This window comes from Synechococcus sp. PCC 7335 (genome assembly GCF_000155595.1).
Lineage (GTDB): Bacteria > Cyanobacteriota > Cyanobacteriia > Phormidesmidales > Phormidesmidaceae > Phormidesmis.
Window position 1 is genome coordinate 1 of the sequence record NZ_DS989907.1, and the last position, 57,671, is coordinate 57,671.

Consider the following 57,671-nt stretch of genomic DNA (forward strand, 5'->3'; position numbering starts at 1 on the left):
GATGACAGCACTCGAAGGCGAGTCTATCGTTTGCTTTGCTCTCGTCATCCCTCGCAGTCACGGTCAGGATCTAAGCCAATGCCATCAGGAAGACGGGTTTCGCATAGAGCGTTTACCCTGAGACAGGGCAGGTAGAAAGTAGAGAAAACCATACGGGAATACCTTCAGGAAAAGCGTTTTGCTTGCAAAGCGCGGTCACGCACTGCCTATCTATCCATCGTTCTCTGGTGCGTCACTGTTTTAGTTACTTATGCAGAAAACTGAGTTAGAAGGCTGATAGATAAGATGTGGCAGTTCAGAACACATAGTGTTTTGGTGGGACTTGAGCCTTACCTCCCATATTCGTAACCACTATTTATGTAACAACGCCGCAATTAGATACACAAAATGGCCATATGCATACACTCAATCTTGAGAACAAGTCGAGCGAGAATCAGTTTGAAGGCTATAACGAGCCCATAACGGCAGTCAATTTTCGCACTGAAGGTATTGAAAGAGAAGGACAAGACAACGCAAAATCCCTTGAATGGGATCTAGAATTTAGACCGGAAACAATACCACCACCAGTCATTCAGCAACTCCTATTTGCTTGTGCCGAAGTCGTTATCCTAACAGGGCTCATAACTGGTGCAAACGTCATTCTGGAAATTGATGGAGATAAGATAGAGACCAAAGCACTTGATGGTATTCTCGCTATCGAGGTTTCTGCATTGGATGAAGGCGCTCAGGTACGGGCTAGACAGGAGTTCGATGGGGATAAAAGCAATTGGAGCAAGACTGCTATAGTGGTGCCCCACCCTCGCAGCTTACCAGCACCTCGCATCGTTGATTATCCCTATGAATGCGCTAGATTCGTCGTTGCAGAGAACCTGTTCGTCGGCGCTAGGGTACGATGCGAGGTGAATGGTTCCCCTGGCCGTGTACAAAGGGTTAAAGACAAACGGCAGGCCATTAGAACATCCCAAGCCTTATCGCAGGGCGATCTAGTCCGAATAATTGTCACTCTTTGTGAGGAAACCAGCACTGGAACACTCGAAGCTATTTCAAAAACTCAAGCTGTTCAGCTCGCGCCTAACCCTCTTCCAGTCGCCACGATACCAAAGAGTTCCATCGTCATCGACAACGACCGAATTAAAGTTGAGCAGGTTCTCGTAGGTACGGGTGGTAAACTCTCCAACCTCAATACAGGGAATGAGGAGTTCTATTCAAATATATGGGAGTCTTCCTGGTACTTGCTCAATAAGCCCATCAGAACTAAAGACCAGTTTACTTTTGAGCATCGCCTTTGCCAATCTGGTAGCCCATCGGCCCCGGTTGTTGTCAAGGAAGGTGATCCCGATCTAGGCCAATTGACCAAGCCAGTAATTGCCCGTCCGTTCTGCCCAGGCAATACAATTTTCACACTCTACAATTGCCTGCCTGGAGCTCGCGTTGGCCTTCTTCTTGATGGTAGGCCCGTTGCGTTGGCTGTCGCCTATGCTCCCACTGTTACACTTGCCATCGATCCTACAGTGCTTGTCCGATCTGGTCAGAAGCTTAAAGCCTTCACTTATTTAGTACCAGGCAAAGTTGAACTGTCGAATGAAGTTGAAGTCATAGCTGATAGCAACGTATCGATCACTGTGGATAGCGCGATTAGTTATGTTAACCCCGATGGTGACCGACGCTACGGCATTGATTTCGCAACTAGCTCACACCTGTTCGTCAAAGTGAAGTCCTGCTGCGATGAAGCAGGTCAAATCGTTCCCGCCGCCACTGTGTTAGTGAATGAAACGCCGGTCACATCTAGGGTAAAACTCTATCCTGCTGGAGAGAGTTGCTTCGCTGGCTATGTCCTCATTGAGGAAGAGCTACCACTTGGACGCTATGAGGTGCGTATCGAAGGGATCTGCGGCAACCGGACAGAAAGCAAGGAGCTGTGGCTTCATAGACTAGCACCTGGCGAGCGGGACCAACAAAGTCCGCAGCTATCACTTACCGTGACCACTAGTGATGGCGCAAGAGCCACCATCACTGACAAAGATCGTCAGCCGATTCAGATGAATGCCTGGTTTAACGAGCAATTCGATGCTGTACTAAAAGCTGAGGATCAATCAGGACTGAGGGCAGTAGTGGTCTCTTGGAATGGTCTGGTGCGAGTTCTAAGCAATAGCCTCGTAACGTACAACTATCAGAAACAGTCTCCAGTCCCAACAGATTTGCTAATGAGATCCAACTGGATACCTATCGGACTCGGCAGCCTGTATTTAGATGCCGCTGCTATCGATCTTACATCCTTTCGCCAGATGTCTCAGACGGCGCAAATTGAACTTGAGATAAAGCAGCGTACGCCAATTCTGCGGGAAGTTAAACCAACCAGTACTTTTGGCGGTAGCACAATCACCTTACTCGGCGACTTCTTCAATACACCTCCACAAACAACGCTGTTGTTTTATGAAATGGGGGTTGAAAAGGCTCGCATCGATGTAACGGCCAGCGTGAAAAAGACAGAGATAGCATCGGTCACAGTACCACAGCTTTCTCCAGGACAGTATGAGATCAGTATAGAGACAGGTCCTAAGCCGGAGCGTAGCTTATTCCTGCCCTTTCAGATCAAGCGTCAGCCAGACCCATCACCACCACAGCCACTAAGCAAAACCGTTGCTCTCAACTTTTCTAGAAGAACTCAGTTTAATGGATTTAATAACAGCGGCCAGGTTTTCTTCGTACTTGACGACAGTTCTAACAATGTGATGAATACCACTGGATTTCCCTTTGTTGGAAAGGTTACAAATAACAGTCAAAACTATGGATACACCCTCTCTTATCTAGAGGTTAAAAATTCTGCTTGGGATCTTAAGAAACAAGAGTCGCTTCCAGAAGCGAGCCTAGTCGTATTACCTAGTACCACAACTTTCAGCGGACTGAATATACTAAATCCAAATGCACTTTGGGCACTCGTCCCATTCCCGCCCGGTGGTTTATACAAAGATAGTCATACTTTGACTTTTGAGCTATTTGATCGCACTCCATAATCTGAGACGAGCGATTTGAGGTAAATAGAGCTATAACCCTCATATCTATTCATGCAACACTATGAACTAGGGGCAATGGACCTGTCAGACTTTACGAAGCTAAAGTGACCGGAGACCACAGTCAACGGATTGCCCCTGTTCACAGCTTCGCTACTTTAGGGCCTGCCTATCTAGAGGCTGAGGCGATCGCCCAGCAGAATCGTCTAGCCTTCTGGTCTAATCCCAATCCCATCATGCCTTGGGACTTTAGAAAACAGCGACGGTAAGCAGTTAGAGAAGGTGGCGATCGCGCTGCTTCTCTATCATCCACTATCTATATCTATACTCAATGTATACTCATAATTCTATGACTGTTTTATACTCGTAATAGGTATGTTAAGGTACTTACACCTAAACTGAATGACGCACTCCCACGCCTCGACGAATTCATTCGTGTCGCTTTTTATTAAAGTAATTTGAGTAACACGAATGAACTCTCCACTACGCCAAAGCCAGCATCTCAGCGATCCAGAAAGAAGGATCGGATAGGGCGATCGCGCTCTCGAGAACCTACTCATCAGCAGGCAAGAACCGCTCTAAAATAATTGACATTGAATGGTGACAATACTGAGTAACCGCCCAATTGGGCATTCTTTAATCATACGACACAAGCTAGTGCGAGAATGGCTGATACCCCCCGACAGAATTCCTTCTTCAATCGTGAGATTGTCCCAGCGCCCATCACTCGACATCTTCTAGAGCAAACGCTAGCTATTCAAGACTGGCACCCCGCCTTTACAGGTCGGTGTCCTACCTGCAAAAGACTCATGCAGCAAACCAGTCCACCAAGAGTGCATTGGGATTGCCGATGCGGATGGCTAGATGACGCTATATAGGCTCGTGCGATCACCCACTAAGCTTATAAATACCAACTGTAAAGGACAAGAGATTCGGGCTTGTGTATTTTCACATCTAATCGATATCCAGTACAATTAAGATAGCTAAGTACAGTTGTACTATTATTGTGGGGCAGAGGTAGATCATCCTAATGTTTGCAGAATATCAATCATCTTGGCCAAACCTCATCAGTCCTGTGCTAGAGATTGCTGCCTATGAATACCTTTGGACTCAGTACCCTAGTGTGCCTAAGCTAGCCAAGCTCTTTGCTTCGTTTAACCATGAGTTGCCCTCTGTCATAGCACGAGAGCAAAATGCATCGCCTGGAATAATCAAGGCGGTTAAGTGCAAAATAGCTGACCTTCTTCCTTTCAGAAGCTTTTCTGCTCTATTTTATGGAGACTTCGAGTATCCAACAACGCTTAGGGATGCGAAAAATCCAATAGAAGTTCTCTACTATCAGGGCAATTTAGATCTGCTTTCCTCTAAAGCTGTTTCCGTTGTTGGTAGCAGGAAGCCTACAGACGAGGGCCGCAGGCGTGCAAGGAAGATTGCTCGTTTGCTAGTAGCAAGCGACTTTACTGTGATGTCGGGGTTAGCGACTGGCATTGACACTGAAGCGCATCGAGCAGCCATTGAGGCAGGCGGCAGAACTATCTCTGTTATCGGCACAGCGCTGAATGAGGTTTACCCAAAAGAAAATGCTGAGCTTCAGAGAAAAATTTCAAAAGAGTTTCTACTGGTTACTCAGGTGCCCTTCTACCAGTATTCAATGCAAGATTATCGCCGTAATCGAGGCTTTTTCCCAGAGCGCAATAAGACCATGTCGGCACTGAGTCAGGCCACTATCATCGTTGAAGCTTCCGAGACGAGCGGCACTCTAATTCAGGCTAGAGCAGCACTACAGCAAGGCAGAAAGCTCTTCATATTAAAGTCCTGTTTTGATAGAGGGTTGGAGTGGCCAGAAAGATTTCTCAAGCGAGGGGCTATCAAGATTGAGGACGGCTCTGAAGTACTAGAGCAGCTTCGATAGATATGACCGGTGATGCAAGATGGCGACGGACTGATGATTCTGTTTGGCTCGCCAGTTGCCCTGAACACAAAGACCTAAATCTTATATACGGACGCATTTACACAGTCGGGCAAGGATACCAATTCTCTGATACCAACCAACAAATCAGCAATCTCAAGATTAAGCCTAGCGAGACTCAAAGATTGCATTGGAAGCGAGTAGCTATCCAAAAGTTTGCGGATGAGCTAACGGCTCTGTTGAAGGCCAATATTCCCAAAGACCGCTCTATAGCACTCATTCCAATGCCGCCTTCTAAAACATCTAGTCATCCTGACTACGACGACAGAGTATTACAAGTGGCAATGGCGGTAGCAACCAATCTATCGACTGTCAGATGCTGGCCTGTACTGGAATGCGTCGTAAATAGAGAAAGCTTGCACTCTGGTAGCGCACCGAGGACAGTGCGAGAGGTCTACAGTAGTATCGGCATTAATAAAGCGATCTTCTCTAGCTGCAACGAAGACGAGATCTTTTGCCTGCTCGATGATGTACTCACGAGCGGTGCTACCTTCTCGGCTGCACGCAACAAGCTGCTAGAACAATTTCCTGGGAAGAAAGTGTCAGGCATTTTCTGGGCTAAGGCCGAACAAACGGAAACAGATGATTGGTAGCAAAAGCGATCACACGGGGAGAAAAGTGACTGCGTTGGAAAGCGATCACTTTGAAAGTAGAGATCGCTCTGCTGCTTCACTGTCATTAACTATCTATATCTACACTCATCATTCTGTAACTGTTCTATACTCAAAATGGATATAGTAGCGTTGGGGATTAGGAGCTAATCATGTGATCGCTCTGGAAGATAAATGTCTAGCGATCGCTCTATGGGAAAGCAGCTACCGATAGCTGACTGTTTATAGAGAAGACACTCACTAGCATCATCCTCGCAAGCAGCACGACCAATCTCAGCGCCATAGAATCGGAACCGGGGCGCTCATGCCTGCTGTTCGCAAGCAGCTAGATGCTGGGGTTGCCTCATCCTATCGCTCACGGCAGTCGCTGGTAGAGAAAATTGCTTTGAATCGGGGCAATCGCTTTGGAAGATGGAGGGGTAGTGATCGCACTATGGGATAGCGCCCGCAAGGGAGCACTTGCACCGACCAACAATACCGCTTCAGAATAGCGGCACTCCCTCAATACAGAAAACTATCTACACTCACTGCTATCGAATAGAGAGAGATTTAGTCAACTGTTGGGCGCACCTTTGAACCTCTCTCATTAACTAACCACTCACGCGGCTACAGGTGCTTTGAGGTGATGGCATATACAATTGCTCCTATACAATGCCAAATAATTTGGCACAAGCAGAATGTCGAGTGCCGTGCCAAATTATTGGGCAGCTTACTGCTCAGTCAGCGTTGTCGCTTGGCATAGCGCCCTAGCTAATCATTTCTTCCTTGCTAGGGCTTTAGGGTGCGTTGAGTGACTTGAGGCTACGTTGTAACGGGCAGCAGTAGTAGAAGCGATCGCGCTGATAGAAAAGCACAGGCAGCAGGCAACACCCTAGACTTCAGGCTCAGTCCTAGTCTTACTGCTTTCATGCTGCCAGCGGCGATCACGCTCGGGTGAACTACAGGTGAGGGGGCGATCGCTCCATTGACTCCATCGGCAGCCGCCTTCTCTCCTGTTCCCCAGCATTAAGGTAAGTCCAAGCGATGATAGGCGTTAATGATGTCGCAGATCGCACGCTACGGCGGTTCCTTCGGGAACTCTATACACGGGCCTATCTGTACGAATTTCTGCAAGATTACTAAAGGAATACGTCAATTTTGTTCAAAAAAACCACACTATTGAAAATGAAAAACTTAAAACTAATTGCCCTTGGTTTAACACTTTTCGCCAGCACTGCGCTCTTAGGTTGCGATCAATCTACCGCTTTGAAGAGCGCCGAAGAGATGCGTCAGGAGTTTAGTACCCGAGATGAAGTCGTCGTCCGTGCAGTACAGGATATATCGGACGTATTTGAAAGAAACAGCCCAGTTGATCAGATGGGAGACTACGAGTTCTTTCTTCTTTACGAAGCTCAGACTGCTTATAATACGGACAATCCAGACTTCAGCTGCGACTTCGGACGCTGTGGCGCAGTGATGTACACAGACAATTTCTGGCGAGTTGCAAGAGAGTTCTCGAAAAAAGAAGCTGAAGTGTTGGGTTTTGAGGGTCTAACAAAGGAGATAGCCAACCGGTTTTTGGAGATTCAGGACGATTCTTTCTTGGCGCTGAGTCGTGAAGCCGCAGAAACAGAAGCTACCTTTATCGCGGGCATCATCTTAGACAGCTATGGATTGGACAGCTAGGCAATCTCCTAAAGTCTTTGCAATTCTAACCTTCAAGGCAGATAAATCAGCAGGCTTTGTCGAATAGCGCAGCGCTTGCGGTCTCGGGGAGGGAAGGAGAAGACTCAGACGCTATGCTGAGGCCCCTGACAGTTTTACACCGCTCACAGTAATGGACTGGGAGCAGATGTTTGCTATCACAGCTACTTTGAGGCGTATGGCCAAGAACCTACCTTCGATGAAAGTTGGATTGCTGAACTGACTGGCGATAAAGATACCTTCTACTTCTCTACTCAGACGTTGGTTAATCAGCCAATACCCCTGCCGAGACAACAGAGGCCAAGGCAGAAGCAACAACCCCTCGATGAAGCGGGCTTAGACTCTGATATCTTTGACTTTGACCAGACCAGCAATTCAGCTCTCACTATACCGGCACCTAACCTGAATTATGAACCCTTCCCACGCCTCGATGAATTTATTCGTGTCGTTTTTTATTATGACAATTTAAGTGACACGAATGACTACTGGAAGATAAGAGGCCGTGATGGGGCAATAGCGATCGCAATGCTAGAAAAACAGTCAACAGACGATGACAGCACTCCATAGCGGGACTATCAGTCATACTCTTACAATCTCTCGCAATCGCGGTTAGGGTCTAGGCTAATGCCGTCAGGAAGAACGGTGTTGCAGAGGATGGCCTTGGTTAGATCCTCCTCGGTAGCGTTCTCAACTTATAGTATTCGAGCAACGCCTGCTCAACCACGGCTGATCGATTTTCCTCTTTCTGCAGTTGCTCTAATAGGTCAGCGTCAATCCGTATCGTGATTTTTGCCTTGGGAGAATCGCCATGAGGCTTTGGGCCTGGCCGAACAGAAGGGCAACATCCGCGCTCCTTGGCAGCGAGGCTCTGCAGACATTTTCGGCAAGTGACGCGCTCGATCTCCATTGTGCTGTCCGAACCAATCGGATTACCTAGACCGCAGGCACTGAACCCTGCGACCGTCTTCAGATGAGTTGTGATTTTCACGCCTCCACCTCGTAGGGATTGGGCAGAGTATCAACAAATATTGGCTGAATCTTCTCGATCCGAGCTTCTAGCCAGTCGGCCATCTCAGACTGGTGTTCTTCACACCAGTCGATAACCTCTAAATCCTCGTCGTCTTCTTCAGCATCTTCAATAGCCTCTAGCGCTAGAGGCTTCCACTCATCTAGCAATTCATGGACTCGGACCACCCGCACTGACGCGACATCTCTCGGATGCACGGCGAACCAGACACCGCCGCCATCTTCAATATCAGAAGCCTCAATCACATGCAACCACTCGTAGCCAGAGTCAATCGTGTAGTCTCCGTCCACGTCAGTCAATCCTAAGATCGCCTCAACTACTTCAGGTAGTGAGCCCCAAACCTGGAAACCCTCAGTCCGATTATCGATAACACCGACTCTCCCGTCGGCAATCCATGCGTCGTTGTAGGCCCAGTGAGTGGGTAGCTCGTTGCGGGTTTTTTCTAGGCGATAAACAAACACTTGAATCACCTCAATATCTACACTCATATAATACGTCAGACGTAATACAGAAGCATCCGCATTTATGATTATCTACTTTAATTTGAGACAGGCGCACGCGATCACCTTCTCGTATAGCGATTGAGCTGGCGATCGCTGCTTGAATTCTTTCCTATACTCGATTGTCCTGAAACATCATCGACACCAGTGACACCATTGACACCAGTGGAGTAGTCAAGGCTCGGGCGATCGCGCTGGTAGATAAAGGGGTAGCGATCGCTCTGGGGGAAAGCAGTATTGGCATCTACTGCCTGGGGATTTCAGCATCTAGCTCTGCAAGTGCCGCCTCAAACTCTACCTGCTCTTGAAGTTTCTCCGCCTGCATTTCAGCATGGTACTCACACAGCCACTTCTCAACTTGATCCAACTCATAATCTACAAGTGGAGTTGGTATATAACTTACTAGGTTAATGCTTCGCTTTGCTAACAGGCGCTTACGTTGCATTATTTTCTTGCGGTATTCGTGCTCTTTCGTTGATAGTTTTCTGAAGGGGAAAGGGAATCGCATGACTTTAATCAATCAGAAAAATCAGTTTCTAAACTTGGGGCTTTTCTTTCTCCCCATTCGACTAGGATAGCCCCACACCATTGTCGTAAACACTAGGTTGTTCTGGGTGCGTCATCTCGTAGACCTTCAGCGCTAATTCTTGGCTATTGCGATAGGGCTTCCAGTTCGGATTATTCAGCCGAGACTTACCAGGCTGTCCTGTGCGGCTAAGAGTTTGCTGTGAGTTGGACGCCTGATTAGCTGACAAAACATATGTTCAGATGCTGTCAGACGGACAACCGCCACGAGTGAAGGGGGGCGATCGCTGTTTGTATTCATTCCTATACTCGATTGTCTATACTTGTTTCTCTAAGCCTGACATCACACTCGACATAGACTGCAGATAAGGCGAGCACTCTGTCCAGAAAATTGATGTCACTAATATAAGCGATACCGCAAATAGACAGTGGTGAACGCTGCAATGGACGACTAGGAGGCTGTTGAGTTCCCAGTTGTTATGATTACCGTCAACGTGGTGCAGGTGAACCTTCTCATCACTGAGTAGTTTTGGTTTGCACAGTCCACACGTATGGCTTTGCTTGAAGATTGTCTTATTATCATACGATATAGTTATTTTTCTTTCGAGCCGAAAGAATATGATTGTCCTATTCTCAAAATCAGCCATTGTTGTCGCAGAACACCTTCACCAAAGCTTTGTTAGAGGTTCGTTTTTGTTCTATAGCTCTGATGATTTTCGGGCGGCGCGACAAGCGATAAGACTGTCTGGGCGACAAGCAATCATCCTAAACTTTCTGCTGCGCACCGCTTGTCTAGCAACACTATCTGTCGGTAGCGCACTGATTCTCGTTCTAGATTTATGCGCAGGCATCATAGTTGTTCACTTAGGAATCCTACTGGGATGCGTTTCTATATCCTTAGATATCCTGAAATGTCCTCAATCAACAAGAGAATAGTCAGGTTTAACGATGCCCTTACCGTTTGGATTTAAGGATCGTTCTACTCTTGGAACGTACTGAAAGTCTTTTTTGGATCACGGCTGTTGAAGCGACGACCCTAGCCGCGCTCTTACTGGAGAAGGAAAGCAGTAGGGAAAAAGCAAGCGATCGCTCTGGTCGGTGAAGGCATAGTGACGATCACTACCGAGCGAAAACCAATGAATGACAGCAAGAAAATCGATTAGCGGATCTATGGGTTTGTCGATTAGTGCTGCCTCCTTTGTCAAGGCTATCCACACTCTCGTTTCAATAGAGCAAAGGCCCGACTGCATATGACTGACTCGAAGCAGGCTGTAGCGCCGACTATATAGGCTTCTCAGCCATAGGTATGCTTGCAGAACTTCACAAGAAGACGATTCACAGCACAAGCGTAGGTTTGGCCTCGAACCGCTTGCTGTATAGCCACTTCGCAACCATGCTTGCTAGCTTTCTAGCGCTCTGATTTCCTTCAGTTCTAGCGTGTGATGAAGTGGGCGTCACTCCTCGGGCGGTAAACCAAAGGCGTCTGTCAAGGCCGAGATGATAACATCAGTCATCGAGCGACGGTTGCGTTTGGCTTCAGCAGCCCAGTGGTTACGGTAAGACTCAGGCACTTTAGCACCTACGTTCACCATCCTTTCTTGCTTTACTTTTTTCTGGTTTTCTGGTTTTGATTTCTTATGGTTTTCCAGCTTTACTTCGAGTTCTGGCTCTGTTGATTGTCTAGCTTTATTAAGGATTGCTCCATACTTACTCTGGTTTTGATTTTCACTCACTTCAATAGCTCCATTACTTCTTCGCCCAGCTTTTCATAGTCGATCCAACCCATCCGATCGCCGCCCGTGAGGTCACGAACAGGCTTCCCGGCTAGAGCTGCTTTGCTAAAGCCAATACTCCGACGAATCATTGTATTGAATACTGGCACACCAGCTTCTTGTAGCTCTGTGCGCATCGTTTCGCCGTCTCGGTTCGGCTTCGGCGGTACGATAGCAATGAGGGTGCGGTAGTTCGCGTCACCTAAGTCATTGGCGGTCTGCATCATCGGTTCAAGTGAGACGACATCGGGTAGGGTTGGCAATATCAATAAGTCGCATCCTTCAGCCAGTTCTTTTAGATCTGATGAGTCGGGGCGAGCAGGCGTATCAATGACAGCGTAGTCGTAGTTCGCGATAATTTTCATCGCTTTACGCTCGTCCACAACATCGAAGGGTAACTGACCTCTTTCACTCCATGCGATCGCCGTTCTATTGGGGTCGCCATCAATCAGCAGTACTTTGCCCTGATTACTGAGATAGGTCGCCAAGTGGATGGCGGTGGTCGATTTGGTCACGCCGCCTTTATAGCTAGTGACTGTGATGAGTTTCATAGAAAATTTCTAGAATTCTGGTTCTACTTACAGAGGGGAATGGGCTATCAAACAAACAAAAAAAGCACAGTAAAAAGAAATAGCTACATCATGAAAGATACAAAACCAGAAATATGGGAAAAGGGAAAGATGGCTTTCTGGTTTTACCTTCTAAATATACTTCACAAATGCAAAATAAATGAGCTGATCTCCAAAAATCTGGTTTTCTGGTTTTCTTGTATTCCATCCCAGCAACAGCAGGACGGGAAGGGAGGCATAGATGACGACTTCTACGGTTTTCTGATTTTCTGGTTTTCTGGATTTATGACATTCTGACTAGAGGTGCGGATAAAAGGTTGATACAACGAAGTACGGGCTATTACTTAATAATAGTTGATTGTTTGGTTTTCTGGTTTTAAGGAAAGATGGTTTTAAGGAAATGCAGACTTCTATTTGCCAGCGCCATCATACAGGGCACTACATAGGGTATGGACTTATTGGTCGCTTCATTACTAGAGATACCTAAATTATGGAAATGCAGAAAACCAGAAATATGAAAAAGGGGAAACTTAGAAAGATGGCTTTCTGGTTTTACCTTTCAATGAATGTACTACACAATCGCACGACTGGATAAGTTGATCTCTAAGAGTCTGGTTTTCTGGTTTTCTGCATTTCGTTTCAGCGACAGTAGCAAGAGTGAAGACAAACCACAGTCAGCCAGTCATAGGAAACTATGCTTGTAAGTTGGCTACTCCAAGCTTTGTGCAAATGGTTTTCTGGCTTTCTGGTTTTCCAGCTTGATGCCTTTTAGTTTTTCTGGTCATCATTGTGCTACTGTGATCAGGCTTACAGGGGGCTATAAACCCTTTGGTTTTATGGTTTTGTAGTTTGAAGTCAATTAGTCCTTTCTAAAAGGTAGTTAATTGCTAGTTAATTGCTAGAGGTATTCCAATTAGACATTCTTAGCTGACTAGCAGTCTCACTACCGATGTTTTTTACAACGAGCATACTCAGACTAAACTCAGACTACCCTTATCTCATTTAGCGATGCCACGCTGCCAAAACGCTCACTGTCTGCGCCGCTCAATCCGTTGAGGGGGCACAGGCTAAGGCTTGCTGGCTGGGTCAAACCTGTCACTCTAGGCGTTCTTACTATGCCAAGCATTCACTCAACAAGGCTATAAAGCGATCTCGCCAACGCAGTCAGCGGATTGACAGCATTGATATCCCGCTCTATGACCACGTATCGCCACCAGCGGTGCTGATCACCTTCTATCGGAACCGTACCGATGGCTCGTTCATGCGATCGCTCTTTCATGCCCCTCTTCGAGGATGCGGGGAAACCGATAGAAAGGGTAACTCCTATTCATCTAATAGGAGTTACCCAAGCTCAGCTCAGACGCCATATCCAAACGGTTATTGGTATTCTTCAGGCTAAGTTCGGCCAAGACGTTACCATCACTCAAGACCGACAACCCGCTGCCGCTTGTCCCCTCTGTCGGCTGGAGAATACGATAGATGGCTGAGACCACAACTAGGCTCAATGCTCAGCAATGGCAGCAGGCACAAGCCAAGGCTCAGCGGTTTCGTGCTCAACTCATAGCACTCTCTCACAAAAATAACCCGCATAACTTCTATCTCGTACTCTTTGCAATCGCCGCCAGCCGCATTCAGGCCGATACCGATGCATTCTGTGGCTTCGCTGAACAAGTCTTCGAGGAGATTGAGGCGTATGGCCAAGAACCTACCCTCGATGAAAGTTGGATGGCTGAACTGACTGGCGACAAAGATACTTTCTACTTCTCAACTCAGTCGTTGGTTACTCAGCCAATACCCTTGCCGAGACAACAGAGGCAAAAGCCTCTTCCTTTACCTGATAGAACCGTCAATGGCGATCGCCGTTACACAGGCGGTGCAGTCCGCTGAAGAGGCGCTTAATGTCGCTCATGCAGAAACTGTTAACGCCTGGATTCAATAACTCAAAATCTCGGCGCAGGCGGTACAATATTATCAATTTAAGTCGCCTTACTCATCGTACCTAACTACGCGTTGGAGCGGATGGACGGAACACACGGACGAGAGGCTTTTTCTAACCACCGCTCAATTTGAGGCCGTTATGCATTTTGAGGTCAGTGCATGGATGAAGGAATTCAAGAATTCATAGAGATGGGATGCGGAAAACCTCAAGAGAGCAGGTTCTTCGCCAAGCAAGGTCTCGGAGCAGAAGTCCATTGGTTTTTTACGCAGGCGGTCCAAGCACTGAAAAGTGAGCTTTATTTACCAGCATGTACAAGCTTCCTTAACGGTATTGAAGCTTCGCTGAGAGTTACGATGCATCAAGTGAAGAACCCTGGCAGAGTTGAAGAACTAGATGCTACTCAAACACTAAGCAATAGACTTGTAAAATCTGCACATGAAGCAGGTCTGCCAGTAGGGGCTCTAGCTTTCCCAGAGGAAGATAATTTTCTAGAAAAACTAGAAAGCAAAAAACCCAATAAAGTTAATATAGAGGTCGTGCGTGTTCGCCATAACCTTTGTCATGGCAATATTCTGGAATACATAAATACTGAATTGGGTGAGGATAACGCTTTTTTAACTCCTGAGTGCTGTAGAGAGCTTGCTCATCTTCTCTACAAAATCTCAAAAGAGTGGGCAAAGCAACTTGGAGTATTCAGGCGGGAACTGTTAGGCGACCGAACTTACTCGCCAACTCATACGACATAAATGGCTCTGTTTCAAGAAGTTGCCAATGATAGAATACCTCCATTATGCTGAGGTCCATGCTTGCTAACAAGTTAGTGCAGTGTGTAGGCTTGACGTTCAGTTGCAGTGGCTAGCAATGGCCTAACTGCATATAACTTACTCATTGAACGCTGTAGCTCCCTCTATACATAACTTTCGGCTATAGCGATGCTTGCAGAACGTCACAGTAAGACGACGCACAGTCAAAGGGTGGTTTTTACCCCGAACCGCCTGCTGTGTCAGCACTTCGCTACCATGCTTGCTAGCTTCCTTTGACATAATAAGGGCACCGTCACCAAAAGTGATGCAGATGGGAGCTATAGTGGCGATCGCCCTGGTAGAAAAAGGTGTTATCTTCGAGGAAGATAGTTGGGGTACTTACCCTCGGGTTAGGAAATTAATCATGGCTAAGTACAATTGGAATCAACTCTTGCGATCGCTAACCCTGGCTATCGAGATTGATAAAGAACAAGAGAACAATACCTTAGATAAGGATATTGACGTAGAGTCATTTAGCTCACACGACATTACCGAAATTGCTCTAGAAACGGGTATCTCACAAGTCGCGATCACCACGGCTATCGAAGAGCTAGAGACTGTCGAAGAGATCAATTCTTTGAAAAGTAATAAAGAGACAGGTGGTCTCGATGACAGTCAAAGGTGGTTTTCCGCATTTGCAATTGTGTTGGCCATTTGGTTGGGAGCGCCGTTTCTCACTTTGATCCCAGATTTCTTGCTGGTCAGTTCATATGAAGCTCTGGCAGGGAAAGTAGAGCCACGCATCGAAGCGGCTGCTGCTTTCCATAGCCAAAAATCTGAGGTCCCCGTGATTCCGTCTGTCTCTGTAGAAATAAGCCAGAAGCCGAAAACGGTTTCAGATGAAGTGCTGATAGATATTCGAAGTGAATTGATAAGCATTCCTCCAAGACTGTATCAAACAGTTGAAACAGCTATAGCTCAGAAAATTATTGAAGTAGCTGAAGCCTATTTCCACCACGACTCCCTTTTTTCGGGGGAAGCCTATACACAAACAAAGTTAAATCTTATTTGCGGGTTTGCATTAACAATAGGTCTATATATATGCTCCCTCATTGCCTACAAACTGCTTAGTTCATTCCCTATGAATTGATGATTACGATCTGCACACCCCCACCTCGGTATCAGGTGGGGGTAAAAATTATAGGTTCTTAACCAAGATTGACAAGAATATTTGAAAGCAAGAAAAGATTGTCCAGCAGATAAGCAGGCTCCCCATCAACGGATAGCGAAGAGACAGGTCAACCACAATCAACACCCTCCGTAAAAGGGCGACTGGTAGGATGTATAGTAGTCCGACCAACTGGCGAGGCTTTATTTTACTCCTATAAGAATGAGGACATCCTACTACACCTATAACGAGTACGCAGAATGGGCAGGAAAAGATGAGAAGACGATCTAGCGTCAGAAACATCTCCGGTATTTAGGTGCTTAAAGGGGATGCCCAGAAGAATTAACAAAAAGTGTGTGTATAGCCTGCGCTGCTACTCGCTATCGGGAGCTAATATGCAAAAGATAACGACGTTTCCCCCAATTTGGAGACCCCAAATTAACAATAAAGGAGCTATCTATCAACGTTTCCCCGCTTATATTTCTGACGATCAAACCACTGCCAAGATGATATCCAAATCTCTGAACGAATTGAGTTGGAAAATCTTCAACAGTGTATCTGACCGCAAACGATGTGCATAACGTCATAGGCGTTTGCACAGGAAAATCTGGATGTTTTAGTAGAATGTTAAATTCAACATCTAGACCACTTTGTTGGAGAAACGTCAGTAGCTCAGAGGGATTCACAGCATTGTCTAAGCCTGCATGAACGCTCGATATCGCAAACTGCTGCATCTCTAATAACTGAGCACATTGCGACAGTGATGCCTTATATAAGGCTGGCCGGAAGGGAGTACGTGAAGCTTTATCTCTGAGCTTAGTCAAAATATTCCGCCAAAATATATTGGGTAGCGGCTTTCCTCCTAAGATAGTCTCTACCCTAACTCGCATCTCATCTCGCGGCGGTTTTTTGCGATATCTCAGCAATCTGTCAAGCAACATAGGACGCAGATGTCACACACCCAATCCAAAAAGTACTCAGCTATCCCGATACTATCGCACTATCACCTTGAGCGGCATCCGAAAAGGACGTACATTAGGATATTGAGGAGTTAAGCGCAGAGTCAAACAGTGGCAGGCGTTTGGCGTGAAAACCTCTCTGAGCCAAGCAATCGCTTTCCTCTAAACCAATGAACAGCCGATCGCGCCCTATTGAAATAGAAAGACTCTCCTTTATCTATATCTATACTCTTTATTCTGCTCTTTTAGACTCCGAATAGATATGATAGCGTTGGTGATTAAGAGTTATGTACTGGGTCTATAGTCATGTGGTCACTCTTTAAGAACCGCTATAATTTCCAGAAATCCACAATCTACTCTGTCTCTTGACTAAATAAAATTTTGCAAGCCAATGATAAATCTACGCCTAACTTCGGGAACACGCTGGTTTTATCTCTACGCTGTCTTTCTTCTGCCTCTAGCCGTTATCTTTTCTAGACTTGGCTGGGAAAGTCTGCTTAGCGATGTCGTTTTTTGGATGACATTTAGCTACGAAGGCTATATCTTATTCGGACTAGTAGATGTGGTCAAAAGTAGCTCTAAAGAAGGCCCAGAGGAAGCAGAAGAAGAGAAAGAGAATAAGATGATGCTTCTGCTCTACTACCTCGCATCAGGCGCTCTAGCAACTTGTGGGAGCCTAGTTGCTTTCTTTGTTTGGCATGGAATGACCGATCAGCTAGAAGAACTATTCTTCCCTGCTGGTGAGACCTTATCTCCGGTATTCTCCCTGGCTACCTTCGCTACCCTATCTCTCATTGCTTTAATCGGTGCATTCGATGTCGTTGCCGCTTACTTCAACAGAATGACTTCTTCGCCTAATTGAGTGTTTAGCTGCGACGAGATTTCAGCAGAGGCTACTCAGTCCGTTCTCTTGCTGAATGCTGCCTATGCAATACTTAAACAACCAATGGATCAGAAAGCCTACAATAGCTGAATAGCAAAAGTACGAACCATCACTTCAGGACAGACCAGCGTAAACAGTCTATAGCGACACGCTCGGTGGGAGAGGCTTCATAATAAAAATTACAAACGATTGCCTTCCAATCTCGCCTTAACCATTTGCACTCTCTCCAGCAAATTCGGATAAGCGGCTTCTACAGCTTCCTCTACCTTCGCTCGAATATCGGCTCGCTGGCGATCGCTATCGTATAGCTGGAGTAGCGCTTCATAGTTCGTACAATCGTAGTACAGATAGGTTCGTGCTATCTGGTAGAGAAAGTCAGCATCGTCTGAGATAGAAGCAGATAGACCATAATTAAAAGTGTTGTAACGGCTAAGGGCTTGCTTTAATAGCGCTTCTACAGACCAGGTAGGGACAATAAAGGCCAATCCATCTAAGAACATGTGAAAAGACTGATGAGCTGCTTCTTGACGTTCCTGTTCTGCAATAGAACGGGTTCGCGCTGCCTGCTGCGCCGCCTGCTTTCGCGCTGGGCGCTGGGCTAGAACGTTCGCTAACTCAGCCGCTACTTCATTTTCTGAGGCAATGCGCTTCACTCGATTGAGCGCATAGAGATGCATCGCAGCACCACGCCTATAGTGAGGATTTTCGACCAGCAAGTCCGGCTCTAGTTGATACTTTGCGATGAGACGATCTGTCCATCCATATTCCTTCTTCAAAGTAGTTTTGACCACTAGCTTAGCGTCCTTAAACTGAGCAGCTAGCTCTAGCAAGATAGTTCTTCCGGCTTTGGTGTTGCCTCTAACGGACTTCACCCCCCCAGGGTAGCGGATGTAGCCAAACTCCCAGGCTGTTACTAACGCCTGCTTTAGTTCGGCCCATTGCACTTTGCAGTGACCAGTACGCTTAGCGTATCGCGCTCGATTGATCGTATACCGTAATGCTTCGTAGTCAGGCCGTTTGGATTGCCGTTTCACAACTTTGTATTCTTGCTCCCTCTCTCAAGATAACAAACCTGATGTCATTTCATGCCTGATAAAAGCGACCGTTAGTAAGACTGTGCCAAATATGATGCAACCTCTCATCATCATAATTAAATTGGGGTTCAATACCAGCAGAGAACGTTCATGGACTCATAAAATCCTCCCTTTGCGTGCTGGGAAAACCAAGTTTCGATCGAGGTTTCTGGCCATCTCAAAAGCCGGTTCAAACAAACTGCCTCGATAATCTATTGCCAAATTCGTCACATTAGTGAATTCATAATTAACCAGATCGTCGCAGACCGCTCCTGGCAGATACAGGCATACATCTGTCTCATCTGCCGAAAATCCATCATAGTCACTATTCTCTTCTCAGTTGAGGTATGTATCCCGCACATTCTTGACAGTAATCATGGCTAACAATTCCACCGTCTTCTCCACAGTAGATGGTATATCCAGTCGTCTCTCGACAGTCTTTACAAAGGGGCCGATCGCATGTTTCGTATAAAATATCGCTTTTTAGCAATCCTGTTTCGTATATTCGTCTACGAGTGAAAGCATTATCATCTTTCAGTTTTACTTCGCTTATTGTCTTAGGGTCTTGAAGGATTCGACTGACTGTTGGCCCCCACTTCATTAGCCACCGGGGGATGTATCCATCACAAACTAACGTCGCAGGTAAGCCACATTCAACACACAAAATGGCATCTTCACCAACGACTTCTCTAATCTGCTCTGAGGTGAATCCCTTCTCTGCTAGCGCTGATGACGCCTTGTATAAAAGATCTTTTTCCATAAGACAAGTTGTCTTACCCTTGGCTAATGGTAATTGTTCGACTAGCATAGCTCAACACCCTAAATCTCAGCCTCTATACCTGTGTCCCATAACATGACATCACGCCCGATATAATCGAGCCGCATACAACAGGGCTGAAAGGATATCATCCTCTTCCAAATCATCGTAGCCCGACAGAATCTCTGCATGGCTCATGCCTGCACTTAGTAGTTCTAGGATAAATTCTACTGGGTAGCGCAAGCCCCTGATGCAGGGCTTTCCATGACAGACCTCTGGATCAATAGTTATCCTTTCTAGCAGTGTGCTATCCATAACAAACGCTTCGTGTTGAAAGCGACTAGTCTCTTTCAGTCCTGTCGGCGGTGCGCGGTCACACACTCTTTCAAATTCTTTGTAGAATGCGAGAGCAACAGAAAACTACTCATCATCAACCCAATAACACCCGATTTTATCAGCGTGTACTCTTGTCATCACTGCTAGAGCGACACGAAATCTGAAGTTGAGTGAGCGCTAGCGCTTTTTTCTAGAGAACAGTTCCGACAGAACCGCAGCCGTTGTGATAAAGGCAGCACTGATAGCTACGCCAATTCCACCCCCTCCTATAAATCCGTCAAATCTTGTCGATATCGCTGTACCAACAAAGGTGGATACTACTAAATAGGCAAACCATGCTGTCATCGAATTAATTTTCCATAGTACTTCAAGGTAGGTAACCTGTACGAAGAATAACAATAAATAGGAGACAGCAATGATAAAGATAGTCATAGGCATAATTAAACTTCCTTCTATTGAAGCGATCGCCCAGCGACGAAGCACAAACTCCCGCGTAGAGGTAATTTTTGAAGTTGACTCCTCTCGCCGCTAAGCACTAGGCGCTATAACGGGAGATTCCTGGGCTGTACACCCACAGTTTGGTTTACTCTCGAAGTGAAACAGCTCTAGTTGTACAGATGAGACTATCTCTGAGCAAACCAAATTCTTAGGCTCAACAGCTAACGCCGCTGATAACTCCACCTGGCGGTGCCCTGTTAGTGCAGGACTAAGCGTAACTTTCCGACTGACCATCGGTAGATTGGGTAACCCAATACGGATACGGGCTCTATCAGCAATCACGACGCTAGCTTGGATGTCCGCGTCGTCATGATGCCCACAGGCTTCGCATAAAAACTTTTCGCCTTCACGGTTGTTGGTACTCACATAGCCACAAGCAGAACACGCCTGACTGGAGAACCGCGCCGGGACTGAAACGACCCAGTTTCCTAGCTTGGAAGCTTGATGTCTAAGCTTCTGTTCGAGGCTGAACCAAGCAGCATCAGCAATCGCTTTGTTTAGTGCCGATTTTGCTTTTTGTCCATTCTGGGTGAACCGACCACTTTCATCTTGTTTAGGCTTACACCGTTTTATCATGCCTTTGACATTCAGTGCCTCAAGGCCAATGACATCAGCCTTAGCCGCTTCTTTCTTCGCCAACTTCCATTGGAAGTCAGTCCTGACTCGACGTATCTTTTGGTGGACTCGACTGACCTGACGCCCTGCCTTGCTTCGATTTGAAGAACCTTTCTTCTTTCTAGAAAGGCGACGCCGGCGAATCTTGAGACGACGCTCGAAGCGTTTGCTAATTTGAGGATTTAGAACCACTTCTCCGTCAGCACCCGCCACTATCTTTCTAATACCTCTATCTAGTCCGGTTACCGTCTTGAGTGCGGCTAGCGCTTTGCATGAATAGTCTGCCACTTCAGGGTAGTCGAGTAAGGCCACCACATAGAGCCCGTCCGCCTCAAACATTAGGTGCGATTTGCATACTTTGTAGTGACTACCGAGGGTGCGAGATTGAAAGTACTTCATCCAGCCCAATGAAGGAATAAACACTTTGCGGGTCGCTTCATCGAAGCGTACAGTTCCCGGCTTGAACTCAAAGCCTCTCACATCAGTCAGCTTTTTGAACCGGGGAAAGTTTGCCTTGCCTGAAAAGAACTGGTTGAAGGCCGCGTCTTGCTGTCTTAAGGCTTGCTGTAGGACATCTGCATTCACCGACTGATACCAAGGCCGCGACACTTTCATCTCTGGCAGATAAGCGGAATGCATCTCATAGGCAGAACGCTTGCTCGGAGGTAGTCGCTGGCCTTTCTTCACCTTCTTACCATCGCGCTTTGCTACTCGCTCTGCCTTCCACGGATAGCCTACTGAGGCTGAACGGTTGACTGAGCAAGTCAGTGGGCAAGCTTCGGCTTGGTGACGCAACGTACAAAACGGACCTAGCGCAAAACTGTCTGCATAGCTATTGATCCGGTCTGCTAAGCAAAAGTTCTTCAAACTACGTACCATCGGTCGCCAAGCATCGACTTTTCGTCGCTGTTCTTGGGTAGGGTTCGTTTTGAACTTAACGGTTAAAAGCACAAACGTTGCTGTTAGACTGTCTACAGTATATCAAATTATCGTGTTTTGGTGAAGCCGAGCTATCACAAAGAATATAGGTCTGTTTATAAACTTACCGTGCATATTGTCTTTGTTTGCAAGTATCGACATCAACTGTTGAGTCATCAGCGACTAGGCGTCGTAGAACAATCTATTACCAGCACTTGTGCGAAGTGGGACTGTACGGTATTGGAGATGAACGGAGAGCTTGACCACCTGCATTTTGTGATTGACTACCCGCCTAAAACGGCGCTTAGCAAACTTATTGCTAACCTGAAAACTGTGTCTAGTCGGTTGTACAAGAAACAGTTCAACCATGACTATGCCCTTTGGTCGGGGTCTTACTTTGTGGCAACTTGCGGGGGCGCACCCCTTGAACAAATTAAGCACTACGTCCAGAATCAAAATCGGCCTGAAGCCTAAGTGCCTGACCTTAATTCCGCTCATCGCTAAACTTTGCTATAGCGGGAGTCCCCTTAAGGAAGAACGATAGTTAAAGCAGAGCTGGGTCAGGATAACAGCGAAGAGAAATTAATCTGTCAAAGAGTTTCTACTTCAGAATCAGAAGTTCTGGCTTGGGAACGTCAGCTTAACCGGGAGCGACAACGCTAGTAATCGAACGAACACAGAGGCGCGGCTCTATGGTTAACGAACAACAATATGAAGGCAGCACTAATAGTGAAGCCGAGCTGTATGATCTTCTAGAACTTCTTTCCAAAAAGTCTAAAAGGGTGGTCACAAACGGCGACAATGCTTATTCTCAGTCTTCGTCTGTATCAGCCATCTTTAACGTACTGGAGTCCGCCAACGGTAAAAATTCAAGGTTCTTAACCAAGCTTGGGAATAGCATCAAACAACAAGAAAGGATTATTCAGCAGATAAGTAGTTTCCCCCTCGATGTTCGATTAAGTATAGAGGAAAGTTTGAAACACAAAATTGCTACTAGGAAAGCTACCTTGAGTTTCTTTCTAGGCAACGCTGACGTAACCCTACTATACTTAGCTATTCTACTGCTATGGACATTAGATATTGGTCTATTTCATTCGGATATACCTTCTAGTTTAATGGTTGTAGTGACCACAGCGATCGCCGTAGTCTATCCTCTAAGAATTCTTCTGTTCCATAGAGTTCAGCAACTGGAGTTAATGGTTCACTGCCTCGAATGCGCTAAAGTTCGATAATTCCATTCATGCAGTGAATCGACATATGCGTACATCCGAAACCATCAGAAGAGTACTTGCGCATCTAGGTCACATCACTCCTATTTTCTCTGACTGGTGGCAAAAACTAACAACGACTGACCTGTCTCTACCTACACCGAAAAGTCTATGTCTTAATTCGCAAGACTTTGTAGACTACTTCGAGAGTTCGATGGTCTCAGGAGAGGCTTTACTGGATCAAACTGCCCAAAAGCAGCTCAAAATAAAGAATGATTGCGACAAAATACTAAAAAAGATTTCTCGGGCCTTAAAAGACTGGTCACCTAGCAAAAAATATAGTGGAGTTCAAAGTGCGCGAAGTGCAACTTATGTACAGTCATGAGTTATTACCTGAACGTCTGAATGATAAAGGGTGGGAAATTGAGGAACCCTATTCGTATGAAAGTAGTCGGTGCGAAACCTACTGCTCAGACTCTATCCTAATCTTTGAAGGCAGGCGATCACTCTCTGTAGATAAGATTGGGGTGACTGCTCTCCTCGCACTATCTATTGTTCTGATTCTCTCTCAATTGTTTGTGTTCATGATTATCCTCTTCTATTATCGTATTTTGGGGCTGATTTAAAGTAAGACTAGGTATCACATCGATTACTATTTGAAATAACTCTAGAACACATTCAAATGCCTCTGCCATAAATTCAAAAACGTGCATCTCTCTAAATCCTAATAAGAGCTTGATGATCGGTATGCGTATTCTGATCAAGACTCCGTTGTACTGAATTAGGCGAAAAAACATTAACTTCAGCCCCGTCAGTCTTGATTAAATGGTCAATATCAACGTACCTGTAATGAATCCAAAGCTGATAGTAAGGGACCGTCTCTTCAGTAGTTAGAACGGGCTTCTCAACAGGTACTTCGTAATTAGATCCAGGATCTTTTAGCTTTGGTCTTGAATACATGATTCAGGGAAGATGGATAACATAGTTCTAATTTAATCTATCTCTAGATTGTAGTAGGTCAGACTACGCCAACGGTTTCTATTGCTCTGTCAAAAAATATAAGGCCAAAGTGCCACACGACAAGGCTCAACCACGCCTCTACTAGCTTGGTGCAGTTCGGCTCTTCCTCTGGCACCAATCTGGCTTAATTCTTCTGAGCACAAGTATAACTATTGAAAGAAACGGCATTAAATTTGTAATATGGGGTTAGCCTTCTTTAACTACACTAAACACTACTGAACACTAAGTTACTCACTCTACCAATTGCTATCCCCATTAAGCGTACTCAGTACCGAACAGAGCATCCAGCTTTCGGAGGAGATGTGTATGAGCTTCTTCATCTAGGGCTTCCCAAGCTGGCTCATCGTCCAGCCAACCATTGCCTTCAATATCTAAATTAGCATGATATTCCAAGTACAAAGTGACCAGTAAGGCAGCTTCGTTCTGGTCAGCAGCAGCCCCTACAATGTTCGCGATTGGTTCGATAAGCATAAATCTCTCCCATGATTACTTTTATACAGTCTGAGGTGCTGATCGGACGTTAGAGTACAAGAATCGAACCGACGCACAGCGAGCGAATCACTTTATGCTGTCTAACTCCTCCGCACCACTGATTCTTGACATCTACACCGAGGTAACTATGGTTTGTTCTACCTTTCCTTCCTGAGTTTTCTAGATAGAACGCCTTTCACTCAGGCTTCTCAGGAACAAATAGCAGCTGTTCTGCGGATATTGCCGGAGCAACTTCTTGAGCAGAACAGTCCATCATTTCTCGAATATTCTGTTCAGCTTGATGGAGGTTGTCTGCAATTCGCTGGTTATGCTGTTCGATAGCTGCAATAAGTTGGTCGGCCTTAGCAAGCTTCATCCGGTGCGCCTCGCTCCTGATAGCTCGCAACGACTCTAGGCTTTGGATTTTGGTCAGCTTCACTGAAAATCTCCTCGATATATACGGATCAACTCCATCGTCACTGTACCTGTCACAAAAACTAGTGCAAACGGCGAGAGCGACCTTAGCCAATTCATCTCTGGCCAGTGTTCTATAACAAATACTAAGGCAATCAGAAACGCAAAAGCAAATATAAATGGCCTGCCCACAGATAGGGGCCAAAAAATCCGCTTCCCGACCACAATAACCGCATCCACTGGGAGCGCTACGAGATAGAGTGCTTCCCAATTGCGCTGTTTCGTACCTTCTATCCCTAATAGAACTCTTCCCAAAAGAGTTCGCTTTAGCACCTTTTTTCGAGCTAACTTTTCATAGTAGTAAAGAAGTTCGTTCATTAGTTTATCTATGAGGCTCACACTTTCAGCGGCAGATTGTTCGTGACCTATCAGTTGATCAATTGGCCATTGCCAAAGAACTGCTTTAGTTTTTCGCGAGTTTCCTCTGGCGTATCAGATTTAGATTGTAGTATCGCGCCACTTTCTACCTTGCTCTGGAGTCATAGTCAACGTGAGCGGCTCCTTCCAATACGCATCGTCTGGCTCAGAAATAACCTCTACTAGCTCGCTTTGCATTGCTTCTAGGTCTATGTCGTTCGATATAATTACGCTCTTTCCAGACCTTGCTGTACCAAAGACGTTAATACCACGAACTTCCTCGAAGTCAAGGTTTAGATAGTCCATCACTAGTCCCTTTGGTGATATTCTCCCGACGCTCAAGCAAAGCTTAGAGCGCGGGCTTCTTTAAGAGAAGACTGCTTCGTTGTTAACGTTTCGTTAGAAACGCAAGTTAACGCCGTTTTGAGTGAGGCGCTATCCATCCCCACTGCTAACAAACCAATTCGTTTGATCAGCTTGCCTGAATTTACGTCACGCGGTAGTGATTCACCACAATGGTAGCACTCGTGCCAACGGTTTTTAAGAGATTTCGGTGTTTTGTTGAGGCAAGCGTGACAGTGCTGAGACGTTCCGCGTGGATCAATCTGGATGACTCGTTTGCCCAGTTTGAAAGCAACCCATTTCAAGACTCTGACAAACTGGCCTAGCGCCGCGTCTGTTAACGACTTGTTAAGTCCAGACTTAGCAGCTTGACCATTCGGCACGAATTTACCGTTTTCGATCTTAGGTCGATTGCGGCGTATGAGATTTTTAAGCGACAAATCCTCACAGAAGATCACCTCACAGTCCTTAAACAGCTTGTGAGCCGTCTTGTATTGCCAATCCAGCCTAGCTCTAGCAACACGAGTCTGTAGTTTCGCTATTTTCTTTGCTAACACCTTACGGGCATAGCAACCGTGAGGTTTTCGGGCTTTTCGTTGTTGCAGCTTCGCAATTCGCTTTTCAGATTTGCGAAACCATCGGCTATTTTCGATCTGAACGCCATCGGAACCAGACGAAAAGAATTCCAAACCGAGATCAATACCTTTCGAGTTTTCATCAGTGGGAAGAGTGTTGACTTCCACTACTGGCACCGATTTATCTTCGAGACTAAGCGTTAAAAAATAACCATCTGTCTCGTGTTTTATCGTTGCAGTCTTAACCGTGAAACCATCTGGTATCGGCCTATGTTCGATGAAATCTAATACGCCAACTTTAGGTAACTCTATTTTACCGTTATCGGTTAGTTCTACGCTTTGTGGAAAGCAGATAGAACGATAGTGTGGTTTACCTTTGAACTTGGGACGACCCGAACGCTTACCGTTTTTATCTCCGACAGTGAAGTTGGAAAACGTTTTATCTAAGCGTTTGATCACGTCTTGCAACACCTGAGACGGCATTGCTTTATATTCTGGAAACAGCGTTTTAGTTCGTTTTAGATCGTCTTTTTGAACGCTATCCCATCGCACGTAACCTTCATTAATCAACGCTACCTCAGCGCCTTTGTTCTTTCCTTTTTTGAGTATTTTCGTTTCTGGTATGTCTCGGTAGATATCAGCAATAGGAACAATACTACTTGTGAGTGGACAAGCGTTTACAGGCGTCCTGGTCGCTTCATACCATCTGAAGCGCTCCCCTAGTCTGAAATTGTATTGTCTACGGCAAAGCTCGATCCATTGGTCAATCAAACGTGACTGCCAGCGTTCTAACTTAAGCCTATACTTTCGTGCGGCTCTCATTGCTTGACTCGACCTATCAACACTTGCTACTCATCCCTGACCCTTCTTTCTAACCACTCAGATCGGCTTATGCCTATCTTCTCGGCTATAGCAGCCAACTTATCCCAAGCTGTGTCAGTCAGCGTAACTGTTCTAGGCTTTTTAAGCTCACTCCAGTTTACAGGTTTTCCTTTTACTCTTTTATCCGCCATGACATTTACCTGACAGTTTATTAGAATATACGTGTATTCTGAATTATAATCTTATGGATGTCAAAGATATAAATCCTTCCAATCTGGCCTACGTCGAATGTGAGAACAAAAAGACTTGCCTTCTGGCAACCAAACGCTACGGCAAAGAATTTTGAGGCAAGATTGTTCGCTACACTCACCTGCTATCATCCCGACGTTCAATCAAAGATTAGGACGCGGGGCTTCTCACAAGCCTGCTAACAAGGCTGTAGCAAATGGAGCGGCCACTGACACCAATAGCACCACTGACACCACTAGTGTCATTTGGCATTAGCAATCGAAAGAAGAAGTTCGCCAGGGTAATACCTACAGTGAGTCAGCGAACGATTTGTATCTACTAACCAGTTTGTATACGGTTCCGTTCCCGTTGCGTAAGACGACGCAATGGCATGTTCAGTAACGATCTTCTTGTCATAGCCCAAATACTTAACGAAAGAATCAACCGCTGTTATTGTAATGCGACCAGTCAAGGTGAGATGCATATTATGCATTATCGTTTCGCCTGCCATCGACTCAGAAACCGCCTCTGGGTCTTGAGCCGAGAAAAACAACCTAATGCCGTGAAAAGCTCCCGCAGCCGCAATGCGACTTATGAAGTCTGCAACTGAATCATATCTAACCAGATCAGAAAGTTCATCAAAATAAAAGATCGATTTATGAGCACCAAAAGCAGCTACGTGGGCAGCTACGCATGAATTCAGAACTAGGGTGGCTCTGTTTTCAGTGGACTCATTCGGTAGCGCGAAAACAAGTAGCTTAGCGTCGATTGGGAAAGACCTCACCCGCGAGAGCGCACTATTGGTTTCTATTAGACCAAGAAGCTGTTCAAGCAGGTATTCTTTTGCCTTCAGGACTTCAGGCGATTCGGAGCTGAGTTCTAAATCAATAATGAATGAGTGCAAATCTGGTAGCGTTGGCATTTGCTGAAATGCGTCTGTCCCAAAGCCTGCTGCAAAAGCATTGTCGTACCGCGCCCTTATGTTTTTATCGCTAAAAAATTTCTGTAGCGATAAATGTAATACGGTCTTTACTCTTCTACGTTGACGCCAATCTTTGTAGACCAAAAGATTTAAAATTGCCCAATTTAAGTCATTTATGTAGAAATCAAGCCTTTGCGAGTGGTATTTACTGGGTAATGAACTAAGGTTAGGCATTTCTAGAATATTAAAAGACTCTTTGCTCATATCGATATACGCAGCCATATCGCCTAGATAGTCCGCATATTTAGAGATGGGAGTAGGACGACAAGCTGGGGGAGCGATCGCTACAACTTTATGGCCAGAGGCTAAGAAAGACGTAAACATACCGATTGCAGCGGTGGACTTCCCCAAACGAGCTTCGCCAAAGAAGCAAATATTCTTATAGTCATGAATGTAGTCAATATGGATTGGTCCACCTCCCCCACTTGCTATTAATTCAAATCCCGTCTTATCGTTTTGATTAGTCAGCGTAAAAGGGATTAAAGCTGGCGATGTGGTTGTTCTATACGGAATGGTACGTCTATACGGCTTGTCTAGCAGGTTCTCCCATACAAATGGAAGAGTTTGAAGCCAGCAGCGCCGAGCATTCTTCCTCTCTCGGTTTGGTCCATTTGCCCAGGGGAAGCAATATGAAATTGCATTTACCACACTATCTATTTGTTCTGGGCGATCGCCATGAACTAAAACCACAGTCGCTATAGTTAATGGATTTACTACATTATGGATAGCGCTCTTAGCATCGCTATCTGGCAGCTGTTTGTTTATAATCTTTTCCGATTTGCATTCTCGTTTTAGGCTCTCGAATATCAATTTGTCTCTCGTTCTTCCAGTGACGGGGCTTATTTGAGTAATAATCTCTACGTCTCTGACCTGTGGTATAGACAAGATTTCCCAGAGGTAGCGTTGTTGCCCTTGTATAGAAAGTTTTTTTGGTTGCTCTGCGAAAGTCAACACTCCGATATGTTCATCACGAACCTTGACCCACTCGCGTTCAGCTTGCGGAATGTTAAACTCTCCATTTTCATCCTTTAGTAAGGCAGAACTAGGATGTAGAGTAGAACTCATTTCTGTCCAACCATTCTCATCACAGGTGAAAAACCGGGGTATCTCGGATGTTTGACCTGGATTTAATCGTTTGTAGAACCTTTCCCAAAGGCTATCTATTGAGAGCGCTTTAGTCTGGAAGCTATAGAACCTTGAAAAAAGACGTTCCCATTTCAAAAACCCCTCTAGGAAAGCAGAAACAGCGAGCTTGTAGTCTTCGTCCTTTTCAATATCGGTATCTATTTTCTTCTCTTTCGTAGATTTCCATAGCGCGGAAATTCTAGCGAACGCTGCTCTGCTCCAGTTCGCTTCACTGACTTCAGCAGTATCAATGTTTATAGTATGCTCCGCATAGATAGTAAGACGTTTTATCTGACGCATCCCTTGTTGAGTCAGTTCACTTAAGCGCTTCTTTTCCGAGCATAGGAAGGCCTGCAAAGGTATATGGTCACAGTTTTTGATTAGCCTACTTAGATACTGCTGTTGATTGTTATCGTTCGCAAATGACTCCAAATGAAAGGTTATTGTACCTTCTATTTGCGTAAGTACATGATTTAAATCAGTGACAGCTTGCTGCAATTGATAGTCGGTCAAATCAAGCCCTAGCCCTTCGCAGCTAAAGCCGAACACAAACCGAAAATTTCTACCCCTCTGTAACAACGCGCAGCCAACGCTACGATCTTCCAATGAGAAATCGATGAAACGCTCCAGAGCAAATTCATCTTTGATCGACTTATTGGCGTTAAGCCTGTCACCAAAAAACATTAAGGTACGTTCCTATAACGATGTTTGAACGAGCCATCACTTCTTGCAAACTTAGGACTAGCGTACAGCTCCATGCATTCACAGTGAGCATAGGGAGAGTCCGTGCGATCGAGAGAGTTGGAAGAATCCGTTTATGAAAGGCTTGTTTCCCTACTTAGAAAATTTCGATGTCTGAAGCAACGATACCGCCTCGACTTCCGGTAAGTGTTGCAATAACAAATACGCCCCCTGGACCTGCGCCATTGGAATCATATAGAACCTGGTTGGTTGCTGGATTAAAACCAAACAACTGACGATCTATCTCAGCTGCACTTCCCAGAAAGAATTGACCGGATGGCAATTGGCCTAACGAATAACTAGAAGGATGACCTGGCAGAAACCAACTACCTCGAATCATGATCTGATCAACCCCAGACTTAAAGCCTTCGATGCGATCGCTCCCCTCACTTTTATCCAAATAAGCATATTGATCGGAGCCGGACCCACCAATCATAAAGTCCGGGCCGCGTCCTCCATACAGAAAATCGTTTCCGCCTTTTCCAAGAAGCTTATCGTTTCCATCAGAACCAGCAAGTTCGTTGGGGCGAAAGTCGCCGATTAGTTCATCGGCTTTGTAAGTGCCAATAACATTTTCTATAGAGTATATTTTTTCTCGGTTGTAGCAAGGATCGATAGCTTCTTGCTTAGAGAGATTGGCATATACGCCTCGGCTGAATGAGTCAGATAGCATTCCCGCAATATCAAAGGCAATAGTATCGTTGCCCTTGCCACCATAGATAACATCTGTTCCTTCAACACCCAGAATGAAGTCGTCCCCAGCGTTGCCTTTGATAACATTATTATTTTCATCTCCAATGATGGTATCATTCCCGTAACCGCCAACAAAGGGCGGTTCTGCAACAAACTTCGACGGCGCTGGGAAGAGGTCTGGAGAGAGATCTTCGAGTTGGAACTGATTCTTAATTGGTGAAACCATAGGGAAAACCTGTAAATTTGCGATCAAAACTTTAACCGTTAGATTAGCCAGTTCGTAGATCCCACAGCAGTGCATGGTTCCTAGCCAAATCTATTAATGCGTCCAAAGGAGTAGACTGCTTATCCACTTCTTCGTTTCCCGACTTAGTTATGAAACTAGGCATCTGGTGAACGAGAAAGGAATTGAACAGATTTCAAAAGAACAAAAATTAATGCTGAGACAACAAATATGATTAATAGGAGCTGTGTTAGGTCTTTATTTACACACTCGAATGACGAAAATGCTGCACCTCCAAATATAACTGCTACTGTATATGGCATAGCTATCGGATTAGGGGGACGCAATAGATTGTTTAGACGAAAGTGTCCTAGCGGAACTAGTTGTAAGGTATAGACTAAGAAAGATATGGCAAAAATACTACTGTAGGCAATCTTAGTGCCTATAGGTACGCAAAGGTTATCAGCGAATACCATACTTCCGTATGATAAGCCAATAGAAAGACAGACCAAGAAGTAAAGAACAGTGTATCTATACTTCTGTACTGGAAGGAATAATTGTTTGGTCAACACTTTGATTCTGGCAAACGTATTGTTCATTAAGAATTTCTAACGTCTCCGACTAAAAGAAATATTCTAAGGCCCGCAACAAATCAACGAACCTACAAGCATTAGCCATTTCATTAGCCAATATTCGCACGCAAAACCCTAAATTCTGAAAGGTCTAGCTCTCAAGCGAAATTAAAGTTACTCGTAAATTACGATATCTGATGCGACTATTCCTGAGCGAATTCCGGTTAATGTTGCTAAGAACGTAACACCCCCTGGCCTTGCGCCATTGGAATCATACAAAACCTGATTGGTTGCCGGATTATAGCCAAACAACTGACGGTCGTTAGTTGCAGAGCTCCCTAAGAAAAACTGTTGTTGCTCAAGCTCACCTACAGGATAGCCAGCAGGGTTATCCTCTAGAAGAAACGAACTACCCCGAATGAGGATTTGATCAACCCCTGACTGGAATCCTTCAATGCGATCACCCCCTTCATCTTTATCCAGATATAAGAAGGCATCTGAGTTGCGACCTCCAACCTTAAAATCTTTACCCAATCCCCCGTATAGAAGGTTGTCTCCAGCAATTCCCAACAGCTTGTCGTCGCCATCAGCACCTGCAATGTCGTTATCGTCGTGATTTCCTATAATTTCGTCGTTTCGATAAGTTCCCCAGACGTGCTCGATGCTACTAAGTTCATCTCTATCTCTGAAGAAATCTAAAGCAAACCCCCGCTGAAGATTGACGATGACACCCTTTGACGATCCAGGGCCTCCACCAATCCATCCAGAGGGAAAGTACTCAACTAAATCGCTGCCTCGCCCACCTCGAATAATATCGCTTCCTTCTCTTCCTATGAAAATATCGTCGCCACTCTTCCCTTCCATAAGGTTATCTTTGTCATTGCCAACGAGCACGTCATTGCCTTCGCCACCTATAAAAGGAGTCTTTTCAATGTACCGATGTTGGCGGGTCGGATCATACTCGTATTCATTTATTTGAAGCTCGTATCTGATAGGAGAAGTCATGACATTAAGGTGCTTCCAACAGACACAAGCTAGTCTATTTATAGTCAAAAGCCATATAGTTGGAAATTGCACAAATTTTCATTGGAGAAGCTAAATTCGTACATATTTCACTGAGCTTGGTGTAAAAATGAACTGTTAAACAGTAATGTTTGATAGGAAAAAGGTTTTGAAGTGCATATTTCATAGGAAGTTGCGTAATTTCCAACAAAAAGTTGTCAATTGAAACTCTCAATGTTTTATAAAATTTAACAATTTTAGATTTTGTGCCATATTGGAGACGTTTTGTTGCGTTGTACCTATCAGCGTTTGTCTCTCGAAGGACAAGTAGCAATATCAGTTCCTAGTGCTTTGCCTTCATCAAATTTCAAGAGAGTCTGAGAGAAAGACGTGAAACCCGGTGCTTCAGCATGGGGAGGGATAGCAGATCTCTCAGGTGAGTATTAGCAAACATCCAGTATTCACAGGCGCTTAGCCTATTCCTCACAAACTAAAGGCTATAATGTGAGTATGATTCAACGAGCTTACAAATACCGTTTTTACCCGACTCCTGAGCAAGAAAGTTTGCTACGGCGGACTTTGGGCTGTGCGCGTCTGGTTTACAACAAAGCATTAGCCGCCAGGACTGACGCTTGGTATGAAAGGCAAGAGCGCGTTGGGTATAAAGAAACATCGTCAATGCTTACTAGGTGGAAGAAAGCGTCTGGGCTTTCTTTCTTGAATGAAGTTAGCTGTGTGCCATTGCAACAAGGACTAAGACATCTGCAATCAGCATTTGCCAATTTCTGGGCGGGGCGGACCAGTTACCCAAACTTCAAAAAGAAGCGGAATGGCGGTAGCGCAGAGTTTACTAAATCGGCTTTTAAGTGGCGTGATGGTAGCTTGTATTTGGCCAAGTGCAAAGAACCGTTGGCTATTCGTTGGAGTCGGTTGTTGCCGAAGGGCGCTGAGCCGTCCACCGTCACGGTGAAGCTTTCGCCTGATGGCAGATGGACAGTTTCTTTGCTGGTTGAAGTGGATGTTAAGCCATTGCCACCTATTAAAAAGCAAGTTGGGATTGACCTTGGCATTAGCTCGTTGCTGACGCTCAGTGATGGCGAGAAGGTGGCAAACTCGAAAGGGTTCAAGGCTAAGTATCGCAAGTTGCGTAACGCTCAAAAGGCGCTTAGCCGCAAGCAGAAAGGTTCTAGCAATCGGCACAAAGCAAGACTGCGCGTCGCGCGAGTACACGCTGAGATTGCCGATGCTAGGAAAGATATGCTTCACAAGCTGACGACTCGATTGGTGCAAGAAAACCAATTGATTGCTGTCGAAGACTTGGCTGTGAAGAATATGGTGAAAAACCACAAACTCGCTCAGGCAATCAGTGATGCTAGCTGGGGTGAGTTGGTGCGGCAGCTCGAATATAAGTGCGACTGGTATGGGCGAAAACTGGTCAAGATTGACCGTTGGTTCCCCAGCTCTAAGCGCTGCCATTCGTGCGGCTACACCGTCAACAAGTTGCCGTTGAAGATTCGTGAGTGGACGTGTTCTAGCTGCCATATGCATCACGATAGAGATCTCAATGCTGCAAAAAATGTCTTAGCCGCTGGTCTAGCGGTGGTAGTCTGCGGAGCGAGTGTAAGACCCAACAGAGCCTAGCTCTATGCGGCAACTGCGATGAAACAGAAACCCCTATGCGTAAGTCAGGGAATCCCCGCTCATTCAGGACGGGGGGTAGTCAAAAGACCACTCTATACTTTTTAAGTGCAACGTAGATTTTTCGGGTTGGCTCAAGAATGTAGCAAGCAGCTAAATTTATGGGCAGGTTACCGTTTTCCCATGAGCTAATCTGTTTTTCAATCGACTGGTGGTAGCCCTCTTTGAACGTGAGGCCGTGCGTTTTGATGGGTAGGGCCTCTAGAATTCTATATTTCTCATTCAAGTACCACTTGATCGCCGTGTTGATTCTGTTTTTTAGCAGCTCTTCTTTGGTATTCATCTTGGTGAAGGACTAGTAGATGATTTGACTTACTCGTCTAGCAAAGAACCTAGGTGAATATTAAGCCTAGTGATTTGTGTTTGAGTTTCTTCTGTTCCTAACTGCAATGTCTTGAGGCTAGATTCTATACTTGAGAGCTTATTCCTCAACCTATCTTGGGCATCACGACTCAAGCGTAACTGCGAAGCCAACTCAAGCCGTAATGATGATAGTTCTTGAATTACTCTATTTATTTGCATCTCTGAACTACTTGGCTTTTGACTATCTTCTATTAGACGAGCAGTAGCGTATGTGATAGCACTTGCAAAAAAAATAAATAAAACCCAGACCCAAGAGATCTGTCCTATTAGAAACCAGGTAAGAAATAGTGTTGAGCAGGCGGCAATGGCTGCAACCACGATAGCGTAAAGACGATAGCTGGAACTGTACGTTGTTTTACAAGGCATACGCATTTGAGCGTCATTTAGCACACTTACTAAGGCAAGAGCATCAGAGCACCTCACCAACTTCAGGCGAACGTAGTTATCAGTCGCTACCTTCCTTATAGCGCTACCACAGCTATGATGTCAACTATTAAGCTATCAATAAAGGAGTTAATAAAACGCTTAGACGTGCCTTCTAAAGGTATCTTTGCAATGGCGAATTAATTCACCGATTAGGCTTCATGGGCTTTCAGTCGATTTCAATCAGTTATATATATGCAGAATCAATTTATTGGGATAGGTATGAGACTGCTCGTAACGCAACTGGGTGGACAAAAGCTGGGATGCTTATGCATTTAGCTCATAGATTTGTTGAAGATCACCTAAGTTACTATCAACAAGCGGCTGAATACGATGCTATATCTAGAGGATTTGAGCAGCATCAAGGTGAACACTACCAGCTTCTACGTGACTGGCAGTCCCTGCCGGCCTATAAAGCAGAAAGGTTGCAGTTCGCTCCTTCCCCATTACAGCAAATGCCTGATCCTGATGTAAGTTTGGAGCGGATGTCTTTTACGCGCTTTAAATGTAGCGCCAGAGATTCAGCCGTTCTTCATCTTGCCATGATTATTGAACGTACCAATATCCAGATCTTGATGACCAAGATCATGCGCTGGTATTTCATGCACTATTGGGATAGTAAATTTCTCTATCAGCTAGAATCCGACGAGCAATTAACTTTAAGTCCTACAGTTCTACCACAGGTAGAACCTTAGGTTGAGTCATAGCCTATATAAGGCTAACAAACTCCGGTAGATAGGTGGTGGTGAAGTAGTTTTCGGTGAGGGTGTATGGCTTATTTTGATCCTAGAACAGGCATCCATTTTGTTCACGTCACCCAGATTAGAAAGGTAATCATTATTCCAATAAGCGTGACGCCGCCTGATGGCTGAAAGCGCTTTAGAAACGGCGGTTTCGGTATCTCTATCTACCCATGCCAGCGCTTTCTTAATGATTTGATGCTTGGCTGCTGTGTTAACTGCAGTTCTAGTCTGCGCCCGAATAATTTTTAGCTCTGCTTGGAACTGCTGTAGGGGAGTAGGCTGTTTAGCCTTTAAGCTCTCCCGCCGCGCCAGCACATCGCCAATCACTTCTAGCCGATAAAGGTTAAGCCTTGCGCCACTACCTTCCCTGGTGTCTTTGATCGGCTTGTGCCCGACCAGCTCCAGGGCTTTGTTAAATAACGCCGCCGGGGCCATTTGATTGGAAAACTTAGCGCCCCGCGTCAGTCCGACTCGTTTGGTATTTGCCGCAATTTGCTTTGCATGAGCGATCAAATAAAGTCCTGCGGCGATTACTTGCGGATGTTGGTTTGTCCACTGCACTAGCTCACCCTTAATTACCTTAGCCACACCTGGACAACGCGAAATGAGACTAACTAGCTCAATATCAGTGGCTGGTGCGGGAAGTTCTGGAAAATGCCAGAACTCTGTGCTATCTAGTTCTGGTCTCCCCGCTAGGAATTGGATTGCTTTCATTCGTTCTATTTGGTCAAAACAGGCTGGATCGTGAAGTGCGATATCTAGGAGCTGCGAGCGGACCACAGAGCGTATTCCTGGATTGCTGGCAGTTTTATCTGCGGCCCAGGCAGTAAAAAACTGGCTGTCCTGCTGTGAAAGAAACTGCTTGCCCAGTCGCTGCTCCATGTGAAGCTTGGTCGCCCTTGCTGCTTGGAAAGGATTGTTGATCTCATCAATCACTGTTTCCGAAGCTCTAGTTTGAGTTTTTTTTAAAGTTCGTCCGCGCTGCTCAATCAGCCCAATCCTAATGTTATCGCTCAACACTTTTAGAGCGTCTAACTGCTTTTGTTGTTGTTGATCTGGCAAGGGTACTGGCGAAATGCGCCAGCCGTAGCACTGCCAATTTTCATGCAGTAACTTTCGCTTAAAAATGATCTCAAACGCTTTGAGTGCCAAAAAGTGCGGTAAGTTAGGTCGCATCGCTGTAAACTTTTCAGCCTCCCGCTGCATTGGCTTTAGCGCTTTCTCAGCGCCTAGTGCTTTAGCTAGCGCAGCCGCTGCACCCATCGGTGCCTTCGCTTCATTCGCTAGTTCATCTGCCCAATACTGCCAGCTCAGCGCATCAGGATAAGCTTCGAGCGTAGGGGCACCCCGTTGACTGAAATAGATGTGCCGCTCCTTGATCGCCCCATCGCGGCCAATGGCCGATCTGATTCGTTCCCCTCGCTGGCTGATGCTTTGGGCTCCTTCATGAGGTGTGGCATATTCAAATTGGATATCGAAATGCTGTCCTTCGATGCTCACACCGCTATTGATGACAGGAGTAAAGATAAACCAATCGGGCCTTTCTTCGCTTAGGAAAGTATCGGGATCGGACAAAAATTTCGAGCGCTGATTTTGCAAAGTGGCCGCGCCATCGATGGCTAGCCCAGTTTTATCTGGGAACTTAGCCCGCAAGACTCGATCAATAGCGCGGCCCTTCCCCCGACTGCCGGACGGAATAGCAACTCGTTGCCCACGCTCTAGTGCTTCAATGATTTTTTGTAGCCACTGGTAGTAGTTGCCATACTCAAAAATAGTCATCTCCGTAGCGGGTCTGCTGCGCCGCTGTAGATGCGTATCAGTTGGAGTAAAGCCGCCGATAGTTTGCGTGGCCGCAAGTGTCCAGCCGCTCATGGTAGCGGTGGCGATCGCTACTCGTGGTACCGAGGCAAGTAGCTGTCTGAATGCTGCTAAACTTTGTGGTCCCGCGTTGCCTAGTTCTGCCGACTCAATCCGATGTAGAACTTCATTGGCTTCATCAATCTGGATCAAGTCAAAGCGCTGCCCTTTGAACTTGTAAGCTGATTCAGGGCAGCTGACCACAATCGCGGCACTGTAGTAGCTGGCATCTAAGTGAGTAGCCGCTATATCCCTGCCTGCTCGCTGATTGATGCGATGCTTGAATTCTTTCGCCAGTCCTCGTGTCGGTACGAAAATCAGCACCCGGCCACCGCTCTTAGCAACCTGTAACGCAGGCGGAATCAACGCCCGGTTAGATTTCCCTGTTCCCTGCGAGCAATCGTAAGCCACCAGCGACCGCCCGTCTGCTGGTGGCTGTATTTCTTCAGCGAAGCCGCTGATTAGCTCAGTATGAGTTTCATACTTGAGCAACTGCTTTAGTGATCGATAAAACTGCTCACGCGCTCGGTTTTTGTAGTCAGGGGCATCAGTATTGATATCTGCTTCGATACCGAGCAACTGAGCAATTCTGGCGTATGCATGGCGATCTCGTTCAACGCGCTGTTGTCGCTTCCACTCTGCTTGACTCTGTTGCCGCTTCGCTTCCTTTCTAGCGAAGCTTTCGCTAGAAAGCGGCGTCTTGGCAGTGAAAGCTGTCCAGGAGATGAGCGCCGATTGCTCGAACTGTTCTGGGGTGATATCATCAACATCACCATCAGCTTTCGTGGTTTGGCCCCACCATCTGACTAAGAACTGGTAGCCTAATCCCTCCACTATTTCAGCGAGGGCATTGTACTGACGCATCACTAGAGGGTTGCTGACTGCGCCGCCATCTGGGTTGAGCACCAGCATCTGAACGCCTAGCGCTTGGCACATCGCTTTTAGCTGCGCCGATGAACTAGCAAAGTTCCCACCTGCCGCACCGATAAATGCTTGACCCGTTCTTTCAGCCGCGATTATTGGCTTGAGGATACCTTCAGCAACATTGATAACTGTCCGATCACCATCAGCGAACGTCAGTGGTAGTTCACCATTTCGCAGGTTCGTTGGACGACCAGGAGTCGAGAGCCAAGGATAGCGAGGAACATCATCACTGCTCGTATCGCGGTTGCGAATCTGGAAGCCTAGAATACGCCCTTGAATATCTTTGGCGGGAACTAGATAGCCTGTATAGGGAGAGAGTAACTTAGTGCCATTCTCCCCTACCGCTGGGGTGTTCGGATGAACCGGGTTACGTAGGCGGTGCCAGGGCGTAATGCTTTTGAAAGCGGCGATTGTATTAGTAGAAAGTCCCCGGCGTTCTAAGTCGGCTCTATCCTCAGCATGTAACGACAGTTGAGTGAGAATCTGCCGATAGGCGATATTGCGCTCGTCAATGCTGAGCCCAGCTCGATAGTGTTCCTTAAGTGCATTCTCTTCAGCGGCTCGGCGGGCGCGACGCTCGGCAAGTTCCGCTTCACTAAGCTGAGTAGCGGTGATATCAGGCGTGAATGTGGCCCACTGCGAGCCCGCTTTGATGCATTTATAGCCAGCGATAACCTCAAACAGCTTTGCATCCCCATAGGTCATGCAAAGGACAAATTCCTGATCGCCGTCTGTTTTGGTGCTGCACTTGCCGCTGGTGTTATCACAGATCGGACAAGGATTATTCCGTTTGGTTGGCCGCAACTTTGTCATGCTGCAACCTTCTGCTCTGATGCAAAGGGTTTAGCAATGACACGGCTATTGTGTCCTTGAAGGCACAGTCGCTCGGGTCTTAGTGACGGATAGTTCGCAACCGTGCGCGGAACTTCATATTTTTTCATCTCTATCTCTCGGTAGGGTGAAGCGAGAGAGATAGGCTGCTGTCGGTACTTTCAGAAATGCGATCGCGCTATACGACCAAATTCTTTCGCGACAATTAGCAAAATCGGATATTTGCTGCTAATATAAACGCAGTACAAAACGTGACTTAAAACAGCGGCCAAGCAATTTCAAGTCAACCTATCTCAAATGAGTTGAAGCCCTAGATGTTCGTACCATCTGGGGTTTCGTAATGTTAGGGCGGTTTTAGATCATGAAGGCTGCTCCTAGCGATATGAAGATGGAAGTATTGTATAGTATCTCTGTACAATACTCGGAAGCGACTCGACTGAGAACAACGAAAGCGTGTTTGACGTTGATAGTGCAACATTTTATACCGTCTCTTAGTAGGGGTAACTGCAAATCCTTTGATCCTGGTTAGGAAGCAGAGCCTTTTCGACCCTATATCTCGTAGGTGTTTATTATTCGCAGGGTAATGTTTTTGTTTTGGATGGAAAATCTGTGAGTGCATAGTCGTCGTTAGTAGCACAATGAGCTGGTAATGAGCGCCGGTAAAGAGATTGCACTCCCTCACTAAGCATCGAGATAGCCCTTTGATCATTAGCAGTTAAATGGTGAATGGGAAAGTGATCCCCTTCGTAGTGACGCACATGTAAAACATAGTGGCAGTTACTCCCTTCACTGGGAATTACTTGTTCAACTGTTCTTTGTGGGATTCTCCCACCTAAACGAGGTGGGAGAAGGATAGCGGGGCGGCGATGATGCGCCTAGCATCCCTAAGCCGCCCAATCTTCTACGCTACGCATAATCCGTTAGACCTCCTTAGTAACTTTGTTTTGCCAACTAAAAATTGCCCGATGCGCTTCCACTGCCAATCGTAGATAGAAACGACTTTATTGGGTTCGCTGTAGCCGCCGATATAGCCAGTTACAGCCGCTTTCCCTTTTGTAGATGAGACAAAATCGCCAATCCTGAATAGCCAAGGTGTGACAGTACCGCCTTTGCGTTTGCGAACATCACCTTTGGCTGGAACCTCAAAATGGAGCTGACGACGATAAAACCCGTATTGCTTACCTCGCTTGACTGCGCCGAACCGAGTGATAATTTTGAAAACTGATGGCGTTATGCCAACGCTGCCGAAACAAGATTTACCATCTTCTTTGAACCGATGACATGACTTGAATTTGACAAAATAACTTGATGCTATAGCAACGCCGTCAACAGAATGAGTCTCAGGTTCCGCGTGGGATTTGTTTGTTTTATCTTTCTCAAGTCCTAGAAATTTTCGGATTTGAGAAGTTCCGTTGCCGTCTTTCTGCCATCCTTTTATTTGGTAAACAGGCGCTAACTTACTCATTTGTTCGATAGCCCAGTCTTGACCGACTTGGACAGGACTAAAGTTGCACCCTTTTTTAGTTCTAGCTGCTACCCGCTCATAACCAATGGCAACAATCGGGAAGAGTTTCGATAGCTCAGTAATGACCCGTAACTCAAGTTGTCTAGCAGCTCTAATGCTAGGCGGAAGTTTATTACCGCGCCGATTGTCAAAGCGCTTTTGACGGTGCGACCGCTGAGCAAACGGAATAGAACGATCTATCCGTCGTCCTCTACGACCTCTACGCAACAATCGGCGCTGATCCATTCTGGCTCTAACACGATTAAACGGTAGAACCAGATGGCCTCTAAACAGCGTATGTTTGCCCGACTGAACACCAACGCCTGAATATGATTTACCAGGATCTACACCCGCCACAATAGGCTGAGTAGCGTCACCTGATGGTTCTGCAACTAGCTTGATATACCACACACCTAGATCTGACCATTGACCTATCGCTTTACCGTCTCGCACCATTCGACGCGCACGGCTCGCCTTGGTCGGCATTAATGGCTTGTCGTTATTATCGACTACAGGAACTCGACTGTTCATTAGAGATAATCCAATAAATGTTTGTGAAACTTTCGTTTCGTCTCTTAACCCACTAATTACGGTGTTTCTAGGCGTTACTCTACTGTCTGAGATTCCAGACCCTACAGATAAACCAAACTAGAGAAGTGTTTGGTAGTGTTACCGTAATTAGCTCAGTGAGCTATTCGCAGTTACGGTCGGGTTATCTCCGACCACTCCCCCACCTCGTTACAGGTGGGGATCATTGAATCTGGTAACAATCCTGAACGACGACAACAACATCTCCTGGTCTGGGTAACTTATTTACGGAACTGTGCCAGAGAAAATCTTCGAATAATATGCTCTCGAATCTACTCTTTGCATATACATACTCGCCCCATAGATAGACTTTAAAGCTCATCATTGTTTTAGCAGCTGGACTTTAGATTTAGAAAATTGTGCAATACGCTTCCAAGCAGTATCAGAAACAGACACCTGAGCTTTGGTGTCGCCCTAATTTGGAATTACTGACTCTGCTTCTTTTCGTACCGCTTCTCAAGTTGTTTTAAGCCTTCCCTGAAAATAGCAGCCATTAAGTCATGTTTTTCTGCTCTCTGCGTCAGTTCATTGTCAGTAATGGCTTTATAAATGCGGTGTATTCGAGCCCATTCAAGCGAATTCATAAAGGCGACAACTAGCCTCATTTCAGAGAGCACATCGGAGGTTAACTGAACTTTAAGCTCCAAGACTATCGTGATTATCTGGCTGAGCCATGCGTTTCTAGTGGAGAATTCACTCTTTCCCACTGTAGAATTTAGCTTCTCCTGAAGCTCCGTTGAATAAAGCTGAACACTCATTCTAGGAAGCTCTATACGGTTGATCTTCATTTACCTCCCTAAATAGAATAGATACTGCTAACCATCGTTTACCAGTCTACACAAGAAACTAGTGTTGAAATAATAAAATAGATAGATCCATGGTTTTCTATTTCTATGCAAAAGTCAATTGAAAAGATACTAATGGCTATATGAGTATATTTGCCACTGAGAATCCCTGACTAGCAGTGTAATCAGCAGCAAAACGGTTTGCAAGTATATCTTTTTTAATATTTTTTAATATACACCGGTCCTTTCTGTGCGTCAGGGACATCAAAAGCATATAGGTCTTTCGTATTCTATGATAGAAAAAAGGAACTTATCTAGAAAGGAGATGTCTTGCTCAGAATCCACCCACATGAATTTAGTGATAAGAAGACATATGTTAATAAACTTAATATAGAAGCCTACGCGTAAGACACTTCCTAAATATATGACCCACATAGTCGATATCCTATTTAGGATATTTCCCTAAAAAAATAATTAGAAGTTCACATAGAATGCACGGAGCAATTCTAAAAATTTGTTAGTTTATGTTTGAAAGGCTTGCTAAACGAAAAGATGTTAGCCTTGTCTATTCTTGTCCGTATATCTGTGAACACTCAGTTTTGGAGATGATAGCTTCTGTAGATAGCTTGACTATATGTGTTAGAACCGCCAACTAAGTACGATTGATCTATAGGAGAGTGCTCGTGAATGTAAGCTTAGAGGAAGCCATACAATTTATTGAAGAGAAGCTACGTAGGCATAATTCTAGGCAATCTTTAACAAGAACTGAGAAAGTTGTACTGAAAGCGGCCTGGGACGGATTAACTTATGCAGCTGCTAGTGAACTTCCTGAGTGTGAGGCAGCATATAACACTTTGCAATCAAACGTTGGTCCTGCACTCTGGAATAAGCTGACTCTGGTATTAGGTAAGCAAGTAAGAAAGAAATCTTTCAAGCGGTTAATTTCGCTTGAAATAAAGGCTATCAGAGCAAAGGAGATATCCCCCTCCCATGCCTTAGCTGAAGGAGAGTTTGTGCTTAAAGGAGCTTCTCTACCACCATTAGAGGGTTTTGTTGGTCGAGAAGCGGAAACAGATTCTTTACTAGCTTTGATCCAAAAATACGCCTGTGTGTTCCTAGTTGGTCTAGAAGGTACTGGGAAAAAGTCTTTAGTTGCAAATATGCTAAGGAAGAAGCAAAACGAGTTACCGCTGCAAAGAGCTCTGTGGAAGCCTCTAAGCCATCGTCCTAGTCCCAAAGAGTTAGAAAGTGAGCTATCTACTTTAGTAGGAGGTAACGAGGACGTAGATCTTTTGTATAGGCTCTGTTCTACGCCATACATTATTGTTCTAGACTCTATTGATTCTTTGGCGATTGAAACAGACTGTCGCCCATCTTTAGATCCTGGACACGAGGCATTACTGCGTCGGATCTCCGAAGAATCACTCTCGAAGTTAATCGTGATTTCTACTCAGCCGACTGAGCTTAGCACTAATCTAGGTTTTGGTGGGCGAGCGATAGATTATAGGCTAGGTGGTCTGAGTTTTAGTGAGGCTCAAATTGTATTAGGTTCGCACTGGAACCAAGATAGTGCTCATGAAATCTGGAAGACTACAGGTGGGCATCCGTTGATGTTGCGCGAGGCTGCGAAGTGGAGAGATTATGCGCCTGATATACAGTCGCAGTTGCAAAGGCTGACCGTACTAGCCAATCTATTCGAGGATTTTTACGAAAAGATCTTTAAACGACTGAGACTCTCTTCATCAGATGTACACTTGTTAAAAGAAATATCGGCGTATAGTCAAGGTATTCCTTTTTCCTCTCTACTTAAGAAAGATCCGACTTCGATGTTGCCTATTGCTAATCTGATCATGATGGGATTAGTCCGTAAATCGTCGAACAAAAAAGGGGAAGATGTCATTGAGACACCACCTTTACTGAGCCGTGCGCTAATGGGAGCATAAAGTGGCCCAATGCTTGAATACATATTGTTTGCATTGGCAAGATAATGATGCGATGTTTTGCGATCAGTGTGGATGTCCCTTTTATATCGATGAGCGCCTTGTTGCTACTCGGCTACTTAGTCAGAAAGGCTTATTCTCCACTGAGCGATCGCAAACGGCTGAAGCCTTCGACGTTGATACTCAGCAAACAGTAATTCTACGAGTTGTTGATTCTGAAGATCCTTTGTATGTAGACCCGTTGTTACATGCTGTTCGGGCATTGCAAAAAATCCACTCAGGCAAAAAAGTTCCTGGGATTATGCAATTAGTCGATGGAGACAGTTACTTTACTTATCCAATAAGACCCGATGAACCTGCTGCACATTTCATGGTGGCAAGGAAAGTCGAAGGAATTTCTCTAACTGAATGGATACAGAAGAATGGGGCTATCTCAGAGGAACTTGCGAAAAATTGGTTAAAGCAACTGCTTAATGCGGTAGATGCTTTGCATCATGAGGGCTACTTGCATCGGGATATCAAACCTGACAACATTATAGTGACTGATGATCTTCAGTTAGTTTTAGTAGATTTTGATACTATTTTCTGTCTGTCAGATAGCTACTGGAAGACGCCTCGTATTGGTACAGGTGCTTATATGGCTCCTGAGCAGTCTAGCGGGAACCCATTACCTACCAGCGATCTCTACTCGATCGGTCGAACTATTATCGAAGCTCTGACTGGCAAATTTCCGCTTGAACTGGCTCGCTACCCAAATGAGTGTGTTGTCTGGGATAGAGAAGCTCCCAGGCTTTCAAAGCCATTCACTGAGCTAATCGATCGCCTAGCCAACAAGAATTTGTTATTTCGTCCTCCCGCTGCTAGCGTTGCGCTAACTTACCTATCTGAAGTTGAGGCTATCCCAGCACGGAAGCGATACTGGCGATGGCTAAGCGCACCTATCATGACAACCGCAGCTGCTATATTTGCTGTATCACTGACGATTGCTGCTGTCGGAAGCTTTGCTTTGTCTCAGCAAGTTCAGTCTGATAGTGAGCGATTAATAGCAGAGGGAAACCAGCTAATTCTTCAGGGTGATACCAGGGAGGGGCTACTGCTTCTAGAAGAGGCTGTGGAGCTAGCGCCAGATTCGGAGGAAGTTAGGGCAAAACTAGCGATCGCCTATGCTTTTATACGAGATTTTGAGTCAGCAATTGAGAACTATAAGATTGCCTTAGAAGTAGAGCCCAAAAATGCTCAATATCTGTATGAGATTGCTAACGTTTACGAGGAAGTCAATCTACAGGAGTCTATTTTCTATTATATGGAAGCGGTAGAGAATAGCGAAGCAGATTCTTCAATTCAACTAGAAAGTCTGAACAACCTAGCTAGAGTCTATCTACTTACAGATCAGCTCCAAAAGGCTGAGGAAGTTCTTAGTAGGATCGATACGCATATAGAAGATCCAATTACAAGGATGACAGTCTTTAAGAATTTAGGTTGGCTCAACTATGAACGAGCCAACTATGACATTGCTATTGAGCAGTTAAATCAGGCGTTAGAGGCTGATGCGACCTTTCCCGATCCTTACTGTCTCCTAGCTCTCATCCAGCAACATAGAGGAGAAGATAACTACAACGACCGTGCCACATGCGTTTTTTTAAACGCTCCTCCGAAGCCAGAGGTTACTGCTTGGCGAGAAGAATTGAATAGAGTTGCAGATTAGCTAAGTATATAAACCTAAGTGAAAATGAGGTACAATTTATACCCAAGTATGTTAGCTGTACTACTATCTACTAACTAAAGACCCTTATTTGGGTTAGTTAGTCAACTATCTAAAGCTGTATTAGAACGCATTATTCTATGCCTCAATACGTCCGGTTCATTGAACAACTATGCGTATACCACTTTACTCTGTCACATCAGTTGCGTTGCTGACGACTAGCTTAGGGTTAGCAATCAATCTTACAAAAGCCGCTTCGGCGCAGGATCAGCTTTATGATTGTCCGCCAACGGGCCGAGTCGAAGCAGGTGTTAGTGATAACTTTGAGCGTCATGCGGTACTTTGCGACGGACATGAAATACGCAATCCACAAGGCATGGAAATACTTTGCTTTGTCAGCAGAGAATTCATTTTAATCGAAGATCGAACCCAAACCTTCGATTCCTCAACTACCTGTTCACAAAGTGCGGTACTTGAGGATGGAGGCTCTAGCGTCTGTAATGAAGGATTTTGTTTTAAATCAAAGATTCCTGCAACAGAGCAGTTTCAAATTGTACAGCCGGATACTGTCAGTGGCCCTACGCCGCTCATTGAATGGCAAGCAGTCCCTGACACCCAATCCTATACGGTTTCTGTCATTGGCCCAGATGTTAGATGGTCGCAAACTATTGCAGCAGACGAGACTTCGTTATCGTATCCCACAGACAAAATGCCTTTAGAGCTAGGTGAGACATATGAAATCATTATTACTGCCAATCAGGGTGGTTTAGTTGTAGCTTCAGCTTCCCAGGCTATTAACGTTAGAGAGCTTACAGCGCTTCGCTTCACGCTTCATCTAGCAGCGAGTACAAATGTTGACCAGTAGTACGGATGGCTATAAGCTGGGCTGCTCATTAGGTTGACTTGGGCTTGCTGAAGAGATTTAGCGGGTGACTCTCCAGTTGCTAATAGCTGATAGAAGCGCTGTACCAAAAGGGAGCCTGCGGTAGTGTCTTGTAACCACAGCGGGGCGATCGCGTAACGTGCGCCAGATTGAATAGCCAAGCCTGCGAGACCTAACGAGGCTCTACTATCACCAGCGGCAGACTCGCAGGCGCTCAGGAACAGCAAATCGACCCCCTCTGCTCGTTTGAAAAGTCGTCCCAATTCATCTACATCGATTGGTTTGTTCCATGCTAGAAGAAAAGTCTCTTTTCGTATTGAGCTAAACTGTCCATGTGTAGAAATATGGATGACTTTAAAGCGACGATTGGTTAACCAATCGCCTAATGTATCGGCAGTAAAGTCTTGATCGAGTAAGGTTGAAGCACTTAGGTAAGTGTCCAAATATGTAGCCTCAACCTCCGTTTCGGGAAGTGGGTTAAGTTCAGAGGAGCTAGAGGTTGAACTAAAACTAGGAGCTAGTTTAGAGAGGCCAGCGAATAAAGCGCTAGAACCTGATGGACCTAATCTAACACGCTGCATTTGTAGCGACTGAGAGATAGGGTGTGTCTGAACAAGGTATTGTTCTCCATCATGAAGCAAAGCCATTGGGATTGACTGGAAGGGAGCGTCTAAAACAAACGCAATTTCCTGCTTGTCCTGTATCAGACCAGCTTTAACAGCATTTCTGATTATTCCATCATAGAGTCGCTGCGTATAAGGAATGATTTCTTCTTCTGCTGTGAGAGCAAAGCTGTCAGCTTGAGTGTTGACGTTTATTCTTCTAGCATCTGTTAATAAACTATCAGCAGGCATACTGTAACCGTAGCGTTCTCCTCTTTGGCTGACTATCACCTGAACAAAATCGCCCAGATTAATGACATGGATAGTTACGAGTTCCGGGTCTTCTTCGAGCTCAGACGCCGACACTAGCCGACCACAGCGAAGAAAGTTTTCTATCTGGGCGAGTTGATAAGAATTATGGACACGTTCAATAGCAATTAACTTAGGTTGTTCGCTACTTGCTAATAACCGCATGTAGTCGCGGTATACAGGTTCTACCCTTTCTCGAAATGAAAAGCGCACCTCAGAGCTTACTGCTAGTAAATCATTACGAACGCTTGATAGCGAAGCGATTGCACTCTCATAGTACTTGACAGCATTAGCGGCGTCTCCTCTTTTTTCACTAAGCTTAGCGAGTTTATAAGCCCATTGGTACGAGATATCGTAGGCGCGAATCGACTGGGATAGCGACAGCGCTACGCTATATTGCTCGCTTGTATCAAAATCACTACTACCGATTTGAGAAAGCAGGTCCCCAGCAGTTCCGTGAGCTAAAGAAAGCGTTCTGTTGTCGTTGATCTGTTGGGCTGAGGAAGTAGCTGCTTCAATAAGGTTTTCAATGTCTGGGTAGGTAATAGAATCCTCTAAACTCGAATTCATATTCCCTCGCTTAATAGCAAGCAAGCTATTGGCAAGGTTTAACTGGCTATAGATGGCATCAATTACAGTCATCTGGTCGAAGTTGTTCAGATTTAAAGCACTGTAGGCCGCTTGCGCTGATAGTGTGATAGGTTTCATTAAGCTTTGACTGAGTGGCTGGTTTCCTATGTCTTGTCTCTGAATATATGCCAACATGCCAATCGTATTTAGACGAGCTTTCGTTGACTGAACAACCTCGGAAGAATCACCCACAGACGCATACAAAGCAAGGGCTTTTGAACTATTTTCGACTGCTTGAGTAAGTCTCTGGGAACGTTCGACAGCAGCCCTTTCTTCGATTCGAAGATAGTCTTGTAATGCTGATTGGAAAGATAGGTTGTAGATGTTTGCTAAAGAAAAAGTGATTGGGGTGGTCAGTGACTGCTGTAGAGACGCCTTTTGCGCTAGTTCTCTGGCGAACGTTAGCGCTAAGGTTGCCTCATCCAAGTTACCTAACAAACCTAAATTATCTCCAAGTAGCCTAATCCCTAGTGTATTGACTGAACTAGGTTCTACTTTAGCTAGCTCAGTTGAAATTAATCCGCTTTCAGCTTGTGGCTCGCAGACTAGCCTAGCTATGTATAGTGCTCTAGCCGTTGTCTTGCACGCTTGAGAATTCAGGCCAAGCGCCTGCTCAGCTAGTGATTGGTTTAGCTGCGCTCCAATAATTCCTTCTGTGTCGTTTTCCTTCCTGTACAGTTGTTCTGCCTCACGCCAGGTGGACAGTGCTCTACTAGGTGCGCCATTGTCTAGAAAGCTGAAGCCTTCCTGATTGAGCCGATCTGCGGTGGGAGCTTGAGAATAACCAGGGAAAGCAAACAGGACAATTGTAAGAATAAATCCTGTTAATGTTAGTAGCCAGTATCGAGAAAAGAGAATCATACTATAAAAAGACTTTGTACGTAGGAGCAACGCAAATTTGCCTTCAGCTCAACACAATATTGGGGCAGTTGTTTGTACTGGGCCAGTCGTATTATCGTTGATAACCGCCGCTAACGCCCAGGTTCTTCCACTTCCACCGAACTCGATTGATGAACCACTGATAGAAAGAGAGCTTATCGAGCTGCCCGAAAAACAACCGCCCGTGCTAGAGGTTCCAGTACTGCCGAGCGCACCTATTCAAGAGATATCTCCAAACATATCAACATTATTTGTTTCTACGGTGCAGTTCGTTGGCAATACTGTCTTTACAAACGAACAACTTCAGGCAATTGCTCAGCCATACACAGACCGTTTCCTGACTTATGAAGATCTTGTACGACTTAGGAGTGACCTGACAAACTTCTATGTGCGCAATGGCTATACATTTTCGGGCGTATACATTCCCGCTATCGGCAATGAGTTTGTTGATCCTAGCGATGCTACCATTACTTTACAAGTAGCAGAAGGCAGCATTGAACGGATAGTTTTCGTTGGTGATAAGCGACTCGAATCATACGTTCGAGAACGTCTAGAATTTGCATTCACGCCTCTGAATCAGCCAAGGTTAGAAGCGGCCATTCGTTTACTTCAAAACGATCCATTTGTTCAAAGCATCTCAGCCAACATAGCCCCCGGATCGGCGGAAGATCGATTTATTCTAGAAGTGCAAGCGGCAGCACAGCCGACTTTAGATATTAGAGTCGGTACGGACAATCAGAGGTTGCCTTCTGTAGGTAGTGTTCAGACCCAGGCTGAACTCACTGCCTCAAATCTACTAGGTGCAGGAGAACAGGTCAGGGTTAGCTATGGGCGAACGGAAGGCAGCAACACATACGACGTGCAAGTTGGAGCACCTGTCAATAGGTGGAATGGCACCCTATCATTTGCATATGCCTCTATTGATGGCCGTATTACGGAAGATCCAATTGAAGAATTTGACATAAGAACCGACAGCCAACTATACACAGTCTCATTTGAGCAGCCTGTGATTAGAAAAGTGACAGAAGATGTTGTTGAAACGCTCGCTGTCGGAATTAGTGCTACTAGACTAAATACCGAGGCTACGCTTTCCGGTATTCCCTTCCCCCTCTCTCCGGGAGCAAATGCAAACGGGACAACCAGAGTCACCGAGCTTAGCTTTTTTCAGTCTTATTTGAACAGGACTCAAGCGAGCGCTCTGTACGCTGGCTCAGAGTTTAATCTCGGCTTGGATGCATTCAACGCTACCGTTGGTAGTGAACCGGATGCTCAGTATCTAATCTGGCGTGGTCAGACAATATGGTTGCAAAGGGTATTCAATTCTGCACAGCTATCGCTTACAGGAGCATTACAGCTTAGTAGCGACCCTCTGATTCCTTTCAGTCAGTTCTCTCTTGGTGGACCCAACTCTATTAGAGGTTATCGACAGGATGCGCTTCTTGCTGACAGCGGCGCTAGCCTGACAGCAGAGTTGCAAGTTCCTATTGTTAGCACTCAAGATGGGCAACAGCTTAGTCTCATTCCTTTTACGGGTGTAGCCGTTGGTTGGAACAACAACAGGAATCGCGCTCTTGATACTAATGTTTTATCTTCTATAGGGCTAGGGGGACAATATGAATGGAAAGATTTTGCCGCTCGGATCAACTATGCAATTCCCTTCACAAGCATTGCAGGTACGGGTGACAGCCTTCAAGAGCAGGGCATCGATTTTGAAGTGCGCTACCGACTTCGGTTCTAGACGGGTGCATCGTTCACACAATTATGCTTTGCCGCCTTACTCTCAGCATCAGCATTCGGGAGCTGATTCACAAAACGCACAGTTCCATCTCCATTTGGCACCCAGCCCTGAGCTTCCACGATTTGATTGCGTGGACTATAGCTAGTTTGGTAATTTGCTTCAGCTGCACGATTCCAACCATCGCTGGCTTGAAGCAACCCTTCATTAGAAGTTGGTAGTCCATCGCGGCCAACAGTTGTAAATGAACTATCGTCAGCAGCACCAGCACAGGTATTAGCTGCCTGCGGTAGCGCTGTAGGAATAACAACTTCAGTCTCTGTCTGCAATGAATCCTCTAGCGTTCGAACATCAACCACCCCACTTAGCTCAGGGCCTGCTGCTGACGTAGCCGTGATAGTGCTGTCATCAGATTGGAGTAGCGTATCGGCTTCAATCACTACTTGACCGCCAGCCCCTTCTAGGGCATCCGCACTGATTGAACTCCCATCAATCAAGGCGATCGCATCACTAGCTATTGTGATATTTCCACCTCGTCCTTCGCCTGCTGCTGAGGCACTAATTGAAGCTTCTGGACCAGCAAAGAGGGTCTGGGAATCTATATCAATACTCCCCCCCTGTCCACCTCTTGTGATGGCAGAAATTGAGCCCCCTGAACGGACTTGTAATTGCTCAGTGTTTATGAATAGATCTCCAGCATTCCCTGTCCCTTCATTTTGTACGCCAACCGCCCCAGCGTTTCTCAGTGTCAAAGATGGAGTGCTAATGGAAACTAAACCAGCCTCTCCTGTTGGACTACCCTCAAAACCGAAGAACTCTATGGCCTCGGGGGGGCCTGTGAATGCTCCTGAAGTGATCCTGCTATTATCGCCACCTACTTTTGTTCCATCAATCAGAATAGCTTCAGTCGAATTGACTTGAATCCTGCCAGCATCTCCAAAGCTGCTAGACGAACTGACAATTTGTCCTCCGTCTAGTAGTCTTAATCTATCAGTATTAACAGTTATATCTCCCGCATTTCCTAACAGTAGGTCTGTGGCGTTTAGCTGAGATATATCAGGAGGCAGTGAAGTTGTTGTAAATATTAGTGAAGAGATAATAATTGGTTCAGCCGTTGAGCTAACTAAAATATCGTTCGCTTCGATGTTTAGATTAGCACTGTTTCCTGATCCTAACGTTGCACTAATAATGCTTCCACCATCAATTAGGTTTAGAGTCTTCGTATCAACAGAGATAACTCCTAAGTTAGTCATTTGATCAGTGCTGCTAGGTCCAAGATTTGATGAGATGATACTACTAGTTGCAGCGGGATTGTACGGACTCTGGCCTTCTACCGTAATTGAATTACTAGCTTCAACTGTCACATTTCCAGGAACACCAGAAGCAAAGGATCGTTGTGAGATCACAGCACCATTAGATAAACGAACATCATTTGCTTGCACTGCGATAGATCCCCCTGTTCCAGAACCGTAATTATCCACTACTATGCTTGAGGGTAAGGGATTAATAGACGCCTCTGAAGGAACAGGCGTTCTTCCACCAATAATCAAGCTATCACTTGCAAGTTCTATGGAATTCTGTGGCAAGCTCTCGACTGAACTAGAATTGTAGATAGTAGCTGCACCTGACATATTTATTTCATTTGCCGTAAGTGTAACCGAGCCACCTGTAGCTCCGCGTATATCAAGGAATGAAGAATCGGCAAGGGAGAGACTACCTCCCTCTTCTACCCTGTAGCTAAGTGAATTTAAGTTTTGATCAAATTCAACTGAACCCTCTTGAATTGCCGCTAGCTGAATTTGTCCTTCAGGAGACCTAACTACAGCACCGTTAAGTAATACATCACCGCCTATTAGAATAATTCCTTCACCTGCTATATTTGTTAACCCTGGGTTCGGTGCAAGCTCAATCAATGGCGTTTTAGGATCGCCAATAAGAGTATGACCAAGGCCCATAACAGAGATAGAGTTTGGACTAGACAAACCTAAGCCAACTGGAACGCTGCTCGTTAGAACACTGTTGTCTCGCGCTTCTGTATTAAAAACGCTGCCATCCTTAAAACGAACGACATCGCCAGTAGTAGCAAGAAAAGAGCCTCCTATAGCCAAGGCTGCATTGGGTAAAAAATCTATCCCGTTCGGATTTAACAAGTACAGATCAGCTACACCGTTCGCTCTGATCAAGCCGTCTATACTCGTAGAATTTGGACCTGTAACCCTAGTTAGAATTCTTTCTACGTCTATGCTGTTGTTAAAAAAAACAGCGTGGCCTTCAGGAATAGAAAACGTTTCAAAGCTATGAAACAAGTTCCCCCCTAGCTGGGTTCCACCATCTACTTGAATATCTACATCCCCAGACACTAAGGAATTTCCACCATCAAGCGTAGCGTCAGGCACTATCTGTGCTTTAGCGAGCTGATGGTGTAACGTAAGATACAAAAAGAAGCTCAGGAATATGCCTATTTTTTTCATGTCAGAACTCCTAATCGTTTACAGTCGTTGTTATGGAAGTACTCTAGGGTGAATAGCATAATTACCTCTAAAGTGTTGTCAGAGGGGCAAATGCTGAATGCCATATCCGTAGTAGTCGAAGTAAGCTTTCGATCTTTGTTGAATAGAACTTGCTCGATTTTGTACTTCTGGTAATAAGTTGAGTGGTCGCGGCTTGATGACCTGAGAGTAGTCCAAACCTGAGTGATCTTCTATAGTTAAGAAATTCATAACCTGTTTGATAGTAGCGGCTGGTGCGCTGCACAAGTCCTCATACCTGATAGATATGTATTCCAGCGGGGATAGTCTGTTAATACTTTCCATGTAGTAGTTGATTGCATCTACCGACGATTTGATAGTTTGGTGCAGACTTAAGCCTAGAGACTTTGAAACTAGAACCCTTAACAAACTACGCTTAATTGGGTTACTCAATGTCTCCCTATAGAGAGGCGACAGCATGGCTGTGTATTCGTTCCAGCCGTAGATTACACTGCGCGAAGCCTTTAATTTGGAGCTAACAACATGGACAGGATGGCGATGAATAAAGATAAACTTTGCACCTCGAGCAAATTGCTTGACTTGTAAGAACTGGGGAAAGTCCCAAGGGTTCTTGAGCAGTAGCGGTTTGGCTGGGTCAGATATAGCTTGAATCTTACGGCACAGCTGCTGAAAGGTAGGCAGGTTTCTTGGTGTGATGAACAGCTCCTTGCCGACTACGTTCTTCAGGATGAACCCGTATTCTTCAGGTAAGCTTGGCGTCGCCGCAACATGGTCAATCTTGCGATCACTGATTCCTACTTCCTTGAAGCGTTCTTCTAAATCCCTAATAGCAAGATCTTCCCTTTTGTTAATATGATTAGATAGAATCTCGTCGTACTTGATAATGTGATAAGCTCTCACCACATTAAAGTAGCCTGTATCGGCAAGTGTTTTATATAGCAACGTTGTGCCCGAGCGCTGATCTCCTAGAATGAAGATGGGCGCGACCTTAATATCTTTTATTTCGTTTAGATACTGGCTATCAGGGTTGCTCGTTAGGTCCGTAGGCTGCATTGAATTAACACCAATTAAGAGGTTTGTGCCCTTCGCAGCCATCATTATACAGAGATACCCGAGGTTCTTTTATCAAAGAAGATAGGAATCAACGCAGCTTCCTGCGGGACTATGGGGAACTGGATACAGCCTGAGCAAAAGGTCTGCCGGGGCGTTTAACAGAGCTAGGTAAGTGGAGCAATCCGAGCAATCGGTGTAATAGTGAAAATCCTAAGATGAACACCCATACAAGCGCTAAGTATTAAGAAGCCCCCGCTATAGCCGTAGGCTTAGCGGTGTGAGACTTCACCCACACTAGCGGAAAGGCAATCCCTTTGTGGACTACGCCTAATGTGAGAATATTCACCGTAGTCGTTCCCACCTCCCATTGCGTACGGTCAGCTGCTAATACCCAAGGCTCAGGGATAGCCATCCAATCCGCCACCAGCTGTGCGATAACGGCGTAGTCTAGTTCAAATGCCCGAAAGAACCGTTGCTGCTGTTTGTAGTGTGATTCAGGCTTCGCTCGACCGGGGAAGGCAACCGCTAGCTCGCTGAGATGTGGCTGTAATTTTGCGCGTAACGTATTAAGCTCGAACATGGGAGTTTCAAGGGTTGTGGTTAACTTATGAAACTCCCTCCTCACCTATCATGCAAGCTTTTGTCCTGTACAGAGGTTCAACATAGTCGTAGACAAGGGGAGAAGCTGATGTCGTCTCATCCCCCTTACTACCATAGATACTTTTCTTATGCAGCTTCGCGCATTAATCGCAATACCGCTCGATCAGATCTAAAGCGGCGGACAATGATCGAAATACCTAACCAAATCACAAAACCGATAAATGGATAGGCATAGAAGCTGATATCGTGCCTCGCCGCTGGATTAGCGATTTCCAAGTTTTCAAGATGTAGTAAATAGATTGACCAAATAGATAATACGCCTAGCGAGATGCATCCAGCACCTAGAAAGTAGTTAAGACGCATTCCTAATCCAAAAACACTTCCATAGCGAATTCCAATCGTATGGTTATAGAGTATCTTAGCCTTTAATATGCCCTTATCGTTAAAGCCAATCACCCGTACACTATCACCGTTACTGACTTGAGGGGAGCCGCGATAGTAGATGGGTCTTCCATTGAGGCGAAAGGTTGTCCGTATACCAGCTCTGGCGTAACCACCAAAATAGCCCGCAGTCTTAGTCTGCTTTTCTATATGGCTAACTATGCCGGTCACTGATGTTATCGAACCTGTTGACTTTAACAAGTAAATACCTCCAGAACAAGCAACATGTAGGCAGTTAGGGTATACCTAAAGCTATCTAAGGTATCTCAATTGCGCAACGATTACTTAATTTATCAGTTTGGGTTAGACAAATATCAAGCTGCTCTTGATTCCTTTCGGCGATCTTGAGCCAGGTACTCCCATTGGGAATAGAATTGATCTCATCGGCTGAGACAATATCAGCCTGATTGCCTCGCATTACCGCATAGACTCCACTACCGCCTATTAGAATTCCAGCTATAGCAACAAAAGCAGCGCAGACTGTCGAAGCGCTAGATAATATAACAGAACGCTGATGGCGTTTTGATGACTCTTGACCAAGTGCTTTCGCTACACCTGCTTTAATAGCTTTCATCATATCACGATGACTTTTTTCTAGCTTCTCATCGCTATGGACAATCAATTTCTCTTGCGCAAAAGAAACAATACCTCGTAGCTGTTCAATACTCTTCCCCAGTTCTTGTGCAATATCAGACTTACCTTCATCAAGTGTTGTCTTAACAGATAGATACGCCCTGTTCGTATCTATCTGCGATATGAACATTGCCGCAATAATCACAGCTGCCGGATCTCCCTCACTTATCTCTGCTTCAGAGAGTAATTTAGTAATGGCAATTTTCGCATCTGGTCCATAAGTTTCTAAGATACCGTCCCAGTCTAGCGTCTTTGTTACTGAAGCTACCGTCACTATCGTTTTCCCTCCCAGCTATGTGTGTACATTACTAGTGCAAGGACTAGCTTGAACTTTGCACTGCAAAACAATGCTATGACCTTCTGCTCTTTGTAGGCCGTACTAAGTTTAGAAATATTGAGAGCTATCCCTTAATTGAGCATCGCTTTGGGCATTAGATAGGGTCTGTGGGTATCAACTTGAGCTATAAATAATTCTGCAATGACTACAGCCGCAGGGTGATTAGGTTCTACTTGCGCTGAAGCCAGTAGCTCAGAGATAGCCACCATACAACCAGGACCATAATCTTTGATGATACGCATCCAATCTATCCGCTTAGCCTCTACTGAACTGGTTGTAATAGCACTACTTCCCACCTCGCTAGACAGTAGTTGATTTTTACTAGCATCTAGCTGAGCAATAAATGCTGCCACAATGACGGCAGCAGCAGGGCTATTTTCACTTATCTGTGCTTCACTTAGCAAAGTAATAATGGCAGCTTTAGTACTTTGTCCATATTCATTTAGAATATAATCCCAATCTAGTTCATGAGTCTTCATTTCGACGGTCATGGTCGTTCACCTTCCACCTATATCTTTTACATTACCTGTGCGTGGGCGTATATCCGAATGGGCTCTGTCTTTGGCTCTACTTATGACAATTTCTCGCGCTTTGTGGTAATGCTTATGAATATTAGAAAAGTCTTGGGGAGTTTGTCCATTCCCCTCTATCCCTCTGCCTATTGAGCGAGCAACAATGTGTTTAGGCTTCTCTCCGTCAAATGTCTTAACAACAATCAGTCCAGATTGAAGGTTACCATCTTTGTCTTTGGTACTTGTTCTGCTATAAACGTAAACTGATTTACCATCGGTTACAGTCTTAGTCGGTGACTCTTCAGTCGTCAATATATTAGCTGTTGCGATCGCCTTTGAACCCTTGGGCGCGAGCGGGCCAAGATTTGTCACTTGTGACTGACCAGTTTTATCGCTCATTACTTGACGCATCCAAGCGGAACGCTGTTCAGATGCAGGCGCTGCCGCCACCATTCGATTATGAATACTGTTAAACTTCTGCTCTAGATATGGGTTTTTCCCACCCGTTATCTTATCGACTGAGACTTTTGGCCTACCCTGTTCATACTCGTACTTGAATACCAGCTCATTACTTTGATGAATTTCAACTATATCGCCAGTTCTAGTAATTGAAAGTTCATCGCCTTCATAACGGAGCTGTGTGCCGGGTTCAGAAGTGTTAACATCCGTGTTCAGTGACGTGGAATGTGCAGCTTGAGCTTCTTTATATCCAGCAATATTCTCAGTGACTTCTACAATTCTTCGCTGCTCTGAGCCATAGTCAGTGGCCTTCTGAGTGCTCCCGACTTCAAGAACTGAATCAGTAACTGCAACGAAAGC

At 45.4% G+C, this 57,671-nt stretch carries 56 protein-coding genes and 1 pseudogene (1 of these 57 running past the window's edge); 22 read left to right on the top strand and 35 right to left on the bottom strand.

Annotated features, from left to right (window positions below; translation table 11 throughout):
• Positions 1–395: 395 nt before the first annotated feature.
• From S7335_RS24155 to S7335_RS24175, 8 genes are all read left to right on the top strand, one after another.
• Positions 396–3,014, top strand: coding sequence for an IPT/TIG domain-containing protein (locus S7335_RS24155; protein ID WP_006458727.1), 2,619 nt, complete (start codon positions 396–398; stop codon positions 3,012–3,014).
• A gap of 104 nt (positions 3,015–3,118) precedes the next feature.
• The gene (locus S7335_RS28230; protein WP_006458763.1) at positions 3,119–3,280 is read left to right on the top strand and encodes a hypothetical protein; all 162 of its coding nucleotides are present in this window, start codon (positions 3,119–3,121) and stop codon (positions 3,278–3,280) included.
• A gap of 396 nt (positions 3,281–3,676) precedes the next feature.
• Entirely contained in the window at positions 3,677–3,889 is a 213-nt protein-coding gene (locus S7335_RS27165) for a hypothetical protein (protein WP_006458708.1), read from the top strand.
• Positions 3,890–4,041: 152 nt separating this feature from the next.
• Positions 4,042–4,923, top strand: coding sequence for a DNA-processing protein DprA (locus S7335_RS24160; RefSeq protein ID WP_006458764.1), 882 nt, complete (start codon positions 4,042–4,044; stop codon positions 4,921–4,923).
• A gap of 2 nt (positions 4,924–4,925) precedes the next feature.
• Positions 4,926–5,573: a hypothetical protein gene (locus S7335_RS24165; protein WP_006458757.1), complete on the top strand. Its 648-nt coding sequence runs from the start codon at positions 4,926–4,928 to the stop codon at positions 5,571–5,573.
• Positions 5,574–5,895: 322 nt separating this feature from the next.
• Positions 5,896–6,033, top strand: coding sequence for a hypothetical protein (locus S7335_RS28235; RefSeq protein WP_006458808.1), 138 nt, complete (start codon positions 5,896–5,898; stop codon positions 6,031–6,033).
• Positions 6,034–6,755: 722 nt separating this feature from the next.
• Positions 6,756–7,256 (top strand): hypothetical protein, encoded by a 501-nt coding sequence (locus tag S7335_RS24170; RefSeq protein ID WP_038020195.1) that lies wholly within the window; start codon positions 6,756–6,758, stop codon positions 7,254–7,256.
• 279 nt (positions 7,257–7,535) lie between these two features.
• Positions 7,536–7,841, top strand: coding sequence for a hypothetical protein (locus S7335_RS24175; protein ID WP_006458765.1), 306 nt, complete (start codon positions 7,536–7,538; stop codon positions 7,839–7,841).
• Between the two features lie 97 nt (positions 7,842–7,938).
• Here S7335_RS24175 and S7335_RS24180 read toward each other — a convergent pair whose 3' ends face one another.
• The 9 genes from S7335_RS24180 to S7335_RS28650 form a co-directional block, all read right to left on the bottom strand.
• Positions 7,939–8,262, bottom strand: a complete 324-nt coding sequence (locus S7335_RS24180; protein WP_006458731.1) for a hypothetical protein — start codon at positions 8,260–8,262, stop codon at positions 7,939–7,941.
• Positions 8,259–8,789, bottom strand: a complete 531-nt coding sequence (locus S7335_RS24185; protein WP_006458869.1) for a hypothetical protein — start codon at positions 8,787–8,789, stop codon at positions 8,259–8,261. Before S7335_RS24185 ends, S7335_RS24180 begins: the two co-directional genes overlap by 4 nt.
• Before the next feature lie 124 nt (positions 8,790–8,913).
• The gene (locus S7335_RS29340) at positions 8,914–9,045 is read right to left on the bottom strand and encodes a hypothetical protein (protein ID WP_255346498.1); all 132 of its coding nucleotides are present in this window, start codon (positions 9,043–9,045) and stop codon (positions 8,914–8,916) included.
• Positions 9,046–9,168 (bottom strand): hypothetical protein, encoded by a 123-nt coding sequence (locus tag S7335_RS29345; RefSeq protein WP_006458737.1) that lies wholly within the window; start codon positions 9,166–9,168, stop codon positions 9,046–9,048. It lies immediately after the preceding gene.
• Positions 9,169–9,370: 202 nt separating this feature from the next.
• Positions 9,371–9,556 carry a hypothetical protein gene (locus tag S7335_RS27545; protein WP_006458790.1) on the bottom strand — a complete coding sequence of 62 codons (186 nt, stop codon included), beginning with the start codon at positions 9,554–9,556 and terminating at the stop codon, positions 9,371–9,373.
• 783 nt (positions 9,557–10,339) lie between these two features.
• The gene (locus S7335_RS24200; protein WP_038020203.1) at positions 10,340–10,576 is read right to left on the bottom strand and encodes a hypothetical protein; all 237 of its coding nucleotides are present in this window, start codon (positions 10,574–10,576) and stop codon (positions 10,340–10,342) included.
• A 204-nt stretch (positions 10,577–10,780) separates the two neighbouring features.
• Positions 10,781–11,059: a hypothetical protein gene (locus S7335_RS24205; protein WP_006458822.1), complete on the bottom strand. Its 279-nt coding sequence runs from the start codon at positions 11,057–11,059 to the stop codon at positions 10,781–10,783.
• Positions 11,056–11,649 (bottom strand): ParA family protein, encoded by a 594-nt coding sequence (locus S7335_RS24210; RefSeq protein WP_006458820.1) that lies wholly within the window; start codon positions 11,647–11,649, stop codon positions 11,056–11,058. The genes S7335_RS24205 and S7335_RS24210 overlap by 4 nt, the downstream gene beginning before the upstream one ends.
• Before the next feature lie 1,144 nt (positions 11,650–12,793).
• Positions 12,794–12,946 (bottom strand): hypothetical protein, encoded by a 153-nt coding sequence (locus S7335_RS28650; protein ID WP_198011503.1) that lies wholly within the window; start codon positions 12,944–12,946, stop codon positions 12,794–12,796.
• On the opposite strand from S7335_RS28650, the gene S7335_RS24220 reads away from it, so the two are divergent.
• The 5 genes from S7335_RS24220 (at position 12,945) to S7335_RS24245 (ending at position 17,338) form a co-directional block, all read left to right on the top strand.
• Entirely contained in the window at positions 12,945–13,154 is a 210-nt protein-coding gene (locus tag S7335_RS24220; RefSeq protein ID WP_038020209.1) for a hypothetical protein, read from the top strand. The genes S7335_RS28650 and S7335_RS24220 overlap by 2 nt on opposite strands.
• Positions 13,147–13,554, top strand: a complete 408-nt coding sequence (locus S7335_RS24225; RefSeq protein WP_006458856.1) for a hypothetical protein — start codon at positions 13,147–13,149, stop codon at positions 13,552–13,554. The genes S7335_RS24220 and S7335_RS24225 overlap by 8 nt, the downstream gene beginning before the upstream one ends.
• Before the next feature lie 210 nt (positions 13,555–13,764).
• On the top strand, positions 13,765–14,352 hold the full coding sequence (locus S7335_RS24230; RefSeq protein WP_006458722.1) for a hypothetical protein: 588 nt from the start codon (positions 13,765–13,767) through the stop codon (positions 14,350–14,352).
• 328 nt (positions 14,353–14,680) lie between these two features.
• Complete coding sequence (locus S7335_RS24235; RefSeq protein ID WP_006458844.1) at positions 14,681–15,499, top strand: hypothetical protein; 819 nt, start codon at positions 14,681–14,683, stop codon at positions 15,497–15,499.
• 1,368 nt (positions 15,500–16,867) lie between these two features.
• Positions 16,868–17,338 carry a hypothetical protein gene (locus tag S7335_RS24245; protein ID WP_006458762.1) on the top strand — a complete coding sequence of 157 codons (471 nt, stop codon included), beginning with the start codon at positions 16,868–16,870 and terminating at the stop codon, positions 17,336–17,338.
• A 200-nt stretch (positions 17,339–17,538) separates the two neighbouring features.
• Here S7335_RS24245 and S7335_RS24250 read toward each other — a convergent pair whose 3' ends face one another.
• The 5 genes from S7335_RS24250 to S7335_RS24270 all read right to left on the bottom strand — a co-directional run bounded on the left by S7335_RS24250 (position 17,539) and on the right by S7335_RS24270 (position 21,589).
• Positions 17,539–18,393 (bottom strand): hypothetical protein, encoded by an 855-nt coding sequence (locus S7335_RS24250; protein WP_006458742.1) that lies wholly within the window; start codon positions 18,391–18,393, stop codon positions 17,539–17,541.
• A gap of 364 nt (positions 18,394–18,757) precedes the next feature.
• Positions 18,758–19,192, bottom strand: a complete 435-nt coding sequence (locus tag S7335_RS24255) for a hypothetical protein (RefSeq protein ID WP_006458702.1) — start codon at positions 19,190–19,192, stop codon at positions 18,758–18,760.
• Positions 19,193–19,291: 99 nt separating this feature from the next.
• Positions 19,292–19,570 carry a DUF433 domain-containing protein gene (locus S7335_RS24260; protein ID WP_255346499.1) on the bottom strand — a complete coding sequence of 93 codons (279 nt, stop codon included), beginning with the start codon at positions 19,568–19,570 and terminating at the stop codon, positions 19,292–19,294.
• Between the two features lie 132 nt (positions 19,571–19,702).
• On the bottom strand, positions 19,703–20,008 hold the full coding sequence (locus S7335_RS24265) for a hypothetical protein (RefSeq protein ID WP_006458736.1): 306 nt from the start codon (positions 20,006–20,008) through the stop codon (positions 19,703–19,705).
• 45 nt (positions 20,009–20,053) lie between these two features.
• Positions 20,054–21,589, bottom strand: coding sequence for an RNA-guided endonuclease TnpB family protein (locus S7335_RS24270; protein ID WP_006458718.1), 1,536 nt, complete (start codon positions 21,587–21,589; stop codon positions 20,054–20,056).
• A 48-nt stretch (positions 21,590–21,637) separates the two neighbouring features.
• On the opposite strand from S7335_RS24270, the gene tnpA reads away from it, so the two are divergent.
• The 3 genes from tnpA to S7335_RS28240 all read left to right on the top strand — a co-directional run bounded on the left by tnpA (position 21,638) and on the right by S7335_RS28240 (position 23,390).
• The gene (gene tnpA, locus S7335_RS24275) at positions 21,638–22,030 is read left to right on the top strand and encodes an IS200/IS605 family transposase (RefSeq protein ID WP_038020220.1); all 393 of its coding nucleotides are present in this window, start codon (positions 21,638–21,640) and stop codon (positions 22,028–22,030) included.
• A 218-nt stretch (positions 22,031–22,248) separates the two neighbouring features.
• Positions 22,249–22,788 carry a hypothetical protein gene (locus S7335_RS24280; protein ID WP_006458823.1) on the top strand — a complete coding sequence of 180 codons (540 nt, stop codon included), beginning with the start codon at positions 22,249–22,251 and terminating at the stop codon, positions 22,786–22,788.
• A 347-nt stretch (positions 22,789–23,135) separates the two neighbouring features.
• Entirely contained in the window at positions 23,136–23,390 is a 255-nt protein-coding gene (locus S7335_RS28240; protein WP_006458871.1) for a hypothetical protein, read from the top strand.
• A 649-nt stretch (positions 23,391–24,039) separates the two neighbouring features.
• Here S7335_RS28240 and S7335_RS24295 read toward each other — a convergent pair.
• The 8 genes from S7335_RS24295 to S7335_RS24335 all read right to left on the bottom strand — a co-directional run bounded on the left by S7335_RS24295 (position 24,040) and on the right by S7335_RS24335 (position 32,394).
• Entirely contained in the window at positions 24,040–24,255 is a 216-nt protein-coding gene (locus tag S7335_RS24295) for a hypothetical protein (protein ID WP_006458774.1), read from the bottom strand.
• Positions 24,256–24,451: 196 nt separating this feature from the next.
• The gene (locus S7335_RS24300) at positions 24,452–24,694 is read right to left on the bottom strand and encodes a hypothetical protein (RefSeq protein ID WP_006458816.1); all 243 of its coding nucleotides are present in this window, start codon (positions 24,692–24,694) and stop codon (positions 24,452–24,454) included.
• Positions 24,691–25,047 carry a hypothetical protein gene (locus tag S7335_RS24305; RefSeq protein WP_038020228.1) on the bottom strand — a complete coding sequence of 119 codons (357 nt, stop codon included), beginning with the start codon at positions 25,045–25,047 and terminating at the stop codon, positions 24,691–24,693. The genes S7335_RS24300 and S7335_RS24305 overlap by 4 nt, the downstream gene beginning before the upstream one ends.
• Positions 25,048–25,167: 120 nt before the next feature.
• Positions 25,168–25,392: a hypothetical protein gene (locus tag S7335_RS24310; RefSeq protein WP_038020231.1), complete on the bottom strand. Its 225-nt coding sequence runs from the start codon at positions 25,390–25,392 to the stop codon at positions 25,168–25,170.
• Positions 25,393–25,424: 32 nt separating this feature from the next.
• Entirely contained in the window at positions 25,425–26,825 is a 1,401-nt protein-coding gene (locus S7335_RS24315; protein ID WP_006458824.1) for an RNA-guided endonuclease TnpB family protein, read from the bottom strand.
• Between the two features lie 490 nt (positions 26,826–27,315).
• Entirely contained in the window at positions 27,316–29,844 is a 2,529-nt protein-coding gene (locus S7335_RS24320; protein WP_038020233.1) for a hypothetical protein, read from the bottom strand.
• Between the two features lie 154 nt (positions 29,845–29,998).
• A complete protein-coding gene (locus S7335_RS24325) occupies positions 29,999–30,820 on the bottom strand; it encodes a calcium-binding protein (protein ID WP_227500123.1) in 822 nt (273 codons plus the stop codon).
• A 743-nt stretch (positions 30,821–31,563) separates the two neighbouring features.
• The gene (locus S7335_RS24335) at positions 31,564–32,394 is read right to left on the bottom strand and encodes a hypothetical protein (protein WP_038020239.1); all 831 of its coding nucleotides are present in this window, start codon (positions 32,392–32,394) and stop codon (positions 31,564–31,566) included.
• 507 nt (positions 32,395–32,901) lie between these two features.
• Between S7335_RS24335 and S7335_RS24340 the strand changes: the two genes are divergently transcribed.
• The gene (locus S7335_RS24340) at positions 32,902–34,032 is read left to right on the top strand and encodes an RNA-guided endonuclease TnpB family protein (RefSeq protein WP_006458858.1); all 1,131 of its coding nucleotides are present in this window, start codon (positions 32,902–32,904) and stop codon (positions 34,030–34,032) included.
• Between the two features lie 79 nt (positions 34,033–34,111).
• On the opposite strand, the gene S7335_RS24345 is transcribed toward S7335_RS24340, so the two are convergent.
• Positions 34,112–34,372, bottom strand: coding sequence for a hypothetical protein (locus S7335_RS24345; RefSeq protein ID WP_006458759.1), 261 nt, complete (start codon positions 34,370–34,372; stop codon positions 34,112–34,114).
• 664 nt (positions 34,373–35,036) lie between these two features.
• Between S7335_RS24345 and S7335_RS24355 the strand changes: the two genes are divergently transcribed.
• Positions 35,037–35,570 (top strand): hypothetical protein, encoded by a 534-nt coding sequence (locus S7335_RS24355; RefSeq protein WP_038020246.1) that lies wholly within the window; start codon positions 35,037–35,039, stop codon positions 35,568–35,570.
• 6 nt (positions 35,571–35,576) lie between these two features.
• Here the strand turns inward: S7335_RS24355 and S7335_RS24360 are convergent, their stop codons facing one another.
• The 4 genes from S7335_RS24360 to S7335_RS24370 form a co-directional block, all read right to left on the bottom strand.
• Positions 35,577–39,212: a DEAD/DEAH box helicase gene (locus S7335_RS24360; protein ID WP_038020247.1), complete on the bottom strand. Its 3,636-nt coding sequence runs from the start codon at positions 39,210–39,212 to the stop codon at positions 35,577–35,579.
• Entirely contained in the window at positions 39,209–39,340 is a 132-nt protein-coding gene (locus tag S7335_RS29350; protein WP_006458829.1) for a hypothetical protein, read from the bottom strand. The genes S7335_RS24360 and S7335_RS29350 overlap by 4 nt, the downstream gene beginning before the upstream one ends.
• A 791-nt stretch (positions 39,341–40,131) precedes the next feature.
• Positions 40,132–41,265 carry an RRXRR domain-containing protein gene (locus tag S7335_RS24365; RefSeq protein ID WP_006458794.1) on the bottom strand — a complete coding sequence of 378 codons (1,134 nt, stop codon included), beginning with the start codon at positions 41,263–41,265 and terminating at the stop codon, positions 40,132–40,134.
• A 482-nt stretch (positions 41,266–41,747) separates the two neighbouring features.
• Positions 41,748–42,110, bottom strand: coding sequence for a hypothetical protein (locus tag S7335_RS24370; RefSeq protein WP_038020250.1), 363 nt, complete (start codon positions 42,108–42,110; stop codon positions 41,748–41,750).
• Between the two features lie 680 nt (positions 42,111–42,790).
• Here S7335_RS24370 and S7335_RS24375 point away from each other — a divergent pair.
• The 3 genes from S7335_RS24375 to S7335_RS24385 all read left to right on the top strand — a co-directional run bounded on the left by S7335_RS24375 (position 42,791) and on the right by S7335_RS24385 (position 46,614).
• Positions 42,791–44,050: an ATP-binding protein gene (locus S7335_RS24375; protein WP_006458726.1), complete on the top strand. Its 1,260-nt coding sequence runs from the start codon at positions 42,791–42,793 to the stop codon at positions 44,048–44,050.
• A 1-nt stretch (position 44,051) separates the two neighbouring features.
• Positions 44,052–45,752 (top strand): tetratricopeptide repeat protein, encoded by a 1,701-nt coding sequence (locus S7335_RS24380; protein ID WP_157620734.1) that lies wholly within the window; start codon positions 44,052–44,054, stop codon positions 45,750–45,752.
• 169 nt (positions 45,753–45,921) lie between these two features.
• Positions 45,922–46,614: a hypothetical protein gene (locus S7335_RS24385; RefSeq protein ID WP_038020253.1), complete on the top strand. Its 693-nt coding sequence runs from the start codon at positions 45,922–45,924 to the stop codon at positions 46,612–46,614.
• On the opposite strand, the gene S7335_RS24390 is transcribed toward S7335_RS24385, so the two are convergent.
• A complete protein-coding gene (locus tag S7335_RS24390) occupies positions 46,581–49,034 on the bottom strand; it encodes a CHAT domain-containing protein (RefSeq protein ID WP_038020256.1) in 2,454 nt (817 codons plus the stop codon). The genes S7335_RS24385 and S7335_RS24390 overlap by 34 nt on opposite strands.
• A 37-nt stretch (positions 49,035–49,071) precedes the next feature.
• Between S7335_RS24390 and S7335_RS24395 the strand changes: the two genes are divergently transcribed.
• Positions 49,072–50,790, top strand: a complete 1,719-nt coding sequence (locus S7335_RS24395; protein WP_006458818.1) for a ShlB/FhaC/HecB family hemolysin secretion/activation protein — start codon at positions 49,072–49,074, stop codon at positions 50,788–50,790.
• Here S7335_RS24395 and S7335_RS24400 read toward each other — a convergent pair.
• From S7335_RS24400 to S7335_RS24430, 7 genes and pseudogenes are all read right to left on the bottom strand, one after another.
• Entirely contained in the window at positions 50,787–53,258 is a 2,472-nt protein-coding gene (locus S7335_RS24400) for a filamentous hemagglutinin N-terminal domain-containing protein (protein ID WP_006458743.1), read from the bottom strand. The two genes, S7335_RS24395 and S7335_RS24400, sit on opposite strands and share 4 nt — an antisense overlap.
• Before the next feature lie 78 nt (positions 53,259–53,336).
• Complete coding sequence (locus S7335_RS24405; RefSeq protein ID WP_006458850.1) at positions 53,337–54,329, bottom strand: sulfotransferase; 993 nt, start codon at positions 54,327–54,329, stop codon at positions 53,337–53,339.
• A 289-nt stretch (positions 54,330–54,618) separates the two neighbouring features.
• Positions 54,619–54,870 (bottom strand): annotated as a pseudogene (locus S7335_RS24410) (IS4 family transposase); the annotation flags it as partial.
• 185 nt (positions 54,871–55,055) lie between these two features.
• The gene (locus S7335_RS24415; RefSeq protein WP_038020259.1) at positions 55,056–55,541 is read right to left on the bottom strand and encodes a hypothetical protein; all 486 of its coding nucleotides are present in this window, start codon (positions 55,539–55,541) and stop codon (positions 55,056–55,058) included.
• 85 nt (positions 55,542–55,626) lie between these two features.
• Positions 55,627–56,277: a hypothetical protein gene (locus S7335_RS24420; protein WP_006458705.1), complete on the bottom strand. Its 651-nt coding sequence runs from the start codon at positions 56,275–56,277 to the stop codon at positions 55,627–55,629.
• A gap of 134 nt (positions 56,278–56,411) precedes the next feature.
• Positions 56,412–56,831: a hypothetical protein gene (locus S7335_RS24425; protein WP_006458854.1), complete on the bottom strand. Its 420-nt coding sequence runs from the start codon at positions 56,829–56,831 to the stop codon at positions 56,412–56,414.
• Positions 56,832–56,837: 6 nt separating this feature from the next.
• Positions 56,838–57,671: the 3' portion of a hypothetical protein gene (locus S7335_RS24430; protein WP_006458855.1), read on the bottom strand. 675 nt of this gene lie beyond the right edge of the window; the window shows 834 of its 1,509 coding nt (coding positions 676–1,509); its start codon lies off the right edge, out of view — the gene reads right to left on this strand; the stop codon is at positions 56,838–56,840.

Excerpts from the sequence above, each read along its gene's own strand:
- S7335_RS24155 (WP_006458727.1), top strand. The coding sequence starts at position 396 with ATGCATACACTCAATCTTGAGAACAAGTCGAGCGAGAATCAGTTTGAA.
- S7335_RS27165 (WP_006458708.1), top strand. The coding sequence starts at position 3,677 with ATGGCTGATACCCCCCGACAGAATTCCTTCTTCAATCGTGAGATTGTC.
- S7335_RS24160 (WP_006458764.1), top strand. The coding sequence starts at position 4,042 with ATGTTTGCAGAATATCAATCATCTTGGCCAAACCTCATCAGTCCTGTG.
- S7335_RS24165 (WP_006458757.1), top strand. The coding sequence starts at position 4,926 with ATGACCGGTGATGCAAGATGGCGACGGACTGATGATTCTGTTTGGCTC.
- S7335_RS28235 (WP_006458808.1), top strand. The coding sequence starts at position 5,896 with ATGCCTGCTGTTCGCAAGCAGCTAGATGCTGGGGTTGCCTCATCCTAT.
- S7335_RS24170 (WP_038020195.1), top strand. The coding sequence starts at position 6,756 with ATGAAAAACTTAAAACTAATTGCCCTTGGTTTAACACTTTTCGCCAGC.
- S7335_RS24185 (WP_006458869.1), bottom strand. The coding sequence starts at position 8,789 with ATGAGTGTAGATATTGAGGTGATTCAAGTGTTTGTTTATCGCCTAGAA.
- S7335_RS29340 (WP_255346498.1), bottom strand. The coding sequence starts at position 9,045 with ATGCCAATACTGCTTTCCCCCAGAGCGATCGCTACCCCTTTATCTACC.
- S7335_RS24200 (WP_038020203.1), bottom strand. The coding sequence starts at position 10,576 with ATGCAGTCGGGCCTTTGCTCTATTGAAACGAGAGTGTGGATAGCCTTG.
- S7335_RS24210 (WP_006458820.1), bottom strand. The coding sequence starts at position 11,649 with ATGAAACTCATCACAGTCACTAGCTATAAAGGCGGCGTGACCAAATCG.
- S7335_RS24220 (WP_038020209.1), top strand. The coding sequence starts at position 12,945 with ATGCCCCTCTTCGAGGATGCGGGGAAACCGATAGAAAGGGTAACTCCT.
- S7335_RS28650 (WP_198011503.1), bottom strand. The coding sequence starts at position 12,946 with ATGAAAGAGCGATCGCATGAACGAGCCATCGGTACGGTTCCGATAGAA.
- S7335_RS24225 (WP_006458856.1), top strand. The coding sequence starts at position 13,147 with ATGGCTGAGACCACAACTAGGCTCAATGCTCAGCAATGGCAGCAGGCA.
- S7335_RS24230 (WP_006458722.1), top strand. The coding sequence starts at position 13,765 with ATGGATGAAGGAATTCAAGAATTCATAGAGATGGGATGCGGAAAACCT.
- S7335_RS24235 (WP_006458844.1), top strand. The coding sequence starts at position 14,681 with ATGGGAGCTATAGTGGCGATCGCCCTGGTAGAAAAAGGTGTTATCTTC.
- S7335_RS24245 (WP_006458762.1), top strand. The coding sequence starts at position 16,868 with ATGATAAATCTACGCCTAACTTCGGGAACACGCTGGTTTTATCTCTAC.
- S7335_RS24255 (WP_006458702.1), bottom strand. The coding sequence starts at position 19,192 with ATGGAAAAAGATCTTTTATACAAGGCGTCATCAGCGCTAGCAGAGAAG.
- S7335_RS24280 (WP_006458823.1), top strand. The coding sequence starts at position 22,249 with ATGGTTAACGAACAACAATATGAAGGCAGCACTAATAGTGAAGCCGAG.
- S7335_RS28240 (WP_006458871.1), top strand. The coding sequence starts at position 23,136 with ATGTACAGTCATGAGTTATTACCTGAACGTCTGAATGATAAAGGGTGG.
- S7335_RS24295 (WP_006458774.1), bottom strand. The coding sequence starts at position 24,255 with ATGCTTATCGAACCAATCGCGAACATTGTAGGGGCTGCTGCTGACCAG.
- S7335_RS24305 (WP_038020228.1), bottom strand. The coding sequence starts at position 25,047 with ATGAACGAACTTCTTTACTACTATGAAAAGTTAGCTCGAAAAAAGGTG.
- S7335_RS24310 (WP_038020231.1), bottom strand. The coding sequence starts at position 25,392 with ATGGACTATCTAAACCTTGACTTCGAGGAAGTTCGTGGTATTAACGTC.
- S7335_RS24315 (WP_006458824.1), bottom strand. The coding sequence starts at position 26,825 with ATGAGAGCCGCACGAAAGTATAGGCTTAAGTTAGAACGCTGGCAGTCA.
- S7335_RS24320 (WP_038020233.1), bottom strand. The coding sequence starts at position 29,844 with ATGTTTTTTGGTGACAGGCTTAACGCCAATAAGTCGATCAAAGATGAA.
- S7335_RS24325 (WP_227500123.1), bottom strand. The coding sequence starts at position 30,820 with ATGGTTTCACCAATTAAGAATCAGTTCCAACTCGAAGATCTCTCTCCA.
- S7335_RS24335 (WP_038020239.1), bottom strand. The coding sequence starts at position 32,394 with ATGACTTCTCCTATCAGATACGAGCTTCAAATAAATGAATACGAGTAT.
- S7335_RS24340 (WP_006458858.1), top strand. The coding sequence starts at position 32,902 with ATGATTCAACGAGCTTACAAATACCGTTTTTACCCGACTCCTGAGCAA.
- S7335_RS24345 (WP_006458759.1), bottom strand. The coding sequence starts at position 34,372 with ATGAATACCAAAGAAGAGCTGCTAAAAAACAGAATCAACACGGCGATC.
- S7335_RS24355 (WP_038020246.1), top strand. The coding sequence starts at position 35,037 with ATGGGCTTTCAGTCGATTTCAATCAGTTATATATATGCAGAATCAATT.
- S7335_RS24360 (WP_038020247.1), bottom strand. The coding sequence starts at position 39,212 with ATGACAAAGTTGCGGCCAACCAAACGGAATAATCCTTGTCCGATCTGT.
- S7335_RS29350 (WP_006458829.1), bottom strand. The coding sequence starts at position 39,340 with ATGAAAAAATATGAAGTTCCGCGCACGGTTGCGAACTATCCGTCACTA.
- S7335_RS24365 (WP_006458794.1), bottom strand. The coding sequence starts at position 41,265 with ATGAACAGTCGAGTTCCTGTAGTCGATAATAACGACAAGCCATTAATG.
- S7335_RS24370 (WP_038020250.1), bottom strand. The coding sequence starts at position 42,110 with ATGAAGATCAACCGTATAGAGCTTCCTAGAATGAGTGTTCAGCTTTAT.
- S7335_RS24385 (WP_038020253.1), top strand. The coding sequence starts at position 45,922 with ATGCGTATACCACTTTACTCTGTCACATCAGTTGCGTTGCTGACGACT.
- S7335_RS24390 (WP_038020256.1), bottom strand. The coding sequence starts at position 49,034 with ATGATTCTCTTTTCTCGATACTGGCTACTAACATTAACAGGATTTATT.
- S7335_RS24400 (WP_006458743.1), bottom strand. The coding sequence starts at position 53,258 with ATGAAAAAAATAGGCATATTCCTGAGCTTCTTTTTGTATCTTACGTTA.
- S7335_RS24405 (WP_006458850.1), bottom strand. The coding sequence starts at position 54,329 with ATGCAGCCTACGGACCTAACGAGCAACCCTGATAGCCAGTATCTAAAC.
- S7335_RS24425 (WP_006458854.1), bottom strand. The coding sequence starts at position 56,831 with ATGACCGTCGAAATGAAGACTCATGAACTAGATTGGGATTATATTCTA.